At 49.7% G+C, this 46,434-nt stretch carries 40 protein-coding genes and 1 CRISPR repeat array; of the genes, 4 read left to right on the forward strand and 36 right to left on the reverse strand.

Annotated features, from left to right (window positions below):
• Positions 1-55: 55 nt before the first annotated feature.
• The 9 genes from OCV58_RS09185 to cas1f form a co-directional block, all read right to left on the reverse strand.
• Entirely contained in the window at positions 56-625 is a 570-nt protein-coding gene (locus tag OCV58_RS09185; protein WP_154877661.1) for a hypothetical protein, read from the reverse strand.
• 30 nt (positions 626-655) lie between these two features.
• A complete protein-coding gene (locus OCV58_RS09190) occupies positions 656-1,210 on the reverse strand; it encodes a hypothetical protein (protein ID WP_154877662.1) in 555 nt (184 codons plus the stop codon).
• Between the two features lie 624 nt (positions 1,211-1,834).
• Positions 1,835-2,779 (reverse strand): SNF2-related protein, encoded by a 945-nt coding sequence (locus OCV58_RS09195; RefSeq protein WP_154877663.1) that lies wholly within the window; start codon positions 2,777-2,779, stop codon positions 1,835-1,837.
• 11 nt (positions 2,780-2,790) lie between these two features.
• A CRISPR array of direct repeats spans positions 2,791-3,298; the repeat unit is 28 nt; unit sequence TTTCTAAACTGCCTATGCGGCAGACAAC.
• A 132-nt stretch (positions 3,299-3,430) separates the two neighbouring features.
• On the reverse strand, positions 3,431-4,006 hold the full coding sequence (gene cas6f / locus OCV58_RS09200; RefSeq protein ID WP_154877664.1) for a type I-F CRISPR-associated endoribonuclease Cas6/Csy4: 576 nt from the start codon (positions 4,004-4,006) through the stop codon (positions 3,431-3,433).
• Between the two features lie 4 nt (positions 4,007-4,010).
• Positions 4,011-5,024, reverse strand: coding sequence for a type I-F CRISPR-associated protein Csy3 (gene csy3, locus OCV58_RS09205; protein ID WP_154877665.1), 1,014 nt, complete (start codon positions 5,022-5,024; stop codon positions 4,011-4,013).
• A gap of 15 nt (positions 5,025-5,039) precedes the next feature.
• The gene (csy2, locus tag OCV58_RS09210; RefSeq protein WP_154877666.1) at positions 5,040-5,930 is read right to left on the reverse strand and encodes a type I-F CRISPR-associated protein Csy2; all 891 of its coding nucleotides are present in this window, start codon (positions 5,928-5,930) and stop codon (positions 5,040-5,042) included.
• Entirely contained in the window at positions 5,930-7,087 is a 1,158-nt protein-coding gene (locus tag OCV58_RS09215) for a type I-F CRISPR-associated protein Csy1 (RefSeq protein ID WP_158099981.1), read from the reverse strand. The genes csy2 and OCV58_RS09215 overlap by 1 nt, the downstream gene beginning before the upstream one ends.
• 574 nt (positions 7,088-7,661) lie before the next feature.
• Positions 7,662-10,997: a type I-F CRISPR-associated helicase Cas3f gene (cas3f, locus tag OCV58_RS09220; RefSeq protein ID WP_154877667.1), complete on the reverse strand. Its 3,336-nt coding sequence runs from the start codon at positions 10,995-10,997 to the stop codon at positions 7,662-7,664.
• On the reverse strand, positions 10,994-11,965 hold the full coding sequence (cas1f, locus tag OCV58_RS09225) for a type I-F CRISPR-associated endonuclease Cas1f (RefSeq protein ID WP_154877668.1): 972 nt from the start codon (positions 11,963-11,965) through the stop codon (positions 10,994-10,996). Before cas1f ends, cas3f begins: the two co-directional genes overlap by 4 nt.
• Before the next feature lie 610 nt (positions 11,966-12,575).
• On the opposite strand from cas1f, the gene OCV58_RS09230 reads away from it, so the two are divergent.
• Both OCV58_RS09230 and OCV58_RS09235 read left to right on the forward strand, forming a co-directional pair.
• Positions 12,576-13,139, forward strand: a complete 564-nt coding sequence (locus OCV58_RS09230) for a flavodoxin family protein (RefSeq protein WP_095628916.1) — start codon at positions 12,576-12,578, stop codon at positions 13,137-13,139.
• Between the two features lie 164 nt (positions 13,140-13,303).
• Positions 13,304-13,684: a PH domain-containing protein gene (locus OCV58_RS09235; protein ID WP_095628917.1), complete on the forward strand. Its 381-nt coding sequence runs from the start codon at positions 13,304-13,306 to the stop codon at positions 13,682-13,684.
• A 52-nt stretch (positions 13,685-13,736) separates the two neighbouring features.
• On the opposite strand, the gene amrS is transcribed toward OCV58_RS09235, so the two are convergent.
• The 18 genes from amrS to OCV58_RS09325 all read right to left on the reverse strand — a co-directional run bounded on the left by amrS (position 13,737) and on the right by OCV58_RS09325 (position 33,849).
• The gene (gene amrS, locus OCV58_RS09240) at positions 13,737-14,603 is read right to left on the reverse strand and encodes an AmmeMemoRadiSam system radical SAM enzyme (protein ID WP_154877691.1); all 867 of its coding nucleotides are present in this window, start codon (positions 14,601-14,603) and stop codon (positions 13,737-13,739) included.
• Positions 14,603-15,988, reverse strand: coding sequence for an AmmeMemoRadiSam system protein A (gene amrA, locus OCV58_RS09245; protein ID WP_154877669.1), 1,386 nt, complete (start codon positions 15,986-15,988; stop codon positions 14,603-14,605). Before amrA ends, amrS begins: the two co-directional genes overlap by 1 nt.
• Before the next feature lie 159 nt (positions 15,989-16,147).
• The gene (locus tag OCV58_RS09250; RefSeq protein ID WP_087477003.1) at positions 16,148-16,417 is read right to left on the reverse strand and encodes a hypothetical protein; all 270 of its coding nucleotides are present in this window, start codon (positions 16,415-16,417) and stop codon (positions 16,148-16,150) included.
• Entirely contained in the window at positions 16,401-16,871 is a 471-nt protein-coding gene (locus OCV58_RS09255; RefSeq protein ID WP_154877670.1) for a DUF1653 domain-containing protein, read from the reverse strand. Before OCV58_RS09255 ends, OCV58_RS09250 begins: the two co-directional genes overlap by 17 nt.
• Positions 16,858-17,466 carry a class I SAM-dependent methyltransferase gene (locus OCV58_RS09260; RefSeq protein ID WP_154877671.1) on the reverse strand — a complete coding sequence of 203 codons (609 nt, stop codon included), beginning with the start codon at positions 17,464-17,466 and terminating at the stop codon, positions 16,858-16,860. Before OCV58_RS09260 ends, OCV58_RS09255 begins: the two co-directional genes overlap by 14 nt.
• A 2-nt stretch (positions 17,467-17,468) precedes the next feature.
• Positions 17,469-17,879, reverse strand: a complete 411-nt coding sequence (locus tag OCV58_RS09265) for a peptide deformylase (RefSeq protein ID WP_107196125.1) — start codon at positions 17,877-17,879, stop codon at positions 17,469-17,471.
• 22 nt (positions 17,880-17,901) lie between these two features.
• Complete coding sequence (locus tag OCV58_RS09270; protein ID WP_154877672.1) at positions 17,902-19,641, reverse strand: DUF262 domain-containing protein; 1,740 nt, start codon at positions 19,639-19,641, stop codon at positions 17,902-17,904.
• Positions 19,642-20,011: 370 nt separating this feature from the next.
• Entirely contained in the window at positions 20,012-22,012 is a 2,001-nt protein-coding gene (ligA, locus tag OCV58_RS09275) for an NAD-dependent DNA ligase LigA (RefSeq protein WP_154877673.1), read from the reverse strand.
• Positions 22,013-22,039: 27 nt separating this feature from the next.
• Entirely contained in the window at positions 22,040-23,440 is a 1,401-nt protein-coding gene (locus OCV58_RS09280; protein ID WP_154877674.1) for a threonine/serine exporter family protein, read from the reverse strand.
• A gap of 21 nt (positions 23,441-23,461) precedes the next feature.
• Positions 23,462-25,663: a DNA helicase PcrA gene (gene pcrA / locus OCV58_RS09285; protein WP_154877675.1), complete on the reverse strand. Its 2,202-nt coding sequence runs from the start codon at positions 25,661-25,663 to the stop codon at positions 23,462-23,464.
• A 75-nt stretch (positions 25,664-25,738) separates the two neighbouring features.
• Complete coding sequence (locus OCV58_RS09290; RefSeq protein ID WP_154877676.1) at positions 25,739-27,010, reverse strand: manganese-dependent inorganic pyrophosphatase; 1,272 nt, start codon at positions 27,008-27,010, stop codon at positions 25,739-25,741.
• 139 nt (positions 27,011-27,149) lie between these two features.
• Complete coding sequence (rplS, locus tag OCV58_RS09295; RefSeq protein ID WP_087477012.1) at positions 27,150-27,491, reverse strand: 50S ribosomal protein L19; 342 nt, start codon at positions 27,489-27,491, stop codon at positions 27,150-27,152.
• A 145-nt stretch (positions 27,492-27,636) separates the two neighbouring features.
• Positions 27,637-28,563, reverse strand: coding sequence for a DMT family transporter (locus tag OCV58_RS09300; protein ID WP_154877677.1), 927 nt, complete (start codon positions 28,561-28,563; stop codon positions 27,637-27,639).
• Positions 28,564-28,675: 112 nt separating this feature from the next.
• Positions 28,676-29,239, reverse strand: coding sequence for a hypothetical protein (locus OCV58_RS09305; protein ID WP_095628928.1), 564 nt, complete (start codon positions 29,237-29,239; stop codon positions 28,676-28,678).
• A 155-nt stretch (positions 29,240-29,394) separates the two neighbouring features.
• Positions 29,395-31,443: a glycine--tRNA ligase subunit beta gene (gene glyS / locus OCV58_RS09310; RefSeq protein ID WP_154877678.1), complete on the reverse strand. Its 2,049-nt coding sequence runs from the start codon at positions 31,441-31,443 to the stop codon at positions 29,395-29,397.
• A complete protein-coding gene (glyQ, locus tag OCV58_RS09315) occupies positions 31,444-32,322 on the reverse strand; it encodes a glycine--tRNA ligase subunit alpha (protein WP_154877679.1) in 879 nt (292 codons plus the stop codon). It lies immediately after the preceding gene.
• A 313-nt stretch (positions 32,323-32,635) separates the two neighbouring features.
• The gene (locus OCV58_RS09320; protein WP_154877680.1) at positions 32,636-33,223 is read right to left on the reverse strand and encodes a hypothetical protein; all 588 of its coding nucleotides are present in this window, start codon (positions 33,221-33,223) and stop codon (positions 32,636-32,638) included.
• A gap of 197 nt (positions 33,224-33,420) precedes the next feature.
• Positions 33,421-33,849: an RrF2 family transcriptional regulator gene (locus tag OCV58_RS09325; RefSeq protein ID WP_087477018.1), complete on the reverse strand. Its 429-nt coding sequence runs from the start codon at positions 33,847-33,849 to the stop codon at positions 33,421-33,423.
• 311 nt (positions 33,850-34,160) lie between these two features.
• Here OCV58_RS09325 and OCV58_RS09330 point away from each other — a divergent pair, with 311 nt between their 5' ends.
• A complete protein-coding gene (locus tag OCV58_RS09330; RefSeq protein WP_154877681.1) occupies positions 34,161-35,771 on the forward strand; it encodes a peptide chain release factor 3 in 1,611 nt (536 codons plus the stop codon).
• A 67-nt stretch (positions 35,772-35,838) separates the two neighbouring features.
• Here the strand turns inward: OCV58_RS09330 and OCV58_RS09335 are convergent, their stop codons facing one another.
• From OCV58_RS09335 to trkA, 4 genes are read right to left on the reverse strand one after another with little or no spacing between them, the layout of a single operon-like run.
• Entirely contained in the window at positions 35,839-37,290 is a 1,452-nt protein-coding gene (locus OCV58_RS09335) for a TrkH family potassium uptake protein (RefSeq protein WP_154877682.1), read from the reverse strand.
• Positions 37,291-37,336: 46 nt separating this feature from the next.
• Positions 37,337-38,788, reverse strand: a complete 1,452-nt coding sequence (locus OCV58_RS09340) for a TrkH family potassium uptake protein (RefSeq protein ID WP_154877683.1) — start codon at positions 38,786-38,788, stop codon at positions 37,337-37,339.
• A 15-nt stretch (positions 38,789-38,803) separates the two neighbouring features.
• Positions 38,804-40,252, reverse strand: a complete 1,449-nt coding sequence (locus OCV58_RS09345; RefSeq protein ID WP_154877684.1) for a TrkH family potassium uptake protein — start codon at positions 40,250-40,252, stop codon at positions 38,804-38,806.
• A gap of 1 nt (position 40,253) precedes the next feature.
• Positions 40,254-41,600 (reverse strand): Trk system potassium transporter TrkA, encoded by a 1,347-nt coding sequence (trkA, locus tag OCV58_RS09350; RefSeq protein WP_095628933.1) that lies wholly within the window; start codon positions 41,598-41,600, stop codon positions 40,254-40,256.
• Positions 41,601-41,867: 267 nt separating this feature from the next.
• On the opposite strand from trkA, the gene OCV58_RS09355 reads away from it, so the two are divergent.
• A complete protein-coding gene (locus OCV58_RS09355; RefSeq protein WP_154877685.1) occupies positions 41,868-43,418 on the forward strand; it encodes a putative polysaccharide biosynthesis protein in 1,551 nt (516 codons plus the stop codon).
• 861 nt (positions 43,419-44,279) lie between these two features.
• On the opposite strand, the gene OCV58_RS09360 is transcribed toward OCV58_RS09355, so the two are convergent.
• From OCV58_RS09360 to OCV58_RS09380, 5 genes are all read right to left on the reverse strand, one after another.
• The gene (locus tag OCV58_RS09360) at positions 44,280-44,675 is read right to left on the reverse strand and encodes a HEPN domain-containing protein (protein ID WP_267312875.1); all 396 of its coding nucleotides are present in this window, start codon (positions 44,673-44,675) and stop codon (positions 44,280-44,282) included.
• Entirely contained in the window at positions 44,668-45,009 is a 342-nt protein-coding gene (locus OCV58_RS09365) for a nucleotidyltransferase domain-containing protein (RefSeq protein WP_267312876.1), read from the reverse strand. Before OCV58_RS09365 ends, OCV58_RS09360 begins: the two co-directional genes overlap by 8 nt.
• 242 nt (positions 45,010-45,251) lie before the next feature.
• Positions 45,252-45,419, reverse strand: a complete 168-nt coding sequence (locus OCV58_RS09370) for a hypothetical protein (protein ID WP_267312877.1) — start codon at positions 45,417-45,419, stop codon at positions 45,252-45,254.
• 84 nt (positions 45,420-45,503) lie between these two features.
• Positions 45,504-45,965 carry a hypothetical protein gene (locus OCV58_RS09375; protein WP_154877689.1) on the reverse strand — a complete coding sequence of 154 codons (462 nt, stop codon included), beginning with the start codon at positions 45,963-45,965 and terminating at the stop codon, positions 45,504-45,506.
• Between the two features lie 11 nt (positions 45,966-45,976).
• Positions 45,977-46,312, reverse strand: a complete 336-nt coding sequence (locus tag OCV58_RS09380) for a hypothetical protein (RefSeq protein ID WP_154877690.1) — start codon at positions 46,310-46,312, stop codon at positions 45,977-45,979.
• Positions 46,313-46,434 lie beyond the last annotated feature (122 nt).

Below are 46,434 nucleotides of genomic sequence, written 5' to 3' on the forward strand. Positions count from 1 at the left end.
AACTAAATCGCCGTCCCCGAAAATGTTTAGGATACAAAACGCCATACGAAGTACATTACTCTAAAAAGTTGCACTTAGCTTGACAATTCGCCGGAAAATTCTTTGGTGTATATTGAGGTGTTGCGCTTATCTTGACGTCATATTCTTTCCCTAAAGATTTTAACGTTTCGTATCCAGTTCCCAAATTTTCTCCCCATGTTTTTACAGAATCTTTTGATTTATATGGGTTACTCAGTTTGCCATCCTTGACAATCTCCTGTAGGCTTTCTGTAAAAATAATGAGTCCGCCGATACCAAGAGAATAGCTTTTCTTTAATCTTTCAAGCGTATCCTTGCGCGGCTGTGATAGCCCGTCGTCAATTTTTATTGAATCAACCTCCTTTTTGTATGAGTTAAAATTGTTTTTTATATTGTCTAGGTCGAGCCAAACTTCAGGATTGGAACCTTTGTTATCAAAGGTTTCCATCATTTGGTTCATATTTTTCTCGGTTTTATAATTTATTTCGTTAAAGTGAATAATGGCTGCTTTCATGATTTGTTTTTGCTCATCTTCTGTTTTAGCGCAGCCGACTAAAGATAACGCTAATAATAGGGATAGAAACAAATAGAGAATACGTTTAATCATGAGACACCTCTTTCCTGCAATATTCTCTGGCTATTTTTTATTGTTGAATACTGTATTTTTGGGGTTATACAGTTCCGGAGAAGTGATTTTTACTCCGTACTCTTCTCCTAGAGGTTTGATCGTTGCGAATATTGTTTTTAACTTTTCGTCAACTGTAAACGTTGCATCTCTTAATTTGTTAGAAGGTTCGTCAGGAGCCCCATTTTTAATAAACTCTTGCAATCCCCCGGAAACTATTATCAAGTTCTCTAGGCAGGTAGAGTAATTCCCCTTTACTCTTTTTAATGTTTCTTTCCTAGGTTCCGATAATCCATCATCAATTTTTATTGAATCTATTTGATTTTTGTAGTTTTTAAAAGACGTTTTGACATATCCCATATCAGACAAAGCTTTAGGATTTTTATCTTTCGTGTCGTAAACCCTAAACATCATATTAACATTATCTAGCATATTATAGTGTATTTCATGTATGTGGGCTATGGTAGCCTTCATTATTTGTTTCTGTTCGTCTTCGCTTTTAGTACATCCAGCTAATGATAAGATCAATAGTAAAGTCAGAAATAAAGAGAGGGCACGTTTTGCCATAGAGCTTCTCCTTCTACCATATTAAATCATAAATATTATCCATTACATCACCGGGGCGTATGTTTTGCCAGTTTGGGGAATTATAGGTTCGACTAGATATACAAAGACCATCTCTGTATATTGCCGCGTCCATCAGTGTCCATGATTTTGGGTTTCTATTAACGAATATTTGAGAGACCATTGTGTCTCCATTTGGCAAGTCTAACTTAGACCAAATGACGGCGTATTCTGGGGTCTTTTGAACGGAACTATTGTCAATATATATAGATCCTCCGTTTTTTGAGCAGACCCAATACCAATCTGCGGCAAATGATGGCATGGATAAAGACAAAATTACCAATAACAATAGTAATATTTTTTTCATTGTTTTACTCCTGTACTGTTGTACGGTGCCCGTTAATGCAAGTATACGTATATTCTCCTAAAAAATATCCTCTTTCAACCGAGGGCAACGGTCCTCCACATCTAGGGCATCTTTCCAATGCGAATGCACTCGTAATACCTAACATCAATAAAGCCATGAGTACCAAAATAATTTTTTTTATAAAAAATACCCTCCTTTAAATGCATAAAAATTCAAATCATATGCATAATAGGGGGCTGTGTTAAAAGCCACCACACCCTCTATAAGATACCTTCCATATCCAGTTCCTTTGCATACGAACGCAAGTGTTTCTGCCGTTCAATGGAACCGGGGCAATACAGGTTATAAATTGTAACTGGTTTTGTCTGCGAAAGCCTGTGGATTCTGTCCTGAGCTTGTTTGGACACGGCGGGAGACCAAAGATATTCCAAGAATACAGCCGTATCACTACTCGTTAACGTAATCCCAGTGGCAGAAGCTTGTAAAGAGCAAATAATCAAAGGAATTTCCTCGTTCTGAAACCGTCGCACGGCTTCTTCACGCTGGTACATGTTCTGACCGCCGTAGATATTGACTGCCTTATCCTTGTACTTTTTCATCAGCTTGCCCATTAGTTCACGATGATGAACGAATACGACGGGACGTTTACCTTCCAGCATGAGTTTGTCAAGGAAGCTTACGGCGTAGGGGAATTTGAGATTATTCACCTTCCGCTGCTGCATTTCAATGGCTTTGAATGTCTCGGCATAGGGCTGCTGGCATTCTACCATAGGCACGTCCACAATCGTCTTGCGGGGAAGCTTGATTCCACATTCTTTCTTCGTCCTTCTTATCATATACTTTTTCAGGAAATTATGCAACTCCCCTTGATTGGACGAACCAGAGTAGTCCCAGCCGTAGCCATTCCAAGTAGGATCGCAATAGCGTTTGTAAAATTTTTGGTATCCGCCGAGAAGGGGGAGAAGGCCGAGCACATCCAGAAGGGCAGCAATATCGCAAGGGCCAGATACCATAGGGGTACCAGTCAATAAGAATCGTTTCTGCATATAACCAGCACAAACCTTTGCCCAGTAATGCCGTTTAGATTCTGGATTTTTAAGGTAGTGAGCCTCGTCAAAGATGACGGCGGAGAAAACCCCTAATTTACTCCATTTAGCAGCTTCCTTCAATCGTTCATAATTGGTAACGGATACATAGCCTTTCATGAGTTTATCTGTTTCTAAACTGCCTATGCGGCAGACAACGGTAGAAATGCCATTAATTGCTGACGCCATTTTTTCTAAACTGCCTATGCGGCAGACAACGACCACGAACGAGAAGGGATGGAAAAGAGATTTTTCTAAACTGCCTATGCGGCAGACAACTTCAGGTTGCTTATAAAGATATTTTCGGGGAATTTCTAAACTGCCTATGCGGCAGACAACGATTACAGTTATCTGCAAAATGCCATCATAACTTTCTAAACTGCCTATGCGGCAGACAACATTAATGTCGTCAATTTTACCAACAGATTCCTTTTCTAAACTGCCTATGCGGCAGACAACATTCTCCAACTCCTGCTTTTCCGCAATGGAGATTTCTAAACTGCCTATGCGGCAGACAACTACAGCACCTCCTGCTATGATAAAAAATAAAATTTCTAAACTGCCTATGCGGCAGACAACCGCATAGGTGAACAATACGGCGCGGTTAGTCATTTCTAAACTGCCTATGCGGCAGACAACTGTAAGAAACCATACGGCCATACGGCATACTTACTGGCATGGCAGTATGGTTACCTTATTTTACCCTAAATTTTTCGGGATAGCAAAAATCCTCATATTTTCAAGGGTTTTCCTTTGTCTATTTTATTTGGGTTAAAATTCAGGTACTGCAGAATGAGGACTTAATCCATAACTGCCAAAATGATATTTCTCTCCTGGTTCAGCTTTCGTCCGTTTAATGAATAATCGGAATGGATTGCGGTTCGTCATGCTGCACATCTGAATATACGGCAGCTGCGTCGCCCGATTCTTTGATTTCATAATCTGGAGAGCCTGCGCATAGGAAGTATCAGGATGGCGCTGGCTGTACCGTCTTGCTTTTTGGTGGACGGAGCTGTCTGGCTGATATCGGCTGTACACAGCATATCCTTTTATCTTATTGTACGGTATTTTCTTTATCCTCCCAATATCAGCATAATCAGCAAAACGATGCAATACGCCCTTTATATCCAATATTTCCAATAGGTGTTCATCTTCTGCCAAAATCCGCAGCTTAGTCCCTAATGAAGTATCTCCATACTCTGGAAAAGATACGGCAATATTCGTAATTCCCCAGGTATTTTTTAGATCTGCCAAAGCAATATGAACTGCTGTAAATATCTTTCCCCAAAGAAAATTTACAGAAGAGCTTTCATCAGGAAGCAGCGTGATCTCCTGATAGTACTGCATGATATCATTCCTTTCCGCCTTGTCCGAAGACGCCGCCGCGCACTAATACGGCCATAACATAGTGTTCGTCTTCCTCACAGCCTAATGCCTCTCCTACCGAGTATTTGTCAAATAAGGTATAAAAATCCTTCTTACTCGTGCCTGTCCGATAGGCTTTCCCCAAATTCGTAACGGCGCCGTACGGTTCTATTGCAATGGGACGCAGGACGTCGTCGTATTCCGGATACCACGTGTCGATAGTCCTCAAAGCATTGCCTAATTTTTGAGAATGCATAGCCGCTGTATCGTTTACAGCGTATAAAATCTTGCTTTTTTTACCCTTCTTGTCGAGGACTAATTCTTCGCTGGGATATCCTTCTTGTCCACGACCCAACAGCACATTGGCTTCGACTTCAAGGAAAAGATACGGTTTAGTACCGCACAAGGCATCGGCGATGCAGCTTGCCAGAGCTAAGACATTCGTATCTTCATCGTCAAAATCCCGTAGGCTGTAGTCATACGCATTAAACACCCATTGTGCTTCCAGCTCTTTTGCCGTCACAATAATTTCAATTCGCTCTGCGCCGACACGATTTCTCCATAAAAACCGTCCGTTGGCAATATTGAAAGCATATCGTTTCGCTAATTCGGTAAAGCCATAGCGGTCTTTATAGGCTTGGATCATGCTGTTGATTTTCTGATAGTGTTCTTCATTATTGCAGGCCGACGGATGCTGCACCGGCAAAAATTTCAGCGTAAAGCAAAGTTTTAACGTATCGCATTCCATAGATAAGGAAGCGCTGTCTACGGTTTGCAAATTTGCTTTTTCTACTTCTGCATTCAGCTTTGCCGGGTCATTTTTAACGGCGTTCTTCAGCCGATTGGAAATAGTGCCCCGCACCGACTTTTCTGATAAACAAATGGGTGTCTTTTCCTCTTGCCTCACATCCCACCGTGTTTCATACATATATCCGTCAGAAGGAACCATCCGCTTTTCAAAGGCCAATACAGACGCAATAACAGAATCTTTTTTTGCCATAACAAACTCCTCCTTTTACTGCAGCTTCTGATTTCTGCAAATATATAGTCCTTGTTCTTCATCGTATTCATAGTGCCACATCATGTCGTCAATATCATCAAATTGATACGGCATCTTAAATTCGCCCAGCGTAACGATATTTTCGGCAAAGCGATGTGGTTTTGTCATATCCCTCTGATGAGATACCTGCATCAGCGGCGATATCGCCTTAAATCCTACAGAAATGGGAATAACCCAGCCGGGTATCGCTCTTTCGTACGTCCAATCCGTACGACCCGATTCGGCATCCGAATCGGCATGGCAATGGATCTGCAAAAATTTCAGCAACGTATCCAGCCCATCTTCGGAACCAGCGGCTTCCTGCTCCAGTATATCCCGCCGTTCAATCAATACATATCCAGGCATCATCTTGGCAATGAGCGGCTTATATCCATATTCTTTTTCCTCGTCAATATATACAATTTCCGCCTTGCCGGCTTTGAGAACATCTCCGGAAGCAATTTTCATAGTGGGCAGCAGCATAGTGATCGCATGTTCACACCGCTCCTTATATTCCGGCCGAACCCGGCTCGTTTCGATTACCAAGGTTACAGTCACATGAACTCGCGCTTCCGCAATAAACGGCGGCCGTTCGTAGGCTCCACCCTTCTTTTTCAGCGGATTGGCCGTCCCGATAATCGCGTTTCTGTACCCTTTTTGAACCTGTAAATGACAGGAATGGTAGACAACAGCCGTTTTAGAAAATACAATATCTGAAAAAACCGGGTCCCATACCGCTAGGTTCCGCTGCAGAGCATGCACCGCCCCCAGCCATGCCGTCATTGCCGGAAAACCAATGGTATAGGTGCTGCTCATCGCATTGGCGTTGTGAATTTGTACGTCAGGCAATACAATGTAGGTTTTCATCACTCGCATCTCACCGCCTTATCCAGCTCATCTCTGAACTCGTGCTTAAAAAAGCGCATTTCCCCATCCCCTAAGGTGCAGCGTTCTTTCTTCAATATGTATTCATACGTACGTATTACCCATCGTCCAAAATCAGCGCTCAGCTCCTCACGCCACTCATCTTCTTTCCGTTGCAGCGCATATTGCGTATCCAGCCAAATTTTCTGATGCAGCGGCAGAGACGCATAGGCTCCGTCGCCGCTCCACCCTTCTCCCTCACGGCGAAGAGCATAGGCCGCCATCATAGCCTGGGAAATAAGCTGCTCTATATGCGCTCTTACGGCGTCGCGGATTTGCTTATTGTTCCTATCCGCTTTAAACAGTACATGAAGTTCCTTAAATATATACTTATAATTTCTAAATGAAAGGGATTCCCTAAAAAAATTTCTTTTAGGTTTCCGCACTTGCCGGCCAGACAGTACAGGCGGCAGCGAGGGCAGCAAGTACGCCGTCCCTCCGTTGGCGCTGTTTAGATAGCTGATATTCTGGGGTTTCGTCCCGCCGAAAGAAATAGCCGTCAAATCCCAAAGTTCATCATAATCAGCGCCAGCCTCACGGCACTGCTTCCGCTGTTCGTCTAATTGTTTAACCTTTTCTTTCAGTTTCAGTAATACGCTGGAAGACGGCATGACCGTCAGCAAGTGATAGGCATTGGCCCCAATAGGAAAATATACTTGTTTAAGCAGGCCATCAGTCGTATCGGGAAAACTCGGCCGGCTGCATTGCAGGACACGTTCTTTAAAGGTATGATACAATGCCTCGTCTAGGTGCAGAGCTTTAAATTCTTCTTCTACCAAAGAGCTTCCCGTTACTACATGGAAAAACACGGTATGTCCATCTTCCAAAAGATTATCAAACAATAATTTAGCCGTCCCCATATACGCGGCGTTGACAGAAACATCGGTATCATGAGCTGAATTCGACGTAGCGACATATCCTTTACAAGGAGAATCAGACGTATCGCATATGGTTACTTTAGCGTCTGGATGGGAAAACTTTCCGACATGCGTAGCTATCTTGCAGAAGGGAATCTCATCTATCCGTTTTTGCATCCATTCCGTCACTGACAGCTTCTTGCTTTCTGCCTGTTCCTCTATGTACGTCTTGAGCATTCCCATAATCATCACTCCGTTTCCATTATATATTATCCGTGTTTTTTTTTATTTAAATTAATTATACTACAGTTGAAATGAAATAACAATCATTTGAACATGTCTCCATTCCTAAATGGATTACCATGACACGCCTTATACTGGCTAGTCAAATATGATATATATTCCTTACAATAAACATACAACTCTCTAATGGGAAAAACGCTGACGTCCAATAAAACCAGATAAAATGCAATCATATATCCGAAAAAGAAAAAAAGCCAGCCAATTCAGGCTGGCAAACAAAAAAGTTCATGCAAACAACATCGGCATTATGACAGAAAGTATACAGTTCCGGAAACGCCGTTAGTTCACATCCACAAAGCAAATAGCTTGTTGAACTGCCTTTGCGGCAGACACTCATAAATTAAAAAAAACACTTTCTAAACTGCTTATCCAGCAGGCATCTTTATTATACCATGGACATAAAAGATAAAAAATACATAAAACAATGCCGAAGTTGTCAGTGCTGCCGCCGACAAAAGTCATCGTTCATACGTCTCTGCCAGTTTGAAATAGTTTCATGCCTATAACTCTGTTTTCATCTCATCTTTTTGAATATGCCGAATTGGTCGTCATAAAACCATGTTTCATCGCTATCAACGGGCAAAGCAATTTCTCCATATTTGTTAGATAGCGTCTCCAACAGTTCTTCTTCTGAAAGATCATCGTCTTCTGGAATGCGACGACGAAGCGCGCTCTCATATGTACGCGGCAGCCATATTCTTTCGTCCTCATATTCCATGGTGTATTGTTCAATATGCAGCGTATTTCCGCAGTCAATACATTCGCCGTCTTCATACATAGAAAAGTGAATCTTCCCGTCTGTATATACGCCTATGAGCTTCCTATCAGCCTGCCCCTCACGAAACCGGTTGAATGTCTGCGGCAGTGCCGTAAGCCACCAATACTCTTCAATCCAGCCGGACAATCCCTGCGGCCCTGGCTCGGTACTGTTAAAATCTTCCATCGTCATATGTTCCAAGTCGATTAATAGGGAAACGTCTTCTTTATCGGTGCCATTCATGACAGGCTTTCGTATACGCAGTACGGCGTCAATTTTTTTATGAAAGGCTCCTTCATCTATAATATCATGCAGGTCGTGACTGCGGAGATGATACGGCTTGACTTCGTATCCCGGCTTTATAAAGGCCTGCTGTTCTCCTTGCAGAGCCCTCACATTGTACTGCATTACAGCAATATTCGGTTTTATAATGTCCGCATACACCTTGCGATGACGCAGCACGCGCCCGGCCAGCTGAATAAAAGAACGATATGACGACGGCTCTACAACAGCCCAGTCAAAATCATGGTCCCGGCCAATTTCTTCTATAGGCGTTGCGACGACGATAAACAAGACGTTATCTTCCTCAATACTATCTAAATGGCGGCGAATCACCGGGTCTTGTATATCTACAGGAACAGAGCTGTCATACTTTCGTTTCAAGACGACATCTAAATATTTTTCCTGCTCATGGCGCATAATCAGAAGCTGCCGGCTATGATAGGTCATAATCCGAATAGCATACCCTTTCGGCAGCATGCATTCGCTGCTCAACAAATACAGGCTGCACGCCACGCAGGGGCTGGTATTAGCCAAGCGGATAAGGCCAAAGGATACGCGTTTTTTCGTCCTTTTATCAATAATGTAATTATCATCATGCAGGGCAATTGCCGCTTTCTTGGCAGCCTCAAAAAATTGGGTAATCCGGCTTCCCCCTTCTGGAGCATTCGGAATATCGACGATTATGCCTTTTCGTTTGATGAGCTGCTTTTCCAAATGCTGTACCCGTTTATCGACAAAAGCGCCATGCATGGCTTCATAGGCCTGAAAGTCGCCCATAGCAATCCGGCCTGTTACGGTCTTAAACTCATCGCACAAGACGACGCCGCACTGCTTTGCTTCGGTAAAAAACTGATTATAGCAGGCTAAGCCGCGCATATAGGCCCTGAACATGCCTTGGGCCAAATCAGGCGGTATCGTCGCCGAAGATATGGCTACGCTCCGTCCCATCATTCCGGCCAAATGAACTAATCGCGAAATGGCGATCAAATCTTTTTTATCAAAATCATCAATTTCATCGATGACCAAGTCGGACGACATGAGGCGCAGCAGCGGAAGCATATATTTTCCGCCGCGTACGGTCTCTGTCGCAGCCATCATATAATCTATCGTCGCAGTCAAGACGGGCTTATACAAAAAGGCCTTATACTTTTGCGGGTTATGCTGGAAAAATATGTCTAAAAACGCCGTCTGTTCTGCACTGCATGTATCTTCATAGTCCAGGTCTTCCTGTAGTAGAACTTCCGCATCTCCTACAGACGACATATCATCTTCAGCCAGGTTATCTTGTTCATGGAGCGACTGGATGACGCTGGAGCCAATCATGACGGCTAATTCGCTTTTATCCAGCCCGATGCGCGTCCTATACTCGTCTCCCGTCTGCAGCGTAAGAGTCCGCAATCCAAGGGCCAAGACATAACGAAGGGATTTCCCGTCTTCTGATACAGCGTTCATGAGCTTGGCATTGGCAATCGTTTTCCCGCATCCCGTACTCGCCATATTGACGATAAAATAGGCCATCTTTCCTCGTTCTCTCTGCCGGAATTGCTTGATTTTTTCAACAGCTCCATCTTGCCAGCGGAAAGGCCTGGGACTTTGCTTCTTCAGAAAGGCAATATCTTCTGCCTTTTCCATCTGGGCAGCAAAGTTCGGCAATTGATGCGCTATCTGCAAGGCCTGTTCCATAACAGAAACGACGTGCTCTTCCAAGGATTGTTTTAATCCTTTATTGCGATCCGTATTGGCCCATAACTCAACAGAGCTCCACGAATGCTTCTTTTTATACGTTGCTTTTCCTGCACCTTCACGAGGCAGTGAAGAAATGTAATGGTCAGACAGCATCAGGCACAATCGGGCATAGGTGACTATGCTGCGAAAGGCCAGATTTCCTTCCCGAATCAGAGTACACAAAACTCTTTCTTCGCGAAGCGTCTTGGCAGCCCATTTTTTCAAAGCTTTTTGCCAAAGGAGCCCGTCATCCCACAACAATCCTTGCCGAAAGGAAAAACACTGTGTTTCTCTTTTCCGTTCTTCTTCATTACTCTGCTGCCTGCTGTATCCCCAGGAAGCACGTATGCGCTCTATCATTTGCTGAAAGGAATACACGCCGTCGCCTTGGTACCCAGTTCTGTCATTCTTGTCATCTACATACGGCAGCCGGTGATGAGATAGGATAATCCACGCCAGCATACTGGCAATAGGCGGCATAGAGCCTAACGTCCCCATATTCTCGCCTGCCAGCTTAGCCAAGGTTTTCGTGTTAATTGTCCCTTCTGCCAAGGCCGTCAGCCATTTCTTATCGTTATCATATGCGTCCGTATACCGCACTAAGGCTTCCAGCAGCTTGCAGGATACCCACTCATGGCGAAAGGGATCGGCTTCCAGTTTTCCCTTTCCAGCGTTTTTTAACTTATTCTGGAACAAATCCGACGCCTTGCCCCAGTCGTGAAGCAGCGCTGCTAAGGCGGCAATCGCTTTGATCAGGGACAAATACTGCCACTCGTTTTCCCATTCACGGTGCGCGATATTCTTTGCCGTATAATGCACCGGTACGATTCCGTCTTCGTTAAACTTGCTGCGCTTTCCTACGATCCACACCAGCTCGCTTCGGCTGCGCGAACGAATCCAATGACACGAAACGGCCGTGCTCTTCGTCGCGCTGCGCCGCAGCAGCGTCCTAACCGTCGCAAGCCCATCCTCCGTAATGACCGTCTTCCAAGTATCCGTACCGATTCGCAGGGCAAAGCTGTCCAAAACCCTTCTGACAACGGGAATGGACTTTCCTTCGCTTTTACTGACAAAAATGACCATCATACGGCATCACATCCGATGCGGGCAAACATAGCGCTGCATTCCTTAACCTTGGAAAACGTGAAATCCAGCGCTTTGTGCTCTGTAAACTTCTGCAGGCAAACCTGCCTGAATTCCTGATCAGTCGTATTCCTTTCAGCGCAAATAAAGGCCCAAGGCAGGACAATGGCGTCCTTTATCAAATCGGCCACATCAAAAACCAGAGCGCCGCGCCGCGTTTTTCCATGCATGACAGCAAACCCATGAGGAATCCCCAATACCCATAAGGTACAGGCCGCCAGCCCATAGGCCAGATAATTGCCATGATTGAAAAAGACATTTGCTTTGTCATCGCCTTGCTGCCGTCTCGTAAATTCTCCCCAGTCCGATTGATTGGCCGCATACTTGTAAAGATTTTTCGTAAAAGCAGCTTCTTTCGTAAGCAGTTCCGTCACGTTTCTCGCCTTGGGAATCTCTTTTTCATAAGTCTTTAACGCTTGTTTTATTTCCAAATCGTCACAATCAAACAGTTCATCCTGCAGTTCCCTGTCCTTACCCCAGACAGTACGTAAAAACTGGCACCGTTCCTGTTGAAACGCCTTAGCCGCCTCCAAGCGCTTCGCCTCGTCAAACCAAAAGGACAGCCATCCCTGCACATATACGGTCGGCCTGTATTCGCTCTGCGGATTCAGCCATTCTATTTCCGAACCGGCAAACAAAGGCGTACTGCCTCCTCCGCAGAACCCAACCAGAACGCCGGCACTGGCCAATAACCGCATAGCCGCCTGCGTAATAGACGTACCTGTTCCCAATAAAATTACCGTCGTATTGGCAATCGGAATGTTCCAGTACAAATTTTCCTTTTCCGTCTCTGTCAAATACACAATACGGCCGTTCTTCTGCATGACACGGCATTTTTCTAAGTAGAAAATATTAGCTCGCTTGGAATGAAGAATCGGTTTTAAATCGGAAGATGTTAGGTTCTGTTTCATAGGGCATCTCATCCTTTGTAAAGATATTCTTTAGGGTAATGCTTTTGCTATTTTCATTTATTAGTACTGTTATCCGTCAAGGAGCCCTTCAATTGCTATCCTAATGGGGCTTCTTTGAATATTTCAATCCGCACTCTCGCACGAGAAGTGACCCCAGATGTGGAATATGGTGACCGACCGCAACGACATTTCAATCCGCACTCTCGCACGAGAAGTGACTGCTACATATAGTATACTACAAAAACAACCTCAGCAAATATAGGCATTAATAACTGTATTTAGTAATTTATACCGTTTTTTCGCATCACCAAACAGCATCATTCCATATATGTCAGTGCGGAACCAAAGGAAAAATGCCGCATACTTCTGGTTCGCACAAGCGGCCTTATGATATTTTCCCCTATCCGTATGGTTTTCTTTAGTATACCAGATGAAGTCTCTACCGTTCATCTCATCATGAGCAACATTGTCCCACATCTCGCTAAACCAGACATTTTTTATACTCCCACACCTTTCTGCGTCTCGGCAAAACAAATTTGACATTTTGTCCTTTCCGTGCTATAGTTCAAATTAAACACCTGTATTGTACAGTATAGAGGAGGTATATTTCATGAAAGTTGTGTTATTAAACGGCAGCCGCCGTGAAGCGGGCTGCACGTATACAGCCTTATCCGTCGTTGCTGATGTCCTGAAGGAAAACGGCGTCGACGCAGAAATTATTCATGCCGTACCGACAGATGATGTCGTCAAAGCCGTTGCTGAAAAAGTCAAGGAAGCCGACGGATTAGTCGTCGGTTCGCCCGTGTATTGGGCTTCTCCGTCGGGCGAAATTATTTCCTTTATGGATAAGCTGGCCGGCGCAGCTGGTTCTGCTCTGATCCACAAACCGGCTGCCGCTGTCGCATCGGCTCGCCGCGCCGGCACGACAGCTACGCTGGACGTACTGAATAAGTACTTCGCCTATCATCAGATGCCCATCGTTTCGTCCAACTACTGGAACGTCGTTCACGGCAATACGCCTGACGAAGTAAAGCAGGACGCCGAAGGCATGCAGATCATGCGCGTTTTAGGCCGCAACATGGCTTGGCTCCTCAAATGCATTGAAGCCGGCAAAACAGCTGGCATTACAGCTCCTGAAACAGAAGCTAAGGTCATGACCAATTTCATTCGGTAAATTGCCCGCAAAAAAGACTGGCTTGCGCCACGCAGGTCAGTCTTTTATCGTATAATCAACAGGGTCCTTTCGTCTTCTCTTACCCATTGACAGGCCTATGCATCATGCCGTACCATGAACATATATGCTTCGTTTTTTCATACCGCATCAAAGGAGGATGTATCATGGGATTTTTTAGTGAAATGATGGGCAATGCGTCGGAAATAGATATTGATGAAATCCGCGAGGACTACGCCAAGTTTCTGGCGTCAGGCGAGCGCATTGAGCACGCCTACCGGCTGATTCGCGATTTGTTCATCTTTACGGATAAGCGGCTCATTCTTGTCGACGTGCAGGGATTGACCGGAAAAAAGACGGAATACCTCTCGATTCCCTATAAGAGTATTACTCACTTTAGTATCGAGACAGCCGGCCACTTCGATTTAGACGCCGAGCTGAAAATCTGGATTTCCGGCATGGGCACGGAGCCGTTGTGCAAGCGGTTCAACAAGAGCCTGAACATCTATGCGCTGCAACAACTGCTGGCGCAATACATTTTAATCTGATACGTGCAAAGAGGCCTGATCGCAGCAGGCCTCTGTTTCCTATGGGCGCATTTCAGCAATTTCCCGTATACACATGGGACAAATACGTTCCGGCAATATCCCTCAGGCGATATACGGTTTCTACCTTCGTCGGCCCCCGGTCGGTCATGCGGTACTGCGGGAAAAAGCGGGTAACGTGAAGGGGAATAGCCGCGTCCAGCGACGCAATCCACTTCGCTTCGGCTTCCATTTCGTCTTCGCCGTCGTTTTCACCGGGAACGATCAGCGTCGTCAGCTCAACGTGGCAGTCCCGGGCCGCTCTGGCGATAAACGCCTTGACCGTTTCCAGATTTCCGCCCAGCTTCTGGTAATACGCGTCGGTAAATCCCTTCAAGTCGATGTTCATAGCGTCTATATAGGGCAGCAGCTCTTCCAGTATGAGCAGTTCGGCAAAACCATTAGTCACCATGACGTTCTTCATGCCCCGCTCATGAACCAGCCGCGCCGTGTCGCGGACAAATTCATAGCCTACGAGAGGCTCGTTGTACGTAAAGGCGATACCCATATTTCCGTGGCTTCGGTACGCCTCGGCCAAGGCCGCCAGCTGTACCGGCGTAATCTCCCGCCAGGGAACGTCGGCCTGGCCGGCCATGGAGATTTCGTGGTTTTGGCAAAACGGGCAGGATAAATTGCAGCCGAAGGTGCCGACGGAAAGGATCATGCTGCCGGGATAAAACCGGCGCAAGGGCTTCTTCTCGACGGGGTCCAGCATGAGAGACGTAATCTTGCCGCAGTTGACGCTGACAATGCGGCCTTGTTCCCTCTTCCGGGCCCGGCAGCGGCCGTACTGGCCTTCGGCCAACGTGCAGTGATGGGGACAGACGGGACAGTGAAGCAGGCCTTCTCCCCGCGCTCTTTGGGACAGCGTAGTGTTCGTCATCAATAGTGTCTCACCACCTCAAACCGTTCCAGCTGTACGTCCTCGTCGGCGGAGATGCCGGCTTTGCGCTTGGCAATGGCCACCTGTGCCTGTACCGTATCAACGCCCTCCAGATTGGGCAGGAGCAGCCCTCTCCGGCTGCCTTTGGTCACGATGACGCCGTACCGCCGTACGTCCAGTTCTTCTTCTGATGCGATGAGTTCAGCTGGGCTAAGCACGTCGACGCTGTATTCCAGCCGCTCTAATTCATCTTCCCTTACAGCATGAAACCGCGGGTCCTTCGTCGACGCGCTGACGGCATTTTCGATGATTTCCTCAGCGATGCTGTTTCGTACCGGCCCAATCGTACCGATACAGCCCCGCAGAGCCCCTTCTTCTTTTAGGGAAACGAATACGCCAGCCCGGTTGGCATACATTTCATCGGGAAGTCCGTCGGGCACGCTGATTTTTTTGCCCGTCCGGATGTACGTTTCTATGGTCTGCCGGGCCAAGCGCACGTACGCGTCTTCCGACTCTTTCCTCCGGGCAGCCTGAGCGCAGACTCGCTCTTCATACTGGCGCAGGAAATCGCGCTGCGGCGCAGCCCCTTCCGTTTCGTATACGCAGACGCCGTAGCCCACGCCGAAAGGCCCTTCATAGGACAACGTTTCGGCTTTGACGGCCAGACAATCTAAGGCGCCAGCCATGATGACGAAGGAACGCTGACCGCATTCCGCCGCCTTGGCGCAAAACTCCTCAGACAAATCGAAAAGACGGCCAAAGTCACCCCTTCCCATGATATCCATGATTTTCTCGTCGTATACGGGCCCTTCTGCCTGAAAGCCGTACGGGCCGTCGTCTTTGAGCTTATGGGACAAATCGCCGCTGGCTATGACGGCGACGCGCCGCCCCAATAGCTCCGCCGTCTTTTGAATGCACTGGCCCAGCTTATAATGCTGGGAGAAAGGCAGGCCTGACAGGCCGATGCGCACCGTTTGGTACCCTTCGTAATACTGATTCAGAAACCAAAGGGGAATCATCGTCCCGTGATCCAGACTGCTGTCCCGTTCGCCCAGGGTACCGGCCGAAACACCGCAGCCCGCCGCCTTGCGGGACAGCATATCGACGAATTCTGTATCATACTGCACCTTGATTTCTACTTGGGGAGCCCGGAAGGCCCCGAAATTCCCCTGCGCCCCGCGGCCCGGAGAAATATGAAAATAATCGGCATACATGACCGAATGAGGCGACAGGACGACGACTGTATCGGGCTTCCACGATGCCAGCCTCTTGGCCGCTTCATGATATGCCTGTATCGTCGCCTGAATCCCCCGTTCCTGTCCTCGCCCGACCTCTGGAATAATGAGGGGCGGATGGGGAACCATGATTGCACCTAACATTGCCATACTACATCCCTCCCTGCAACATTCTTGCCGTATACAATCGTCATATACAGCAAGACTTTTTTTATTTTATTATAATCCACAACACGGCCAGTCTACAACTGCCGCCCGACTGCAACGCAAAAAAGAGCCTGCGTTTCCACAAGCTCTCTGTCGATTTCCTTATAAACCGTTCGTATACACATCGTTGATAACTGCCTGCGCCCGTTCCGTTTCCTTCTTCCGAATCAGACGGTCCCTGTCGCTGACAATAGCCAGCATCTCGTCGACGACCATTTCCAGACTCGGCTCGCTGACCCGATATAAATAACCAATCATCCGCATCGCCGTAAAATCCGTGTTCAGCGTATGATAGGCAATTTCCTGACAAAAGGGCTGGGGATATCCCTTGCTCAGCAGGAGCTCGTATAATTCATCAGTCTTCGTCGCCATGAGCCGCCTCCACTTTCTCAAAACGGTATTTCTGCGACGCCGCGGGATACTTGTCATGATCTACTTCGCTCATGAACATGGCGTACGGCCGGGCGCATATCTTAAAGGGCGCGTATAAGGCCTGATACACAACAAGGCGCTCGCCCGACTCCGTATGTTGGGCAAAGGCCAGCACCTTATACAAATATTCTGATGTGTCAGCTGACACCCATTCCCGCTTAAAATGGCACACGATGTCGCCAGCGCAGATATCCCGTACGGGCACATCCTCTTTCGGCGGCTCCGGCTCTGTCGCAACCTCTATATAGTCGCCGCGGCGCAGGGAAACGGCTTTGCCTGAAGCAGTGACAATCGTCACGCCTTCGTCCCCCGCAGCGGCAACGTCAAAGACATCGCCAAAGGCATAGCCGGCGTCATCCTCTATGTATCTCTGTATAATTTTAATCTTCCCCATAATCCATTCCTTTCAATGCAAATATAACAATCCGCTCCCGCTCGTTGTTTCCTTCCAAGTCGCGGCAATCGATTTCATCAAACACCGTCAGCCCGTCAGTAGCCAGCAAATAAGCCATATACTCATCGGAGGGGTAATAGAAAAACAGCAGTATGTCCCGCGGCGCGGCATAATACGATGCCAGAATACGGCTCATGGCCTTCTGCAGGATTTGCAGGGAAAAAGGATTGAAAAAGTAAATGCGGTCTACTTCCTCCGGCACGGCAAAGTGCTCGGCATTAGCCAGCAAGAAGGATACTCGTCTCGAAGCAGTTCCTGACGTTAGGTTCTCCATCGCCGTTTCGTAAATCCGCTCGTCGTACTCGACGCCAATAGAATGACAACGCGTCTGCCAAGACAGGAAGAAATCGACCCGTCCCTTGCCGCATCCGTAATCGAGAAGAGTATTCCCCTTGCGGATATAACCGGCATTAGCCAGCCGCTCCAGCACCGAATAGGGCGTCGGCTCATAAGGGTAGCGGTACACGTCGGCGTGGGTATCGTCCCGCCCCGTCGTCTTAATCTGCAACAGTTTATCCCATTCGCTATCGGTCATCGTCAAATCAATATCCCTTCCAAGTGGTCCAGCTCGTGCTGGCAAATCTGAGCCGGCAGGCCGCGCAGTTTCTGCCGCCGCTTCTTCCAGCTCATATCGTAAAATTCCACTTCGATATACTCATACCGCGTCGTCTTGCGGACGCCGTCCAACGACAGACACCCCTCTTCTGCCTCATAGGGTCCTTCCTTCTTCAGCACGACGGGATTAAACATAACGATATCAGCCGCTCCCATATGAACGACGATGACGGCTTTCCGCACGCCGATCATATTCGCCGCCATGCCTACGCACCGATCGCAATTCGCCTGCAGCGTATCCAATAAATCCCGGCCAACAGCCATATCGGCTTTAACAGCCCGTTCAGCCTTCTGGCCTAAAAAGAATATGTCTCTTACAATTGGTTTAATCATGTGTGTTTTGTCCTAACTCTCATTATTTCATAAGTCCATTCTGAGTAAGATATTCCATAAAACTCCAAATAATATGTTGATTTCTATGTTCTATATCGACTCCCGTAAAATCTGTCGCTGTCTTTGATAATTTAAGGAGTTCTATATTTTTAGTACCTTCTTTGCGCTGATTTCTGTTGTTTATATAGCCTTGATAATATTTAATTTTATCTTCAAACCGATAATCAGATGCCCGAATGTTAATTCTTCTTTCTAAAATAGCTTTATTTCCAAGCGATTCGAGAAGCTCTGGTTTTTCCAAGCTTTTTTCTTTAGTCTGCCTATTTTTAGCATAGATATGCTCAATTTCAAACACTGTTTCTGAAGAAAGTAATTCTTGCCCTTCTTGTTGGAAACACCACCAAGCTAACATCGCTTTCGTAATAGCACGATTATTGCCAAAACGATAATTTAAAAAAGCTCTTTTCACATGGTCTCGATCAAACATATATCCTCTAAACTCAATAGTTTTATGCTTTACAATATTTATCATTTCCGCATATATTGGAGCACGTAATGCATTAACACCTGGATTGGTTATCGCATACGCCCAAACGAAAGCGATAGTCTGGTTTAAAAAAGTATATAAGTCTTCATCATTTAACTCTCCGTCAGAATTTCTATTAGCCATATAATATACAGACAGGAAATAGGTCCACATTCCATTAGGAGCATAATTCAAAATAAACAACTGGCAAAGGACCTGTGTAGAAAAACGATCTGCATTCTGCGCAATCACGTCTTTCCAGAAATTTGCAAGATCAATTATGTTTTCTAACGTCTGGTCATTTTTTAATAAAGCATATCCATCACGCTCATAAAATTTTCGCAGCGCTTCTGTCGTTGATGATTTATTTTCTTGCAGCGCCCTTTCATAGTACATATACCGTGTAAACAACTCATCCATAGGCGTACCTCTGAGCGGATGAAAAATACTATTACATAGCGTTTCCAATGCTTTCCACTTTTTTATAAAATCATCTTTCTTTCCTTTATTCGCATAATATTTATAAAATTGCGCTTTAAAAATATCTGCATCGGATAAAGGTAATCCTCTATCATTTAACGTTGAAAAAATGCGCAACGCCGTATCTTGTGATTCTGCTTCAATAGGAAGCAATATGCAGTTATTTAAAATACGAATGGGTAAAAAAGAAAAATAACTAGGGTAACTCTTCAAAAATTCACTGATTTTCACTTGAAAAAATTTAAAATTAGCAGCATATCTGCTGTGTTTTCCTTCAGCATCTCCTTCGATAAGAATATATAAAAATTCATTTTTTTCATCGTCTGTCGCTACTTCTGAATTAATTTTCAACGCATTCTTATCAGGATCTCCAAACTCATCTGTTTTCCATATGCATTGCTCTATAAGTTTGCTTGTTTTTATAGCTCGGTCATCTTGCATATATCCATAAATAGCATAAAATGCTCGAAGCAAAAGCATCAGCGTAGTTAATCTCTGTTGTCCATCAATAATTTCTTGCTTACCTTCTTCATTTTTGAAAGTAACAATTGGTCCAAGAAAATATTCGTCATTATCACTATCAAATTTATCGCAATCATTCTCAGGAAATGCAAACGCAAAAATATCGTCCCATAAAGTCTGACATTCCTTTTCTCCCCAAGCATAAGGTCTCTGATAGTCAGGAATCAAAAAATCCGCTTTTTTATCAGCAAATAAATCTTTTATAGTCTTTTGATCTATATTCAATTTTGACATATATTTATTAACACCCTTTCTTATCAATTTAATCAGACAGTTTAATGAATATATTATCATTATAAGTTAATTTACATCTTACTTCAATATAAACGCTTTTTTATACTGAAGCATTATTCAAACATTATCTAAATCCCACTTCTTTAAATAGTCCAAAATATGATTTGACATAAGCCGTTCAAGGAAAATAAATATCAAGTAAATCTAACCTATATTCAAAATAATCTGCCATATTTGATTAAAAAGTTTAGTCAATCACGATTTACTAATTTACGATTTACTAAATCATAACTCACTTCACATTTCACAGCACGCCAAAGAAAGCAGCCCTGCACGATGGCATGGAGCTGCTTTCTGCTGCTAATATATTCTATTCTCTGGACAGCCAGTCCTGAAATTCTTCTTCGGTGATGATATGGGTTCCTAACTGACGGGCTTTTTCGTATTTGCTGCCGGGATCGGCGCCGATGACGACGAGGGTCGTCTTTTTCGTAACCGACGAGGTACATTTGCCGCCGCGGGATTCTACGGCTTGTTCCGCTTCCTTCCGGGTCATGGTCTGGAGCTTGCCGGTCAGGACGACGATTTCTCCGTCGAAGGATGTGTTGATGAGCTGGCGTTTTTCCGCGGTCATGTCAACGCCGTACGACGCAAGCTTGCCTACGAGGCTGCGGTTCTTTTCATCACCAAAATAAGCGACGACGCTTTCGGCAATGCGCGGGCCGATTTCATCGATAGCCGTCAAGTCGTCTGCCGACGCGGCCATGAGGGCCTCGATAGAGCCGAAGCATTCGGCCAGAATACGGCCGGCTTTGGCGCCGACGAAGCGGATGCCTAGGGCGAAGAGGATGCGGGCCAAGCCGACGGATTTGCTGGCTTCAACAGCTTTAAGCAGGTTGTCTGCAGATTTTTCACCGAAGCCTTCGAGCTCGACGAGGTCTTCTTTTTTCAGCGTGTAGATGTCGGACACGTCGTGAATCAAGTGGTTCTGCAGCAGCTGCTGCACGATGGCGTCGCCTAAGCCGTCGATGTTCATGGCGTTGCGCGACACAAAGTGGGCGATTTTCTCACCGACGACAGCCGGGCAATCGGGATTAATGCAGCGCGTCGCCGCTTCCCCCTCCTTGCGCACGACGGGACCGCCGCAGCTCGGACAGGTGCTGGGCATGACGAATTTCCGTTCGGAGCCGTCCCGTTCCGATACGACGGCCCGTACGACTTCGGGAATGATTTCGCCGGCCTTCTGGATAATGACCGTATCGCCGATGCGGATGTCCTTTTCCTTGATATAGTCCTCGTTATGCAGCGTCGCCCTCTTGACCGTCGTGCCGGCTAAATGAACGGGCTGGAGATCTGCCGCCGGCGTCAGGACTCCCGTCCGGCCGAGGGAAACGGAAATTCCCAGCACCTTGGTCTTCGCCTGTTCCGGCGGGAATTTATAGGCGATGGCCCAGCGAGGAATCTTGACGGTGTTGCCCAGCCGCTCCTGCTGGGCAAAGGAGTTGACCTTGACGACCATGCCGTCCGTCGCGTAAGGCAAGGTATCGCGCTTTTCATCCCAGCTGTGAATATAGGCGATGACTTCTTCCATGGTTTTGCATTTGCAGTATTCCGGATTGACCTGGAAGCGGAAGGCCTTTAGGTCTGCAAGCAGCTCTTCCTGGCTGTGGATTTCCACGCCGACGTTGCCTCCCAGGGCATAGGCGAAGAACGCCAGCTTGCGCTGAGCCGTAATGCGCGGATCGAGCTGGCGCAGCGAGCCGGCCGCGGCGTTGCGGGGATTGGCAAAGGGCTCCAGCTCGTCGTCGCGGCGCTGGGCGTTGAGCTGGGCGAAGGATTCGATGGGCATGTACACTTCGCCGCGGATTTCAATATGAGGCGAATCGTTGTCGATGCGCAGCGGAATCGTCCGAATCGTGCGGACGTTATTCGTAATATCTTCGCCGACCCGTCCGTCACCGCGGGTGACGCCGCGGACGAATTGGCCGTGCTCGTAAATGAGGTTGACTGCCAGCCCGTCGATTTTCAGCTCGACGACGTATTCCAGTTCTTCGCCGCCTAAATCATTGCGGACGCGCTGGTCGAATTCCATGAGCTCGGCGTCGTTGAACACGTCGCCTAAGCTGAGCATGGGCTGGTCGTGCGTATATTTTTCAAAGCCGCCGGAAATCTTCGAGCCGACGCGCTGTGTCGGCGAATCGGGCGTCACCCATTCAGGATGGTCCTTTTCAATCGTTTCCAATTCGCGGTACATCATGTCGTACTCGTAGTCCGTTACGGTCGGTTTATCCAAGGTATAATACTGATAGCTCAGTTCATCAATTATGTGACGCAGCTCTAAGAGACGTGCTTTTTGCTTTACATCATCCATACGTGCCTCCTGTAAAAATATGCGCAGCTATTTCAAGTTGCTGGCCTGGTCTATATCCGTTTCGATTTCAAAGGCGCTGTCCTCGCCGGAACGGGCGACGGCCAGCAGATGGCAGAGACGCTGGTGCTTCGACCGCTCGATAAACTGATGGGCGATCATATCGGGAATCGTCGCGCCCAAGGCGATAGCCAGGATAATCATAAAGGCCTGGACGCCGCTTTGTATAGCCGTGAGCAGCCCCTGCGGATCCAGGGAGGGAATATAAAAAATGCCGATGAGCAGGCGGTACATGAGGACGCCCGGAATCATGGGAATGACGGCTGGGACAGTCACGACGGGCCGGGGAGCGCGAAGGCGGCCGGCAAGCTTGAAGCCGACGACGCTGACGAGGGCCGCCCCCCAAAAGGAGGCCCAGGCCATGGGAACGTCGAAGCCGATCGCCAGGATATTCCGCGTGCCGACGGCCATGACGGCGCCGATGCCGGCGACGGGCAGCAGGCGCGGCGGAATATTGAAGATGACAGAAAACCCCATGGCTGCCAGTGCGGCGGCGATAGCCTGAGAGCCGTAGATGCTGTCGGGCACGATGTCGTACGTCGAATAAGCCGGAATCTGGCACAGGCTGATGGCCCCGACGATACCGAAGGTCATAGCCAGGACGACGAGCATCGTGTTCATGGCCCGGGTCATGCCTGATACGATGTAGTTGTTCATGAGGTCGTCAAAGGAGTTGATGAGCGGCACGCCCGGCACGAGAAACAGCATGCAGGCAATCATGGGAAACCATGGCGTTGCCGATCCCGGCAGTACCTGCGTCCAATAGGCCGCCGCCGTCGCGATACACGCCGACGCAGCGATGCTGATGTAGGGATTGACGCCGAAGCGGTTGCAGCCGTGGCGCACCCAGAATCCGATACAGGCTGCCAGAGCCGTATAGGCAAAGGCGATCCAGTCGCAGCCAAATAGTTTGCAGAACCCGCCGCAGGCAATACCCGCTGCCAGCGACGTCGCCCACTGGGGATAATGGCGCTGCATGCTTTTTTCCTTCATGGCTTCCAAATCGGCCTTAAAAGTCCCCGTTTCATATTTCTGTTCTAAGGCCCGCCAGGACAGCTGGCTGACGTCGGCAATCGTCGTCATGTTGATGCCGTGAATGCGGCATTTCCGAAACACCGTATACGACTTCTTCTCGCTGTCGTAATTGGCCATAATCGTCGTATAGGTCATGTGGAAGTTCAAATGCTTCCAATGCAGCCCTAAATAGGCCGCCGCCCGCAGCATATCCCTGACGATGCTCTTCGAATCGCCGCCGCTCTCCATGAGCAGCTGGCCGATATCCAGCACCATTTCCATTTTATCCTTAATCGTAGCTTGTCTGGCCGAACAAATGTCGATAGACGACATGGCCGTTTCCAAGCCCTTGGTCATAGTCTGTCTCCTCGCTTCCTGCTAAGCCTTTTCCAGCGGTGCGTACTTGACGACGACCTGCCGGACGCCTTTCGTCGGAAATTGTATCTTCATCTGCATGTTCTGCCCTTCGCCGATGACCTCCAGGACGGTGCCAACGCCCCAAATCTTATGGCGCACCTTGTCCCCGGCAGCAAAGGACGTGTCGACGGCATGCTTTTTCGGCAGCGTCGTCGCCACGGGCTTGGACAGAATCGATACGCGCTGCCGTCCCGGCACGGACGGCGACTGCTGGGGCATAGCCGTCTTGCGGCGGAATTCTTCTATGAGCTCCGCCGGGATTTCGTTTAAGAAACGGCTCGGCAAATACGCCGATATGCGGCCGTACATCGTCCGCGTCGAAGCGTTGGTCACGTACAGCTGCCGTTCGGCCCGCGTAATGCCGACGTAAGCCAGGCGGCGCTCTTCTTCTACCTGCGACGAATCCATGAGGGTACGGCTGTGAGGGAACAGGCCTTCGTCGAGGCCGACGAGGAAGACGACGGGAAATTCCAGCCCCTTTGCGGCGTGCAGCGTCATGAGCGTCACCTTGGACTCGCTGCCCTCAAATTCGTCGACGTCGCTGACCAGGGCGATATTTTCCAGAAAATCCTGCAAATTCCCCTGAGGATTGGAGTCCATGTAGTCCTTGGCAACGGAAAGGAATTCGCCGACATTTTCTTTGCGGCTTTCGCCCTGCACGTCGTGCTCGGCGTCTTTATCGAGCATAGCCCCGTAGCCAGACTGCTTGATTGTCTCTTCGATAAGGGTCTGCACGTCCCATTCGTCGACGTGGTTGAGCAGCTCGAAGATCATGATAGAAAACTCTTCCAGCGACGCCCTGGCCCGCTTCGTAATGGCCGGAATATCGTCTGTCGAAGACAAGGCTTCAAAGAGGGAAATGCCGTTCTGCTCGGCGTAGTCGGCCAGATGCTCTATCGTCGTCGCGCCGATGTTTCGCTTCGGCACGTTGATAACCCGCATGAGGCTCAGGCTGTCTTCAGGATTATACAGCAGGCGCAGGTAGGCGATGACATCTTTAATTTCCTTGCGGTCGTAGAACTTCGTCCCGCCGACCATCGTGTAAGGAATGGCGTAGCGCATGAGCTTTTCTTCCAGCACGCGGGACTGGGAGTTGGTACGGAATAAAATCGCCATGTCGCCGTAGGGCTCGTTTCCGATTTCGTGGCGGTTATAAATGACGCCGGCGACGTAATCGGCTTCGTCGTGCTCCGTCTGGGCATGGTAGTGAATGATTTTATTGCCTGCCGGATTTTCTGTCCACAGTACCTTCTTCGGCCGGCTTTCATTGTTGTCGATGACGGCGTTGGCGGCGTTCAAAATGGTTTTCGTCGAGCGGTAGTTCTGCTCCAGCTTGATTGACGCCGCGTCGGGATAGTCCCGCGTAAAGTCGATGATATTGCGGATGTCCGCGCCGCGCCAGGCGTAAATGCTCTGGTCCGCGTCGCCGACGACGCAGATGTTGCGCCATTTCTGGGCCAGCAGCTTCGTCAGCGTGTATTGGGCGTGGTTCGTATCCTGGTATTCGTCGACGAGGATATACTGAAAGCGGTTCTGGTATTTTTCCCGCACGTCTTCGTGCTCCTGCAGCAGGCGCACGGCCAGGCGAAGCAGGTCGTCGAAATCCATGGCGTTGTTTTCCTTCAGCTTCTTTTCATACAGCGTATATACCTCGGCGACTTTCTGGGCGTAGAAATCATCGGCCCGGCCGGTAAATTCATAGGCGTCCATCAGGGCGTTCTTCGCCGACGAAATCGTCCCCAGGACGGACCGGGGCGGAAACTGCTTGTCGTCCAGATTGACCTGCTTCAGGCAGTCCTTAATGAGCGTCATCTGGTCCGTCGTATCGTAAATCGTAAAATTGCGGGTATAGCCGAAGCGGCCGTCGATTTCAAAGCGCAGCAATTTAGCGCAGAACGAATGGAAGGTGCTGATCCACATGCTTTCCGCCCGCGGGCCGACCAGCTTTTCCACTCGTTCCCGCATTTCCTTCGCCGCCTTGTTAGTGAAGGTAATCGCCAGGATGGCATAGGGCGACACGCCCTTCTCCAGCAGGTAGGCGATGCGGCAGGTCAGTACCTTCGTCTTCCCCGACCCGGCGCCGGCCGTGATGAGCAGCGGCCCTTCGGTCAGCTGCACCGCCTCGCGCTGCCGGTCGTTCAATGTATCTAAAATAGGATTCATACAAACTCCTTTGCCATAATCAGTAAAAAAGCCTCACCGGGAAGATGAGGCTTTGGTTCATATACGGGTAAAGGCTTATTTCAGAGCTGCCAAAATCTGCGGGACGATCTGCTTCTTACGGCTCATAACGCCGGGCAGGTATACTTCCTTGTCGAGAACGTCCTTGGCAAAGGCCTTGCCTACGACGGCGTCCATGTTGCCGGCGAAAATGAGGTTCGTCGATTCGTCGATAATACTCGTAATCATGAGGAACGAAGCGGCGTAGTTTTTAGCCGAACGCATTTTTTCCAGGGCGTTGAGGAGGACCTGCTTCTGTTCAAGCAAATCTGTCGTATCCATGACCTGTACCTGGGAAATCGTAAAGGTTACGCTGCCGTCGGAGAATTCCTTCATGTCGTTCTGAGCGATCTGATCCGGCGTCAAATCGGATACGTTGGCGCCGGCTTTCAGCATGTCCATGCCGTAAGCCTGCAGGTCTACGCCGGCAATAGCGGCTAGCTTTTCAGCCGTTTCCCGATCCTGCTGGGTGCAGGTCGGCGAGCGGAACAATACGGTGTCGGAAATAACGGCCGACAGGAGCAGGCCGGCGATTTCCTTCGGAATGGCGATGTTTGCCTGTTCGTACAGGGACGTTACGATCGTAGCCGTGCAGCCGACGGGCTGGAACAAAATGAAAATCGGGCCTTCCGTCGCCAAGGTGCCGCCGATGCGGTGATGGTCTACAACGCTGATGATTTCAGCTTCGTCGATGCCGTCGATGATCTGCTTCTTTTCGTTGTGGTCGACGAGCATGACTTTTCTCTTTTCTACGGCGGCTACGCAGTCTGCGCAGACCATGCCGACGTACTTGCCGTCGTCGACGACGACGTAGCGGCCTTCAGCCGGAACGTCATGGCCGTTGTCCGACGTGCTGAATATCGTAGCGGCGTCCTGCACCAGGCTCTTTACCGTGCTCAGTTCTTCGCCCAATACAGTCTTGACGAATTCGCCGGCTAAGCTGGACTTATACAATACGCCGGCAAAATTGCCGTTTTCCGCAACAGGCGCTACGTCGCTGTCGTGATCGGCAAACCATTTCGCCGCGTCCTTCAGGCTGGCGCTGTACGGCAGAGCTTCGACGTCCTTGCGGACCGCTTCGCCGACCTTTACGTAAAAATCTTTGACCAGGGGCTGCGCTTCTACGTGGAAGTAATCCAGGGCGTAAGCCGTTTCTTTATTGATGTCACCGGCGCGGACAGCGACTGCGTCGACGCCTTTTAATTGCTGTAATTTTGCAAATGCAATGGAAGAACAAATCGAATCCGTATCCGGATTTTTATGTCCTGTAACAAAAATCTGTTTTGCCACAATACATCACCTCATTCATAATATGACTTTCATTAGATTGGCACTCAATATATTATATCATATGCCGGACGCGGTAGCTAGTAAAAAAACAAGGACTGGAATATATCCAATCCTTGTTTTATGTGTTCTTGCTTGGGAATTACCGACGTTCGCGAATACGGGCAGCTTTGCCTGTCAGACCGCGGAGGTAGTTCAGTTTTGCACGGCGAACGATACCGCGGCGAACGACTTCGATTTTAGCCAGACGCGGGGAATGTACCAGGAAAGTACGTTCTACGCCTACGCCATAGGAAATGCGGCGAACGGTGAAGGTTTCGCGGACACCGCCGTTCTGACGGCCGATGACGACGCCTTCAAAAATCTGGATACGTTCGCGGTTACCTTCGACAACCTTTACATGAACCTTGACGGTGTCGCCAGGGCGAAATGCAGGAATGTCGCTGCGAAGCTGTTCTTGTTCAAGTACGCTGATAATATTCATCTTTTTTTCCTCCTATAAGACATTCGTGTTCCCCGTTGCCGCCCAACACACGACAATCGTAAAACGAACAGAGGACTGCCTAAATTAACGAAAATAATTATAGCATGTTACACAGGGCATTTCAAGAAAGGCCTTCGCTTTTCTGTTATTCTGATTTCGCATGTACATGTTCTATTTTATCATGGGCCGCCCGGCCTAATTTCCCCTCCGACAAGGCCAGCCCCAGCAAGGTCAGGGCCGTGCCGGCGACGGTCATCGTCGTAACCGGTTCCCGGAGGACGACAGCCGACGTGGCCACCGTGACGACGGGCAGCAAATAAATGTAGACGCTGGTCTTCACAGCCCCCAGGATCGCCACGGCGCTGCTCCAGGTAACGAAGCACAAGGCCGACGCCCCCAGCCCCAAGAACAGGAGGTTGAAGATGACGATCCCGTCGGCAAAGCGGGCCGGCGCCCATTGAAAGTCAAAGAGATATAAGGCCGGAATCATCCACAATATGCCGTAGAAAAAGGTCCGCCGCGTCGTCAAGAGGACGGGATAGTCAAAACGGCTGATCTTCTTAATTAAAATGGAATAGCAGGCCCATACGACGGCGGCCAGCACGGCCAGCATGTCGCCCAGCGGGTTGAGCTCCATCGCCGAGCCGTTGAAGCTGATCAGGCAGATACCGGCGATGGCCAGAAAAAATCCAATGAAAAACTGCGGCGTCAGGGGCTTCTCCGATTTGATGAATACAGCCGCCAGCATGGCCGTAAAAAAGGGCGATACGGAACAAATGACGCCGACGTTCGACGCCATCGTATAGGTCAGGGCGATGTTTTCCAATAAATAATACAAACAGATTCCCGTAAATCCCGCGGCGGCAAAGGTCGCCTCTTCCCGCCATCCCGACATGCGAAACCACCGGGGACAGCAGCACCACAGCAAGGTATAGGCCATGACAAAGCGGAAGAATAAAATTTCTACAGGCTGAAAATCAGCCAGCAGGACCTTCGTCGATATAAAGGTAGTCCCCCAAATAAATACGGTCAGCAGCGCCGCTATATGGCCTTTTGTCGCAGAATGTGCCACGTCCAGTCTCCTCTCTTCTTCCCTTGCAGGCGCGCAAAAAAGTGCAGGCGCACAAAAAAGGGCACGCCCTCTTCTGTTTCAGGCATGCCCGTTTACGCGCTTCCGCGCCCTGTTACATCTTTACGCCGTTCGGCACAAAGCTGCGCGTCATGTGGGAAATGATCTTGTCGTATTTATCTTTCTTTTCTGTCGGATATACGACGGAAAAGGCCGTGTAGGTCTGATTCTTTTCGTTTAAGAACAATTCATGATAATACGATTTCGCGCCGTCCGTCCAGGCGATGGCATAGCTGTTTTTCGTGCGCACGTTCATGGTCAGCTCAGGCGAGCCGTTGACGCCGATATCCATGTTGCATAATTCGTCGATGGAGAAATTCAGGGCATTTTTCGCCGCGTAAGTCATAAACAAGGCGTCGTCCTTCGGATCCTGGAAATAGCAGCCGTCGCCGCCTTCGTTCATATCGGCCTGGGTAGCCGATTTCGGGATATCGACGACGTAGCCGTACATGCTGTTGTAATATTGATAGTAGTCGCCGTCTTTGGCTTTATATACTAATACTTCCGCATAGCTGTCTCTATTTGAGCTCTTAATCGTCATGGTGTCGGCGGCAAACGACGTCGAACCGGCCACGCATGCGATACCCGCCAGTACTAAGGCGATTTTTTTCATATTCATAAGCAGTCACTCCTTTACGCCAAGCTTATTTTCATAAGGCAATAGCAGATGCGGGAATAGACCGCACCTGCTATGTATTATATCACATATAAATTTTAAAACACAAGGAAGGACGCTCGTCCATGCCTAATTGTAAAGAAGCTGTGACAATAGCCTTACGACAGCTTCTTGATGTCGCCGATGGGGCTGATGAGGCTGTACGTCAAGGTCAGCAGGTGGATGCGGTTTTCCTTTACGGCCGCATTTTCATGCATGACGAGGACGTTGTCGAGGAAATCGTTGATAGCGCCGATGCCTTCGGACAGGATATCAGCCGCAGCGGCGTAATCGTAAACGGCGTACGCCTGGGCCAATCCCGATTCCATAGCCTGGCAGGCGGCGTACAGCGCCTTTTCTTCGTCCGTTTCAAACAAGGAAGCGTCGACAGTCGTGTCTTCCGCATCCTTGATCATGTTGCCTACGCGGGTAAAGGCCTGGAGCAGTTCCGTCTTGCCCATGAGGTCGGCGTCGATGAGGGCCTGGGCGCGGCGGGCGGCCTTGGCAGCGTTGAGCGTATCGTCGCTGAGGACACAGTCGATGATATGGTAATCCACACCCTTGTCCTGGAAGATGTTTTTCAGGCGCAGGACGAAGTAATCGTTGAGCTGGCCCATGACTTCCATCTGTTTGTCCTTATCCACCTGGAGAAGGTCGAGGACGAAGGCGAATACTTCATGGCAGTTCAGGTTCCAGCCGGCATCCATGAGGATGTTCAGGACGCCGATAGTCTGACGGCGCAGCGCGAAGGGGTCCTGGGAGCCCGTCGGGATGAAGCCCCGGCTGAACATGCCCGTAATGGTGTCGAATTTATCAGCCAGGCCGAGGACCTTGCCCATATCAGTCTGCGGCAGTTCGTCGCCGGCAAAGCGCGGCTGATACTGTTCCGTAAGGGCTTCGGCGACGTCTTCTCCTTCGCCGTCGATCATGGCGTATTCCTTGCCCATGACGCCCTGCAATTCCGTAAATTCCATGACCATCTGCGTAGCCAGGTCGGCCTTAGCCAGCAGGGACGCCCGCTTCAAGGCTTCGTCGGACAAGCCGAGATCTAATTTCTGATTGAGGAACACCGTGATCTGTTCCAGGCGCAGGGCCTTATCGTACAGCGTGCCGAGGCCGTCCTGGAAGACGATTTTCTTCAATTTTTCTACGTAATCGACGAGCTTATGCTTCTTGTCTTCTTCAAAGAAGAACTTGGCGTCGTCAAGGCGGGCCCGGAGTACCCGTTCGTTGCCGTGCTGCACCGTTTCCAGATGGTAGTCGTCGCCGTTGCGAACCGTCAGGAACAGGTTCATGAGCTTGCCATCCTTGTCGCGCATGGGGAAATACCGCTGGTGGTCCTTCATCGGCGTGATGATCGCCGCTTCGGGCAGCTTCAGGTAGTCTTCGTCAAATTCGCCGCACAAGGCCGTCGGGTATTCGACGAGGAAAATGACTTCTTCCAGCAGGTCGTCGTCCATGATGATCGTGCCGCCTTTTTCATCGGCCAGCTTCTGCAGCCCTGCTAAGATCAGTTCTTTTCGTTCTTCCGGGTCGACGATGATGAAATGTTCCTTCGCCGTGCGTTCATAGGCGGCCATAGAAGGAATTTCGAAATCGCCTGTGCCGAGGAAGCGGTGGCCGCGGCTTATCCGGCCGGATTTGACGCCGGCTAATTCAAAGGGAACGACGTCGTCGCCGAAGAGGGCCACAATCCAGCGGATCGGGCGGACAAAATGGAAATCCAGAGAGCCCCAGTGCATGCTCTTGGGGAAGCCCAATCCCGTAATAATGCCGGTCAAAATATCAGGCAAGAGGCCCGCCGTTTCCGCGCCGATGCTGGTAACGTTGGCGTAGACGTAGCCGTCTTCTACGACCAGGTCTTCTACGGCGATTTTCTGGCCCCGGGCAAAGCCCATGGCGGCCTTCGTCGGATTGCCGTCGCTGTCGTAAGCGATTTTGACGGACGGCCCTTTGTTCTTAGACGAAATATCGGCCTGCTTTTCCGCGACGCCCTTGACGAGGAGGGCTACGCGGCGCGGCGTTCCGACGGCGCGGATAGTTTCATAGGCGATGTTCGCTTTATTCAATTTATCAGCAGCCAGCTGCTGTACCTGCGAGAGGACGCTCGGCATATAATGAGCCGGGATTTCTTCGGTGCCGATTTCAAGTAATACGTCTTTGCTCATTTAGTTTTCCTCCTTTTTCAACATGGGGAAGCCCAGTTTTTCCCGCTGTTCCAAATAGGCCTTGGCGCAGGCCCGGGCCATGTTGCGGACCCGGCCGATGAAGGCGGCCCGTTCGCTGACGCTGATAGCGCCGCGGGCGTCGAGCAGGTTAAACGTATGGGAACATTTCAGCACGTAGTCGTAGGCCGGGATGACGAAACCGGCCTTGATGACCCGCATCGCTTCTTTTTCATACTGGTCGAAGAGATGGAACAGCAAATCGGAGTCGCTCAATTCAAAGGAATACGTCGACTGTTCCACTTCGTTCTGATGGAAAATATCACCGTACGTCACGTCGTCGTTCCACTTCAAATCGTAGACGTTTTCTACGCCCTGAATGTACATGGCCAGACGTTCCATGCCGTATGTAATTTCCGACGAGACCGGAGCGACGTCGATGCCGCCTACCTGCTGGAAGTATGTAAACTGCGTGATTTCCATGCCGTCGAGCCAGACTTCCCAGCCGAGGCCCCAGGCGCCTAAGGTCGGCGATTCCCAGTTGTCTTCGACAAAGCGGATATCGTGTTCCCTCGGGTTGATGCCCAAGGTTTCCAGGCTCTTTAAATACAGCTCCTGGATGTTGTCCGGCGAAGGCTTGCAGATGACCTGGAACTGATGGTGCTGGTACAAGCGGTTCGGGTTGTCGCCGTAGCGGCCGTCAGCAGGACGGCGGGACGGTTCTACGTAGGCGACGTGCCACGGTTCGGGACCGAGCGTCCGCAGAAACGTAGCCGGATTCATGGTGCCTGCCCCTTTTTCTACATCATAGGGCTCATAAATGATGCAGCCTTGGGAGGACCAAAATTCTTTCAAAGCAGAAATCATATCCTGAAAATTCATTCGTTTTCCCTCCTAATAATACAAAAAGTCCCTGTAACATCGTGAAATGTTACAGGGACGAGTATCCATTACCCGCGGTTCCACCCTGGTTGGTCGAAAGACCCGCTTCATTTGCCGGCCATACGCATCACCCTGTCGGTGACTTCCTGCCGCGGCCTTCGGAGCGCCTTCAGCACCAAACGATAAGCTCACACCGTCCTTATCTCGCTGGCGTCGTGCCTACTTCCTCTCCTGCATCGCCGTACTTCATGCCAATTATCATAGCATAAAAGTACAAAAAGGGCAAGCAGAAATCCATGCCTGGCAGTCCCACTTACCGGCGGCGGTCCTCCTTGTCATCATCAATGGGCTTTACGTCGATGGTCATGCCCTTATGGCGGAATCGTTCTTCCCGCATGGCCGCTTCATAGCCGCGGCGGTAGGCGTCGTCGTCGGAGGAATTCTTTTTGCCTCTGAATTTGCGCCACAAGTGAGAAATAAGGGATACGATGACCAGCAGCAGGATGATATTGAACATGACGCCGAGGATGTCGGCCATAAAGCCCATATTCCCCCAGCCGAACAGGCTGCTCAGCATACTGCCTAAAAACATGCCGCCGGCCAAGAGGCCGATATTGCGCATGGCGCTGCCCCAGCCCGACGATTGGTTCGTCCGGGTCTGCGCGTTCGCCCGGGCATTGGCCTGCTGCGCGTTTTGGCGAGTCTGCTGATTGGTCTGATTATTCGTCGCTCTGTTCGTCGTGTTGTTTCGGACGGTCCCCTTCGATCCCGACGGCAAAGCTTTAGGAGCCGACACGCGCACGCCGCCGCGCGCAGCAAAGGCAGGCGTCGAAACGACAGGCGCGGCCGCAGCAATAACCAGTCCGGCCAAACATACGACAGCAATTTTCTTAAAATTCATAGTACACTCTCCATTTCGATATCTAGGTATTACAATTATATTCTATATCTATATATTATATTACACTAAAAACGTAAAAAAGAGCAAGGCAAAAACCTGCTCCCCTATGTAAAATCCATATACAGCAGGCCCCAAAACACCGTATTTGGATTGTATTAATCAAATTAAACCGGGAAAATAAACCGACAATTGCCGGTTTATTTCAATTTTTGATTTTGACACGTTCCGCTGACAAGGTCATACAAATTGACGCCGGAAAAATACGCTGTCAGCTGTTCCTGAAGCTGTCCAAAAGACGTATGAAGGCCGCAGTCGCCGCCGTTGCGTTCACGGTACGGACACACAAACCCCTCGTCCAGGCAGTTGCTGAGCATATTTTCCCTGTCCATGACCTGAATCAAATCCATCAACGTAATATCATGCAGATTCTTTACCAGCCGGCAGCCGCCCTGGGCTCCGCGGATAATTTCGATGTATCCGGCCCGTTCCATTTTCTTGGAAATTTTATATGCAAACTGCCGCGGTATGAGCTGTTCATCGCTGATTTCCCGGATGTTTTTCAGCCGCAGGTTAATTAAAGAACGTAAAATTCTTACAGCATAATCAGTTTCTCTTGTAATGATCACGTTGAATCCCCTTTTACTTTGATGTAATTCTTGTCTTACGGTTTACCTGTTTTAGTACAGCGCAGATTCGCCTTCTTTCCTTACAATCCACTCCAATAGTACTTTATATAGTTACTATTATACTAAATTCTTCATTATTTTTCATCATTTTTTTTACAAAATAATTGTCCTTTTGACGCCTGTTTCATATGTCTCCCCCTCCCGTATCAGCCGGCGGCCGCAAACGAAAGCCGCCTCTTGCACCGCCGGTAAAAAACTTATATAATTATTACCAGTTGTATGTTAGGTTTATTGTATAAATGAGGTGGAATATGTCTTTAGTTGATGAAGTAAATAATCGCCGTACCTTTGCCATCATCTCCCATCCTGACGCTGGCAAGACGACGCTTACGGAAAAACTTTTACTGTACGGAGGCGCGATTCATTTAGCCGGGTCGGTCAAAGCAAGAAAAACGGCTAAACACGCCGTGTCCGACTGGATGGAAATCGAAAAGCAGCGCGGCATTTCCGTTACCAGCTCGGTTCTGCAGTTTGATTACGAAGGTCATCATATCAACATACTCGACACGCCGGGCCATCAGGACTTCAGCGAAGACACGTACCGTACCCTTATGGCAGCTGACAGCGCCGTCATGCTCATCGACGTGGCAAAGGGCGTCGAAGCGCAGACGAAAAAGCTGTTCCGCGTCTGTAAGGACAGAGGCATCCCTATTTTTACCTTTGTCAATAAAATCGACCATTTCGGACGAAATCCCTTCGACCTGATGGACGAAATCGAAAACATCCTCGGCATCCACGCCTACCCCATGAACTGGCCTATCGGCATCAACGGCAACTACGAAGGCATTTACGATCGGGAATCGGCCTCCATCGAGCTGTTTGAAAAAGATACGTCTCACGGCCAGCGCAAGCTAGCTTCAACCAAAGGCGCCGCTGACGACCCTATTTTCAAAGAACTTCTGGATGAAGAAATTCATCAAGCTCTGATAGACGACATCGAGCTTCTCGACGCAGCCGGCGACAGCTTCGACATGGAAAAAGTAAAAAATGGCCAGCTGACGCCTATGTTCTTCGGCTCGGCCATGACCAATTTCGGCGTCAAGCCCTTCCTGGAAAAATTCCTGGAAATGGCTCCTAAGCCCCAGCCCCGCAAGTGCCTGGAAGGCGTAGTCGACCCCGAATCGGAGCAGTTTACGTCCTTCGTCTTCAAGATCCAGGCCAACATGAATCCCCAGCACCACGACCGGGTCGTATTCATGCGCATCTGCTCGGGCAAATTCGAAAAAGGCATGTCCGTCACGCACCGCCAGTCGGGCAAGACGCTGCGCCTCATGCAGCCTCAGCAGTTCCTGGCGACGGAGCGGACGATTATCGACGACGCTTACCCCGGCGACATCATCGGCGTATTCGACAACGGCACTATGGGCGTCGGCGATACCCTCTATGCCGGAAAGCAAAAGGTCACCTTCAAGGATTTCCCGACCTTCCCGCCGGAGCTGTTCGCCCGCATCCGTGCTAAGGACTCGATGAAACGCAAGCAGTTCCTTAAGGGCATGACCCAGCTGGCTCAGGAAGGGGCCGTCCAGATTTATGAAAATCTCGGCTCCATGGAAAGCTACATCGTCGGCGCCGTCGGAAAGCTGCAGTTTGAAGTGCTGGAATACCGCCTCAAGCATGAATACGGCGTAGACTTGGAAATGAACATGCTGCCCTTTACGGTCGCCCGCTGGCTCCAGCTGAACGGCCACGAATACAGGGAACTGAAAAACGTCGACAGCGCCATGCTGGTCAAGGACCACAAGCAGCGATTGGTACTGCTCATCGCCAACGAATGGCAGACCAACTGGATCTGCGAGCGCAATCCGGACATTACGTTCTGCACGACGCCGGATGAGCTGGCCCTCGATGACGACGAAGAATAATATATGCATAATAAAAACACCTTCTCATGCTGACCACAGCACCGAGAAGGTGTTTGTTTTTATATTGTTACCACATGCCCTTGGATTTCCAGAAGCTGCGCCGGCACATGACCAGCAGGGTCAGGATTTCCAATCGGCCCAGCAGCATGGACAAGCACAGAATGCTTTTTGCAAAATCAGACAAATTCGCATACGTACACGTCGCGCCGGTAATCCCAAAGGCCGGGCCAATGCAGCCCATGGTGCTGACGCTGATGCCGACGGCGTCGAAAATGTTCACGCCGTCCCATGTAAGCAGCAGCGCCCATAATACGATAAAGGCTATGTACAAAAAGAAAAACTGGCTCACGCGGACGACTGTATCGTCGCCGACGTAATGGCCGTTGATTTCTACGCGGCGTACCATGTTGGGATGAACCTTTTGAAAGGCCGTAATCCACAGGGCCTTGACCAAGATGACGACGCGGGATACCTTGAGGCCCGCCGCCGTCGAACCGGCACAGCCGCCGCAGATCATGAGAAAGAGCAGCAGCAGCTTGGAAAAGGCCGGCCACGTGTCATAATCTGCCGATACGAAGCCCGTCGTCGCAATGGATGCAACCTGGAACGAGGCGTATCGGAAGGCCGTCGTCCACTCGCCGCCGAAGGCATAGGCCAAATTCAGCATGATGAGGAGCGTCACAACGCCTAATATGAGCAAATAGGCCTTAAATTCCGTGTTCCGCCGCAAGACGCCGGGCCCCTTTTGATACACCTGATAGTACAAGCCGAAGTTTCCGCCGGCCAGTATCATGAAAAAGGTAATCCACCCTTCTACAACAGGATCGTCGAAATGGGCCACGCTGGCATTAAAGGTTGAAAACCCGCCGGCCGAAATAGTCGACAAGGCGTGGTTCAGGGCATTGATAAAATCCATGCCGCACAGGAGAAAAATAATCAGGGCGATGAGGGTGAAACCGGAATACATGCGGAACAGGACGTTCGTCATATCGTGAAGGCGGGGCAAGACGCGCTCCCGCGTCGGCCCGGCCACCTCGGCGTTGTACATGGACATAGTCGACTGTCCCGCTTCAGGCAGCAGGGCGATAAAGATGACGACGATGCCCAGCCCGCCGAGCCAATGGGTCATGCTACGCCAAAAGAGGATGCTGTTCGGCAGCACCTCCAGGTCTTCAATGACCGTCGCCCCCGTGCCGGTAAACCCGGAAATACTTTCAAAGAGCCCGTCGAGGATTCCCAAGTACCCGCCCAATACATAGGGCAGCATGCCCAGGCCCGTCGCCAGCAGCCAGCCCAGGCCGGTAATGGCAATGCCTTCGCGTATCGTCAGGGCCTTCGTCCGGACGTGTCCCCGGCGCTGGCACAGAAAGGACACGGCCACGGCCGCGCCGATCGTCAGGATAAAGGGCACGGCGCTCTCTTCGCCGCACCAGAAAGCGATGCCCAGCGGGATGAGCATAGTCAGTCCCTGGATAAATGAAATTTTTCCTAAAAACCGGCATACGACATGTAAATCCATAGGCATCCTTTCGTTGAAATTCTCTGCTGGCCGCACGGCGGCAAACCTACCAGACGCGGCGCTTCCAAAACGACGGCATCAACAGGGCCAGGACGGGAAAAATTTCCAGCCTTCCCATGAGCATGGATAGGCACACGACGGCCTTGCTGAACGAGGGCATATCCGCATAGGTGCACGTCGCCCCAAACAGGCCGAAGCTCGGCCCGCAGCTGCCCATCGTCGTGATAGCTACGCCCAGGGCGTCAAAAATGGGAATGCCGTCGAAGACCAGCAGCACGGTCCACAATATGTCCAGCATGACATATACGAAGAAAAACCGGGCCACGCCGTACAACACGTCTTCGGAAAAGTCTTCCCCGTTGGAGCGGACGTGCAGGACGAGGTGCGGGTGCATCTTCTGCCGTATGCGCAGGACGATCGTCTTGACCAGCAGCATGAGGCGCGTCACCTTCAGCCCGCCGGCCGTCGAGCCGGCGCAGCCGCCGACAAAGATGAGAAAGACCAGAATAAACTGGGAAAAGGCCGGCCATTTGTCGAAATCGCTGGAAATGAACCCCGTCGACGACGACAAAGACGCCGCCTGAAAAAAGGACTGGCGGAACGCTTCGCTCCACGCCCAGCCCTGCGCAGAGGCCAAATTGGCCGCCATCAGCACCGTCGCCGCGGCGACGAGGCCGACATAGGTGCGAAATTCCGTATCGTGCAGGATGACCTTGGGTCCCCGCTTCCATGCCGCCACGTACATGCCGAAGTTGGCGCTGGAAATCATCATGAAAAAGGCCAGCACCCCTTCGATCAGCGGGCTGTCGAAATAGGCCACGCTGGTGTTATACGGGGAAAAGCCGCCCGTCGCAATCGTCGAGCAGGCATGGTTCAGCGCTATGAGGAACGACATGCCGCAGGCCATGCAGGCCAGCGCAGCCGCCGTCGTAAATACGACGTACACGCAGAACAGGGCTTTAGCCATTTCCTTTACGCGCGGCACGTTCCGGTCCGACGTCGGCCCCGTGCTTTCGGCGTTGAACATATGAACCGTCCCCCGCCCCAACTGAGGAAATAAGGCGATAAAGATGACGATGATGCCGAGGCCGCCGAACCAATGGGTCAGGGACCGCCACAGCAAAATGCCCTGCGGCATGATTTCCAAATCGGGAATGACCGTCGCCCCCGTGCCGGACAAGCCGGAAATGCACTCGAATACGCCGTCCAGCACAGACAAATAGCCGCCGGCAGCATAGGGCACCATGCCCAAAAACATGACCATAATCCATCCTAAGGCCGTAATCGCAATGCCTTCGCGGTTCGTAACCTCCCCGACGGGAGCCCTTCCATACGCCGTCAGACCCTTGCCCAAGGCCAGGCAAACGCTGATGGCGACGGCAAAGGCGAATACGCTGTTTTCACTATACCACAGGGACACGGCCAGGGGAAGAACCATGCCGCAGCCGTAGGCCCAGGACAGGCGGCCTAATACATACCAAACTATTTTCAAATCCATTTGACGCGACGCCTCCTACCAACGGCGCTTAAAGGCCTGGGCCGCCGTCTGCAGCACGATGAGAAAGGAAAAGATTTCCAATCGTCCCAGAATCATCAAAAAAGCGCAGTATGCTTTCAGCCAGGCCGGCTCTGCGGAAAATTCGACGACGCCGAACAAGTGAGCCGTCGCGCCGGCGCTGGTCAGGCAGCCCGCCGCAACGCCCATGGACTGCAAGGGCGTCATGCCGGACAAGGAAATGATAATTGTCGATACGAAAAATACAGCCATAAACAAGAAAAAATAGCTGAGAACCCGGCTGATGATCTTCATATCGACGGGAACGCCGCTGACCTTTAAGCTGATGACCATGCGCGGATGCAGGAGATGGCGCATTTCCTGGGCTGCTATCTTGAACAGCACGATAAACCGCATGACCCGCAGGCCGCCCGTCGCCGAGCCGATGCAGCCGCCGACAAAAACGATAAGCAATAAGATGAATTTATCGAAATCAGGCCAAGCCGAAACGTCGGCCGTAATAAAACCGCTCGTGCTATAAAAGGAAAGGACGTGGAAAAATCCAAGCCGCAGGCTGTCCGCCCCATCGTACACGCCCATCTTCCACAAGTGGAAGGACACGAGAAGGGCCGTCCCCAGCAAGACGCCTAAAAACACGCGGAGCTCCGTATCCTGAAAGGCCGACTTGAGGTCCCGCCGCTCAAAGCTTTTCCAATACAGCAGGAAATTGCCGCAGGCCAGGAGCATGGAAAAGGCGCAGGCCCATTCCAAGGCCGGATTGCCGCCAGACATAAAGGAAAAAGGCGCGTCGCCGCTCGTCGATATGCTGCGGAAGGCGCTCGTACAGGCGTCGAACAGGGATAGCCCAGCCAGCAAATAGGCCAGAACGGACAGAACCGTAATGGCCGCGTATATCTTCCCTACCTGGCGGGCCGCAATATCCATGCGCCCCAGCATGGGGCTGAAGCTGATGCTCTGATGAACGGACAAGGTCAGGCCGAAGCAGCCGCTGACCTGCGGAATAATCGTCACCATCAGCAGAATAAAGTTCAAGCCGCCTAGCCATTCCATCAGGCCGTGCCACAAGACCAGCGAACGGGGCGTATCACCGGCCGGCCCGACGGCGCAGGACAGGCCGACAGTCGTATAGGCCGAAATGCTTTCAAAAAACGCATCGGCGACAGACAAGGTGCCGGAAAATAAATACGGCAGCATGCCGATGCCGCCCAGCATGATCCATACGAGAACCATGTACCAAGCGCCGCCGGCAACGCCCAGCTGCTTGCTGTGCCGGCGGCCGAAGCCCATCATCAGTCCGCCCAAGACCAGCGTGACGGCCATAGAAGGGCCGAAATACAAATACGCCGGTTCTCCCCAGGAAAAGGCGCACAGCAGGGGAATCAAAAAGGCCAGGCCGTTCAGGATTGCCATCCTTCCCAGGAGGAAGAAAAACAAATACATGTGCATCTCAATCCCTGCCTTTGAAATATTTCATGACTTCCTTGGAATGCGTCGTCTGGATAAACAAGATAACCCGGTCGCCGGCCATCAGCGCCGACTGGCCGTTTGGAATAAAGGCGTCTTCGCCGCGCACGTAAGCGCATACCAGGCATTCCCTAGGCAGCCGGACGTCCATGAGGCGCTTGCCCGCTACGGGCGCGCCGTCCTGCACGATGACTTCGACGGCTTCGGCCTTGGCCCCTTCAAGCAGCGATACGGACACAACGCCGCCGCGGCGGACGAAGGCCAATACTTCGCTGGCCGACAAGAGGCGCGTAGACAATACGATGTCGACGCCGACCTTTTCCATCAAGTCCGTATATTCAGCCCGCGATACGCGGACGATAGTCTTTTTCGCGCCGAAATGCTTGGCAATCAGGGCCAGCATGAGGTTCAGGCGGTCGTCGTCCGTAATGCATACGACGACGTCCGCTTCGGCGATGCCTTCCTGCTCCAGCAGGTTCAGGTCCGTGCCGTCGCCGCAGATAGCAATGCCGTTATCCATTTTTTCCGCCGCCAGCAGGCACCGTTCCCTGTTTTTGTCGAAAATCTTGACCTGCACGCCCTGCTTGTCCAGCATGGGGGCGAGAAAGCGCCCCGTCCGGCCAGCGCCGATGATGATGGCCCGCTCTACCCGCTTCGTATCGCTCTGGACGAAATTGACGCTGAATTTCTCAATCGCCTTGGGATCGCCGATAAAGTAGGCGTTGTCATGAGGCAGGAGCTGGTCGTCGCCGTGTGGGATGATCATGCGGTGGTCCCGGAAAATCATGCCGACCAGTATAGACGGCGGAATTTCCAGATCCTTGAAGGGAATATTGACCAAGGGCGAATGGCGGCGCACCTTCGTTTCAAACAGGCGCACCTTGCCGTTGGCGAAATCTTCTACGTTCAGCGCCGCCGGCGTCATGATGATGCGGTTGATTTCCTGGGCCGTAATCAGCTCCGGGTTCAGCATCAAATCGATATCGAAATTTTCTTTTAAGTAATCCTTTGCTTCCGATAAAAACTGCATGTCCCGAATGCGGGCCGCTGTATAGGTAATGCCGTGCTTCTTGGCCAGAATGCAGGCCACCATATTGACCTCGTCGATAGCCGTCGCCGCGACGAGGACGTCCGCTCCTTGTATATCGGGATTATTCATCGTAATCGGGCTGGCGCCGTTGGCATGGACGGTCAGGACGTCTAAGGTATTTTTGACGACTTCCAGCCGCTCCTCATCGTGGTCTACGACGACGACGTCGAACTGCTCGTTTGACAACAGCTCGGCAATGCTGTATCCCAGCTTGCCGGCGCCTACAACTACTATGCGCATATGCTCACCTCTGTGCTATACGTAGATATCGTAAGAAATAATCGCGCCGCAGTGATTATAGCAGCACATTAGGCAGTGTATGCTATACTATACTGTATCCACTGCCTACGCTACTATATCATAAAAGAACTGCCGTGGCTAGGAGAGAACAGATAATCGCCGGAAAATTTACATGGATAGGCCCGTATCTCTAGCAACGGCAAGTTAAATATGATAAAATTAATTGTTTGTTATAGCATGTAAAAATTATGAAACAAGAGGAGTATCATGGCTAATAAGTTCGTATCGGGGACCTTGATTCTGACGCTTTCCGGCTTTGTCGTCAAAGCCATCGGCAGCATCAACTGGATTATCTTATCCCGTATTCTCGGCGGCGAAGGCATCGGCATTTACCAAATGGCCTTCCCTATCTATCTGCTGGCTCTGGACGTATCCAGCGCCGGCCTTCCTATCGCCATTTCCATTATTACGGCGGAAAAGGCAGCGAAGCAGGACTATCTCGGAGCGCAGCGCATCTTCCGCGTGTCCTTGTCCATGCTGTGCACGACGGCGTTATTTCTCAGCATTCTCATGTTCTTCGGTGCGGAATTCCTCATCGACGAACAGATCATCCGTGAAAGCCGGGCCTATTATTCGCTCATCGCCTTAGCGCCGGCCATCTTCTTCACGACGGTCATCGCCGGCTACCGCGGGTATTTGCAGGGCTGGCAGCAAATGACACCGACGGCCCTATCTCAAATCGTAGAGCAGCTGGTCCGCGTCGTCGTCATGCTCGGCTTTGCGGCCCTGCTCCTGCCCTACGGCCTCGACTATGCTGCAGGCGGCGCCAGCCTGGGCGCCGGCGCCGGCGGTCTGGCAGCCTGGCTCGTCTTGATTTATTACTATTATAAGCTGAAGCGCTCCCTGCCCTCGGACGGTCCCGTATATCCGAAAGAAGACATCAGGCATATTTTAAAGCGCCTCGTCGTCCTGGCCGTGCCCATTTCCTTATCGAGCATCATGCTTCCCGTCGTGTCGAACCTGGATTTGCTCATCGTCCCCCGCCGTCTGGAAGTCGCCGGATACGCTACGGCCCAGGCAACGGAATTGTTCGGCTATCTGACAGGCATGTCCGTGCCCCTCATCAACTTGGCGACGATCTTGACGGCGGCCATGGCCATGAGCCTCGTGCCGGCCATCAGCCACAGCTTTACGCTGAAAAATTTCGACGAAATATACGAACGCACGGCCAGCGCCATGCGCATCTCCTTCCTCGTGACGATTCCCTTCAGCGTCATGCTCTACGTCATGGCCGAGCCCGTCGTCACCTTTATTTACAATGCGCCGGCTGCGACGGACGCGACGAGAGGCGTTGCCATCGCCATTTGCTTCCTCGGCCTGCATCAGATCACGACGGCTATCCTCCAGGGCTTAAAGAAGCCTAAAATCCCGGTCATCAACATGGCCGTAGCCTGCGTGGCCAAGGTGGCCTGCAACTGGTTCTTAGTCGCCATTCCGGCCTTCGGCATCACCGGCGCCTCCTATGCGACTGTAGCCGACATCGGCGTCGCCGCCGCCCTGAACCTGTTTTTCATCTACCGCCATACGGGCTATATCATTCACGCCAATATCATCGTAAAGAACGTCGTTTCTGCCGCGATTATGGGCGTCATCATGTATTTCGTCTACGATTTCCTCTATCTGCACATCGGCCTGTTCCTCAGCCTCTTCCTGACCTGCCTGTTAGGCTCGGCAATCTACATCGGCCTCATGGCCCTGACCGGCGGCGTAACCAGAGAAGACGCCGCAAAGATGCCCTTCATAGGCCGGTTCTTTTAAACAGTATATCTCATCAATCAAACCCATCAGTAGATGATACGTCCCCTCTTTACTGGACACCCCAGTAAGGAGGGGACTTTTTATGCGTTATCCCTATAAATTTAAGAGAACCTGTGTAAACTTATATCGCAAAGGAAGCTGGCCCCCACACCGAAGAACTGAACACCCGGCAAAGTCATAAAACGATCCGGGAATCGTTCCGCATGGAAAAAGCACAATATCTCGAATTGATTTGCTTGGGATTCCAATGGCGCCGCCCTGAATACGGCCGGTGTTCTGCACAACCCCTGCCTGAATTTGGACCGTCTTTCCCTGCAGTACGCCGCTGTTTTCCACAGCTTCCTTCGTATCCATTCCGAGATTCTTGGCGCATCCTCTGAAACAAGGTCGGCATTTTCAGCAATATTGTCCATAAGAAATCCTAACTGCAATCCAGCATTCACTTTGCTGCCGACAGTTTTAGAAAGTACACTCACTTGGCTGTTGTAGAAATACTCTTCTCAACCGTGATTTGTGTCAATTTTTCACTAGCCTTAGCAGCTGCCAAGGCAGCTACTTTTTTAACATTTCCCATATACCACTGAAAAGTTCTCGCCTGATCCGTGCGGATAATGATTCGGTAACTTTAACTATATATTTCTATCATATACGCAAAACACGGAGGCAGCAAGTTCTCTGCACTTGCTGCCTCCGTGTTTTATATTCAGATGCCGAACCTTCTATCCTGCATCTATGATTCAGTTGGTGGGCTTACCGAGCATATACTCGAACCACTTTATTCAAGTATTCGATCGATATTTTACTGTCTCCATTCCGCGTAATCCATTCAATGCGTTCATTTCAATTGATAGCCATTTTACATTATGAATCCCATTGTGTAACCATAAATTTCTTAATATCTTTAACTAACTTTTCAACAAACCGAATTTGTTCTTCACATTCCTCCTGACTTACAACAAAAAAGTCATCGTAATCGCTGGCTTCCCTAATAAGGGCCAACATGTGTATCCCTCTGCCACATTCTTTGGGTAATTTTCCAGTAGAAATATATTCTTTATTAAAATTTCCCAATAATGTTTTATGCTTTTTAAAATCTGTATTTTGCAAGGCAAATACAGCTCTCATTGCAAAAAAAGCCGCATAATAACTGCGATTAATTGCGTCTTTATAGTGTTTATTCGTGTATAATTCTTTTGCAACAATAAGCGTTTCTTCAGCTCTGGCCAATCTATACCGGGATAATTCTATATTATCCAATTCTGATGCCTTCTTTCTGTATGTTCTGATAATATGGAACTACCTTTTCTCTTTGTTTAAATAATTCATAATTTTGAAAAACAGGAGAAATCCATACATTGTACTTACCATTATATTCCATCGTAACATCTACAATTTTTTTCATCAAACTTATATATTGGTCTTGTTTTTTCTTTGTAAATATTACAATATCAATATCTGAATCATCGGTCTGTTCTCCACGCGCAAAGGAGCCGTATAATTTTGCTGCAATAAAATCGTCTTGTAAAATATTGCTGATTCGCTTAACATACTCAATTAAAAATTCAGGAGTTTTTTGTTGATATTGTCCCATAAAAATATCCTCCTTCATATTAATCATATCATTATTATACTATGAAATGCAAAAAATATATAGAAAGTAGGCTTTGCCGGAGCTATCCTTCTTTACTAGCTCGTCGACAGAAGTGGGATACGCGCCGGTTTCAATTTCATACATCGCCGCTACGTTGTTGATCGTATGTAAGTCGGCTTCAATCTTAGCGATTTTCGCCGTTTTCCCGACCGATATGAATCTCGGCGAAACTACACCACCACCTAGGTAGGTAGTGTCAAGTTTACGTCATTACCGGCATTCAGAATTACCGCACCGTTATCTCCCAAGGCCTGTAAGGTCGCCCCGGCAAGGTCGATATTATGGCCGGCTTCAACGAGCAGCACGCCGTCGTCACCCGTCACGGCAATCCCTGCCGTGCGATTCAGCACATACTGATTAGCAAGGCAGTCTACTGCTACAGCATTTTATCATGCAAAATTAAGAAACTATTCTTTAACAAAAACTATTACAGATTACAAGTTATATTTACTAAAAAAATCATCGTATTCTATAAACACAGCCCAGGTATATTCCGGTTTTGATCTGTCCATACTAACTGTCAAAATGTATGGCTCTTTTTGTGCAGTAAATTCATATACTCTCTCGGAGGTTTTCAATATAGCCCAACCATCATCTTCCAATCGATGCTGTACAGATGAAAAAGTTGTTGAAGGTAATTCATTGGTTTGAAAAAACATGACAAGAGTTTTTGAAATAATAGCTCTCGTATTCACTACCTGAATCTCATTTTGTTTATATTCTTCTAATGCCGAAATTGTCTGTAACTCTCTCTTTAATAAATAAATTTTATTCTCTATTTTTTGATGAAAAATAACTTTATACAAGCTCCCTCCAATAAGCCATAGAATTATACATACTAAAAAAGAGATAATTATACATTTCCATATCTTTTTCTTAATATTTTTAAAACGCATAAATTACCTCCTCAAACATAATAATTTAAATTACCAACATAAAAAACATACCCAACAGTAAGAGAAATTCCAACACCAGCTGCTGATGTTAATTCTACTGTAGGAGTCAAGGACGTATTAATCCCGATATTTCCACCGTACCCAGCAAAACCTCCGAGCGAGCCACCTAATCCAGTAATTGCTTCACGATATCCCTCTGGAGTATCACTCATTATATTAGATGCCCAGCCAGCACCAGTTGTTACTGGCACACCAAAACCCAAAGATGGATTCCAAGCAGGCATTGCATAAACATTGGCATACTTATCAACCAGAACAGAAAAAGATCCTCCAAATAAAGCAGCCAATCCTTTTCCGCCACTTTTTGGTTAATTGTAAAATGAATTTGAACAGGTAATCAAAAAAACAAAAATCCATAGTGAAGCTTCATGTTAAAATGGTTTTGCGAGAAATCATCAACAAAGGAGCA

The sequence above is a fragment of the Megasphaera stantonii genome (genome assembly GCF_025567065.1).
In the GTDB taxonomy this organism is placed as follows: Bacteria; Bacillota; Negativicutes; order Veillonellales; family Megasphaeraceae; genus Megasphaera; species Megasphaera stantonii.

Bases quoted from the DNA above. Each gene is read 5' to 3' on its own strand.
- OCV58_RS09340 (WP_154877683.1), bottom strand. From the start codon at position 38,788: ATGGATTTGAAAATAGTTTGGTATGTATTAGGCCGCCTGTCCTGGGCC.
- cas6f (WP_154877664.1), bottom strand. From the start codon at position 4,006: ATGCAGTACTATCAGGAGATCACGCTGCTTCCTGATGAAAGCTCTTCT.
- OCV58_RS09185 (WP_154877661.1), bottom strand. From the start codon at position 625: ATGATTAAACGTATTCTCTATTTGTTTCTATCCCTATTATTAGCGTTA.
- OCV58_RS09255 (WP_154877670.1), bottom strand. From the start codon at position 16,871: ATGGGGAAGATTAAAATTATACAGAGATACATAGAGGATGACGCCGGC.
- csy2 (WP_154877666.1), bottom strand. From the start codon at position 5,930: ATGAAAACCTACATTGTATTGCCTGACGTACAAATTCACAACGCCAAT.
- OCV58_RS09190 (WP_154877662.1), bottom strand. From the start codon at position 1,210: ATGGCAAAACGTGCCCTCTCTTTATTTCTGACTTTACTATTGATCTTA.
- OCV58_RS09270 (WP_154877672.1), bottom strand. From the start codon at position 19,641: ATGTCAAAATTGAATATAGATCAAAAGACTATAAAAGATTTATTTGCT.
- amrA (WP_154877669.1), bottom strand. From the start codon at position 15,988: ATGGCAATGTTAGGTGCAATCATGGTTCCCCATCCGCCCCTCATTATT.
- OCV58_RS09330 (WP_154877681.1), top strand. From the start codon at position 34,161: ATGTCTTTAGTTGATGAAGTAAATAATCGCCGTACCTTTGCCATCATC.
- trkA (WP_095628933.1), bottom strand. From the start codon at position 41,600: ATGCGCATAGTAGTTGTAGGCGCCGGCAAGCTGGGATACAGCATTGCC.
- OCV58_RS09345 (WP_154877684.1), bottom strand. From the start codon at position 40,252: ATGCACATGTATTTGTTTTTCTTCCTCCTGGGAAGGATGGCAATCCTG.
- OCV58_RS09305 (WP_095628928.1), bottom strand. From the start codon at position 29,239: ATGAATATGAAAAAAATCGCCTTAGTACTGGCGGGTATCGCATGCGTG.
- OCV58_RS09355 (WP_154877685.1), top strand. From the start codon at position 41,868: ATGGCTAATAAGTTCGTATCGGGGACCTTGATTCTGACGCTTTCCGGC.
- OCV58_RS09260 (WP_154877671.1), bottom strand. From the start codon at position 17,466: ATGACCGATAGCGAATGGGATAAACTGTTGCAGATTAAGACGACGGGG.
- OCV58_RS09230 (WP_095628916.1), top strand. From the start codon at position 12,576: ATGAAAGTTGTGTTATTAAACGGCAGCCGCCGTGAAGCGGGCTGCACG.
- pcrA (WP_154877675.1), bottom strand. From the start codon at position 25,663: ATGAATCCTATTTTAGATACATTGAACGACCGGCAGCGCGAGGCGGTG.
- rplS (WP_087477012.1), bottom strand. From the start codon at position 27,491: ATGAATATTATCAGCGTACTTGAACAAGAACAGCTTCGCAGCGACATT.
- OCV58_RS09195 (WP_154877663.1), bottom strand. From the start codon at position 2,779: ATGAAAGGCTATGTATCCGTTACCAATTATGAACGATTGAAGGAAGCT.
- glyQ (WP_154877679.1), bottom strand. From the start codon at position 32,322: ATGAATTTTCAGGATATGATTTCTGCTTTGAAAGAATTTTGGTCCTCC.
- OCV58_RS09375 (WP_154877689.1), bottom strand. From the start codon at position 45,965: ATGCGTTTTAAAAATATTAAGAAAAAGATATGGAAATGTATAATTATC.
- OCV58_RS09320 (WP_154877680.1), bottom strand. From the start codon at position 33,223: ATGAATTTTAAGAAAATTGCTGTCGTATGTTTGGCCGGACTGGTTATT.
- ligA (WP_154877673.1), bottom strand. From the start codon at position 22,012: ATGGATGATGTAAAGCAAAAAGCACGTCTCTTAGAGCTGCGTCACATA.
- OCV58_RS09365 (WP_267312876.1), bottom strand. From the start codon at position 45,009: ATGGGACAATATCAACAAAAAACTCCTGAATTTTTAATTGAGTATGTT.
- OCV58_RS09235 (WP_095628917.1), top strand. From the start codon at position 13,304: ATGGGATTTTTTAGTGAAATGATGGGCAATGCGTCGGAAATAGATATT.
- OCV58_RS09250 (WP_087477003.1), bottom strand. From the start codon at position 16,417: ATGGCGACGAAGACTGATGAATTATACGAGCTCCTGCTGAGCAAGGGA.
- OCV58_RS09335 (WP_154877682.1), bottom strand. From the start codon at position 37,290: ATGGATTTACATGTCGTATGCCGGTTTTTAGGAAAAATTTCATTTATC.
- cas3f (WP_154877667.1), bottom strand. From the start codon at position 10,997: ATGATGGTCATTTTTGTCAGTAAAAGCGAAGGAAAGTCCATTCCCGTT.
- OCV58_RS09265 (WP_107196125.1), bottom strand. From the start codon at position 17,879: ATGATTAAACCAATTGTAAGAGACATATTCTTTTTAGGCCAGAAGGCT.
- csy3 (WP_154877665.1), bottom strand. From the start codon at position 5,024: ATGGCAAAAAAAGATTCTGTTATTGCGTCTGTATTGGCCTTTGAAAAG.
- cas1f (WP_154877668.1), bottom strand. From the start codon at position 11,965: ATGAAACAGAACCTAACATCTTCCGATTTAAAACCGATTCTTCATTCC.
- glyS (WP_154877678.1), bottom strand. From the start codon at position 31,443: ATGAGCAAAGACGTATTACTTGAAATCGGCACCGAAGAAATCCCGGCT.
- OCV58_RS09280 (WP_154877674.1), bottom strand. From the start codon at position 23,440: ATGACCAAGGGCTTGGAAACGGCCATGTCGTCTATCGACATTTGTTCG.
- amrS (WP_154877691.1), bottom strand. From the start codon at position 14,603: ATGACGAACACTACGCTGTCCCAAAGAGCGCGGGGAGAAGGCCTGCTT.
- OCV58_RS09215 (WP_158099981.1), bottom strand. From the start codon at position 7,087: ATGGGAATGCTCAAGACGTACATAGAGGAACAGGCAGAAAGCAAGAAG.